The sequence below is a fragment of the Halobacillus sp. ABH2_015 genome (assembly GCF_056158945.1).
In genome coordinates this window covers 3,754,421-3,812,091 of sequence record NZ_JBSWUG010000002.1, presented here as the reverse complement: position 1 = coordinate 3,812,091, position 57,671 = coordinate 3,754,421, and the positions used below count along the sequence as shown (strand labels likewise).

Genomic DNA, 57,671 nt, shown 5'->3' with positions numbered 1-57,671 from the left:
CAGCACGCCATAGAACAGGATTTATTATCGGCCGACAGCCATACGAAAGCCTACTTTTCGATTACATCATCAGATTCAGGTGTTGAACACTTTTCCATCGACGAGTATATGGTTCTTGTAGAAAAAGGTTCCTGCTAACGAATAATCCTCCACCTCATAGGAAGAATAACCAAAGGATATTGAAACTTGTTGTGAGGTGGGAAATCAAATGGATATCGTCGTCATGGCCCGTGCCCTTTTCGGAACTTCCCTGGGCTTCCATATCATCTACGCCACTATCGGTGTAGGGCTTCCCGTGATGATCATTATTGCGGAAGTTATGTATTTCATTAAAAAAGACAGCGATTATGCCCTGCTGGCGCGAAGATGGACGAAGGCTTTCGCCATCCTGCTTGCTGTATCGATCGCATCCGGAACAATTGTCGGCGTAATGATTTCCCTGCTGTTTCCTGATTTCATGGAAATCGTCGGCCAAGTCATCGCCCTGCCGTTCCAGATGGAGATTTTCGCTTTCCTGATTGAAGCGGTTTTCATGTCGATTTATTTATATGCGGCGGACCGCCTGCCGCCGACGCTCCGTCTTGTGAGCATCATCTCTGTTGCTCTTGGAGCGACTGCGTCGGCCATACTGATTACGGATGTGCATGCCTGGATGAACACCCCGGCGGGATTCCGGATGCTGCCGGACGGGGAGATTACAGACATCGATACGTGGGCGGCCTTTTTCAACCCGAGCTTCGGCGTCACCGCCATTCACGTTACCCTTTCCGCCTACATGACGGTGGCTTTTCTTGTGGCTTCCGTAGCCGCCCTCCGCTTGATGAAATCAAAAATCACTGATCAGGAGCGGGCCTACCATAAAAAAGCGTTGATGATCGCCCTTTATTTCGGCGCGTTGATGTCTTTGGGAACAGCGATCAACGGCCACGAAACCGCTCAAATGCTGCATGAATACAACCCAAGAAAACTGGCAGCTGCCGAAGGGCTGTTCGAAACTCAGCGTTATGCCCCGCTTTCTGTCGGAGGCTACACATCCCTCGAGGACCAGCGGGTGAAGTACGCCATTGAAATTCCATACGGACTGAGCTTCCTTGCTGGTGACCGGTTTGATACCGAAGTGATCGGTCTGAATGAATACCCGCAGGAGCTGTGGCCGCCCTTGTATGTCCATATTCTGTTCAATGTCATGGTCGGCATCGGTACCGTCCTGATTGCCGTCGCTTTTGCCGCCTTGTTCTGGAAACTTGTTCTTAAAAAAGAGTTTCCCGGATGGATTCTCGCCATCCTTGTCGTCAGCGGCCCGCTGGCTCTGCTGGCGATTGAAGCCGGCTGGTGCTTCAGCTGTATCGGGCGTCAGCCGTGGACGATTACAGATGTCCTGAGAACAGGGGAAGCTGCAACAAAATCCAAAAGTGTCGGTTTTCTCTTTTACTTGTTCATGGGTTTGTACATCACTCTGTTGTTCGTCACAGGATTCGTCCTCCGGTTCTATTTCAAGAGAAACCCTGTCAGCCGGGACTTGAGCTCTCAATAAAGGCAGAGAAAGGAAGAACATTTCATGGAAGCTTCAACACTGGCCGTCACCATTTTGTGGAGCCTGCTGTTCATTTACGCAATGCTTGGCTCTCTTGATTTTGGAGCAGGGTTCTGGGGGATGATTTATGGAAAAAGTGAAGAGAAAAGCGCCTCCCAGATTGCGAACCGCTTTTTATCTCCGACGTGGGAGGTCACCAATGTATTCCTCGTCATCTTCGTCGTATCTGTGGTCACGTTTTTCCCTTATGCAACGACGCTTCTGAGCAGTGTCCTGCTTGTTCCTGTCGCGCTCGGACTGCTGCTCCTGACGATCCGCACCACCTTTATGGTGTTCCAGCACTATGCTGGGAAATTTGTCGGACTCCTTCGTGTCACCTCCGGGGTCACAGGGCTGATCATTCCTGCCCTGCTCGTTAGTATTCTCCCGATCACCCTCGGTGGGTTCATCAGTTTCGAAGATGATTATCCACGGTTGGAATACGGAGATCTTCTGACCCATCCGACGCTGTACATGCACGTATTGTTCGGCCTTTCGACAGAACTGTTCATTTCTTCCGTCTTCTTAATGGATTATGCCAAGGAAGCCGAAGATTGGGACGCGTATGATACCTTCCGGAAACATGCTCTTTGGCTCGGACCTGTCAGCATCGCCGTCGCTATGCTGACCATTGGAACGTTTCCTGAAGAAGCTGGTTGGATCGTTGATAATATTGAGCAGAACTGGCTCATCTTCGGTCTTTCCTTATTGTTTTTCCTGATCGGCTATGTTCTTTTGTTTTTGAAAAAACCGGACGGAAGAAAGGGACGGGCCCGACCTGCCGTCATCATGATCGTGCTGCAGTACGGATTCGCTATTTATGCCTACGGATCCGCCCACCTGCCGTACTTGATTTACCCGGATTTAACAGTCAGCGATGGGTTCACCAACGCGTCCACCTTCTATCCGATGCTGATCGTTTACGCCGTCGGGTTCGGAATTTTGATTCCAGCCTTCTATTTATTCTGGAGGTTGTTCCTGAAAGACCGGCGCTACTTAAAGCAGCAGTAAGCACATGCAGCCACTTCCCTGCGGGGATGGCTGCTCTTTTTTGTTTACCCACTTTCTGTAAAAGGGTACTGAACTACAAAAAAGGAGAAACGCTATGACAGAACTATCGAACTCCTATTTGGAAGAAGCCATTGAAGACAGCCGTCCCTATGCTTCTCAAGGAAAGGTGAATATGAACCTTCCTGATTACGGGGAGGCAAATAAAGACTACCTCGGCGTCAGCATCATCACGACAGACGGCTCGAGTTACAGCGCCGGGGATCATGATAAATACATTCCGATGCAGAGTACCTCAAAAGTCATCAGCTTGATGCTTGCTCTCCAGGACTTCGGAAAGGACCGTGTTTTTCAAACTGTAGGAATGGAGCCGATGGGAGATTTCTTCAATTCCATCAGCCAGCTGGAATCCTATGACACAAGCAAGCCTTTCAATCCGATGATTAACGCGGGCGCCATCGCTACAGCTTCCCTTATTAAAGGACAGAGCGTGGAAAACCGGTTCGACCGCTACATGAATTTCTTAAAGAAAATCACCAGCAACGATCATCTAGAAATGAGCGGTGAGATGTACGAAGCAGAAAAGGCGAACGGCTCGCGCAACCGTTCCCTCGCCTACTTTATGCACAGCACAGGAACCCTTGTGACCGATGTGGAAGAAGCGCTGGATTTATACTATCGTATGAATTCAGTCATGATGTGCTGTCATGACTTTGCCCGGGTCGGCTTGTTCCTTGCTAAAGGCGGTCTCGATCCAGATACGGAAGAAAGCTTGATTCCTGCCCACCACCTAAGAACCGTAAAAGCCATCATGATGACCTCCGGGATGTACAACTCCTCCGGTCACTACGCAGTCGAAGCTGGATTCCCGTGTAAAAGCGGAGTATCCGGGAGCATCATCGGTACGGTTCCTGGAAGAATGGGCATCGGTGTCGTCGGCCCTGCCATTGATGAAAAGGGAAACAGTACAGCCGGCGGCGCTTTGATCAAAAAAATGTCCAGGGACCTGAAATTAAATATGTTCGGCATAGAAAATACAGAAAGGACGAAGGACCATGCCTTTTGATTACGATCTGGATTTTGATTCCATTGATTTCAGAGAAGAACCCGGAAAATACCGCGTCGGGCGCGGAGAACAGGGGGTGCTTCTCGTCGAGCCCTACAAAAGTGAAATTCTGCAGCACTGGCGCTTCAAAACACCTGAGATCGCAAAAGAGTCGTCAGAAAAAATCTACGCCATGTTCGAAGAGTATAAGAAAAACGATGATTTTGTCGGCATGGATATGGCCCGTAAATTCCTCCAGATGGGGTATACACGCTCGCGACGGTACGCCAATTATAAAGGCGGAAAAAAATACGATGACGATGGAGATATCAATGACCGGGATATAGATGAGGAAAAAGCAGAATCAGCCCGGATTTTCGAAGAGAAATGGATCAAAGTCCGCGAAGATGAAGAATACCTTGAGAAAAAACGGGCCCACCAAAAGGAATACGGATAAAATCAGGACGTTCCGATTAAAAATTGGAAAATCTTCCGCATGCATATTGTCAAAACTTTCTGAGTAGTGTAGAGTAGTCATCAACATTTACATGAACTTACAATTATATTCTTATCAAGAGAGGCAGAGGGACTGGCCCTGTGAAGCCTCAGCAACCCCTGGTATCGACCAGAAGGGTGCTAACTCCAGCAAGTTGTTGATCAACTTGAAAGATAAGAAGAAGCCTTGGATATCCAGGACGCCTTCTTCTTAGAGAAGGCGTCCTTTTTGTTTTCACACTGCTTCCTCTCTTGATCGGTTCATAAACGAAAGGAGTATTTTTATGTGTCACACGGAAACAAAATTCGTCCAGACAGGAAACCAGCGGAACGAACCGTATGGAGCGATCAACCCACCGGTTTACTTTTCCACCCCTTACCGGCACCCAGGGCTCGGGGAATCTACAGGGTTTGATTATACGCGGACGGGCAACCCGACAAGAAAAATCCTGGAAGCCTCCATCGCCGATATCGAAGAAGGTGATGCAGGTTTTGCCTTCAGTTCCGGAATGTCCGCCATCCAGACCGTCCTCTCTCTTTTCCGCGAAGGAGATGAAATTCTCGTATCCGAAGATTTATATGGAGGGACCTACCGCTTATTTGAACATATGAAGGAGCGTTACCGTCTGCAGTTTACCTACCTGGAAAACGAAAAGCTGAATGACCTGCCTTCTTATGTGACCGAACGTACGAAAGCCGTTTACATTGAAACTCCGACAAATCCGCTCATGCACCAAACCGACATCAGGCAGATGGCCGGACTAGCAGAAAAACAAGACCTCCTGCTGATAGTCGACAACACCCTTTATACACCAGTTCTCCAGCAGCCGCTGAAGGAAGGAGCGGACGTCGTCATTCACAGCGCGACGAAATACCTGGCCGGACATAACGATGTTCTGGCCGGACTGCTTGTCAGTAAAGGCGCAGACATCAGCGAAAAGCTCGCTTTTCATCAAAATACATCCGGAGCTGTCCTGTCGCCGTTTGACTCCTGGCTCGTCATGCGCGGCATGAAAACCCTGCCTCTACGAATGAGGCAGCATGAAGGCAACGCGAAAGCCGTCGTTCAATTCTTGGAGGATCATCCATGTGTGAGTGATATTTTCTACCCAGGAAAAGGCGGCATGGTGTCCTTCCGACTAAAGGAAGAAGCCTGGATCGATCCTTTTCTAAGAGGATTGAATTTAATCAGTTTCGCGGAAAGTCTCGGAGGTGTGGAAAGCTTCATCACCTACCCCGCCACCCAGACCCACGCCGATATCCCTGAAGAAGAACGCGTCCGCTACGGCGTGTGCAATAAACTGCTCCGTTTTTCCGTAGGCGTGGAGCACATCGATGATCTTTTGAGAGATCTTCAATCTACTTTGAGTCAATTACCTAAGGAGGAATCCGTCCAATGAATACCCATTCCCTGCAGACCCGCCTGCTTCACAACGACCAGAAGTTCGATCCGCAGACCGGAGCGGTGAGTGTCCCGATCCAACAGGCCTCAACCTTTCACCAACAGGATTTTGACACACCGGGGGATTACGACTACAGCCGGTCGGGAAACCCGACAAGAACAGCGTTGGAAGAGACGATCGCCGGCCTTGAAAACGGCACGAAAGGCTTTGCTTTCGCCTCCGGAATGGCAGCGATTTCCACAGCGTTCATGCTTTTATCCAAAGGGGATCACATCGTTATAACCAAGGACGTATACGGGGGGACTTTCCGAATGATCCACGATGTTCTCCACCGCTTTGGAATCGATCACACCTTTGTTGACATGACCGATCTTCATGAAGTGGCTACAGCCATAAAGCCGAATACGAAGCTGTTATATATTGAAACTCCTTCCAATCCAACACTTGAAATCACTGATATAAGGGCAGTGGCAAAACTCGCCAAAGCGAACAACTGCCTCACCTTTGTCGATAACACCTTTATGACACCAGCCCTGCAGCGTCCGCTCGACCTTGGCGCCGATCTTGTCCTCCATAGTGCAACGAAGTTCATTGCCGGACACAGTGATGTCGTTGCCGGCTTAGCTGTGACCAACAGGGAAGATGTCGCAGAGGCTCTTTCTTTTCTACAGAATTCTTTCGGATCTATTCTGGGCGCACACGATTGCTGGCTCGTGCTCCGCGGCCTGAAGACACTCCACTGCCGAATCACCCAATCATCTCAATCAGCGGCAAAAGTCGCAGAAGCTTTATCCAGTCACCCTCTGGTCGAGCACGTGTACTACCCAGGCTTCCGCTGTCATCCGGGGAATTCCACCCACACGTATCAATCCGACGGGTATGGAGCCGTTCTATCGTTCCGCCTCCGTGACGAGGAGGCGGTCCGCCAATTCACAAAAGCGGTCGAAATTCCGGTGTATGCCGTAAGTCTTGGAGCTGTCGAGTCGATCTTATCGTACCCGGCGCGGATGTCCCATGCCTCCATGCCTAAGGAGGAACGGGCCAAACGCGGCATCACGGACGGACTGCTGCGTTTATCGGTCGGATTGGAAAAGCCGGAGGACCTGATCGCAGACTTTTCGCAGGCTTTGAACCAAATCGAACGGACTACTGAAGACAGGAGGGTGAGTATATGACATTACGTGAAGCCCTCCATAGACAAACACTGGTCGGAGACGGGGCGATGGGGACTCTTCTTTATTCCTACGGGGTCGACCAGTGTTTCGAGGAACTGAACCTTTCGCATCCAGAAGAAGTGAAAAGCGTTCATGACGCTTACGTCCAGGCAGGAGCCGATTTGATTCAAACCAATACGTACGGCGCCAATTACATCAAGCTTGGCCGTTACGGCCTCGAGGATCACGTGAAGGAGATCAATACAGCCGCTGTCCAGCTCGCAAGACATGCCGCCGGCGACAAGGCGTATGTACTCGGAACGGTCGGCGGCATCCGGGGGGTTCAGAAACAAGCTGTTTCTCTTGAGGAAATAAAACGAAGCTTCCGCGAACAACTCTACTGTCTTTTGTTTGAACAAGTGGACGGCCTTCTTTTTGAAACCTTCTATGATCTAGAGGAACTCTCCACCATTCTGTCGATCGCCCGGAAGGAAACAGACCTTCCTCTGATTGCCCAGGTATCGATGCATGAACCCGGGGTGCTGCAGGATGGTACACCACTCCCTGACGCGCTCACTCATCTGGAAAAAATCGGAGCGGACGTGACAGGCATCAACTGCCGTCTCGGCCCGTACCATATGATCCAGTCCTTAGAAGAAGTGCCCTTACCCGAAAAAGCTTTTCTATCGGTCTATCCGAATGCCAGTCTGCCGGCCTTTCAGGATGGCAGACTGGTTTATGCGACAGATCCCTCCTACTTTCAAAAAAGCGCCCGGGCGCTTTACGACCAAGGGGCGCGGATCATCGGCGGGTGCTGCGGCACAACACCGGAGCACATTGAAGCCATCGCATCCAAAGTAAAAGGAAAAGCACCGATCAAAGAAAAGATTGTAGTTGTCCGACAAAAGGCCGAAACAGCCGTCCAATCCACTAAAGATCAACGACCACACCTCCATGAAGCGGCGAAGAAAGGCCGGTCCATCATTGTCGAACTGGATCCCCCGAAAAAGTTGAACATCGATCGTTTTCTTAAAGGGTCCAAAGCGCTTCAGGAAGCTGGTGTTAACTCGATCACCCTTGCGGATAACTCCCTAGCCTCTCCACGAATCAGCAACTCTGTCATGGCTTCGATCATTAAAGAAAAATATGATGTCGATCCACTCGTCCATATCGCCTGCCGGGACCGCAATCTTCTCGGTCTGCAGTCCCACTTGATGGGTCTTCATACACAAGGCATCCGCCAAGTCCTGGCGGTCACCGGCGATCCCACGAAGATCGGGGATTTTCCTGGAGCGACGTCTGTCTATGATTTGTCATCTTTGGATCTCATTCACTATATTAAGCAGATGAACAGAGGCATTTCTTTTTCCGGAAATTCTCTCGGGAACCAAACATCATTCTCAGTCGCTGCAGCCTTTAATCCGAATGTAAGAAATTTGAACCGTGCCGTCGGAAGAATGAAGAAGAAAATTACCTCCGGCGCCGATTACTTTATCAGTCAGCCTGTGTTTAACGAAGAGCAGCTTCTCGAAGTCTATGAAGCGACAAAACAAGTGGAAGCCCCTCTTTACATCGGCATCATGCCGTTGACAAGCGCACGCAATGCTGAATTCCTTCACAATGAAGTGCCCGGCATCACCCTGTCTCCTTCCATACTGGAAAAAATGGAAAAAGCCGGACAGGACCGGAAACAAGCACAGGCCGAGGGCATCAGCATAGCAAAGTCCCTCATCGATACAGCGGTTGACCTGTTTAACGGCATTTACTTGATCACCCCGTTCCTCCGCTACGAGATGACGGTGGAACTAACGAAGTACATTAAACAGAAAACAAAGGAACAGGAAAGGAAGATGTCCGATGGCATCCACATGGTTTGACGAACAACTGAAAAAGAGGATTCTCATTTTGGACGGAGCCATGGGGACGATGCTTCAGGAAGTCGGCCTGAGCCCTGAGGATTTTGGCGGCGAGGACTACGACGGATGCAATGAATATTTGAACCTCACCTGCCCGGAGTTGATTGATACCATCCACACCCGGTATATGGAAGCGGGAGCGGACATTATCGAAACCAACACGTTTGGTGCGACGAGCCTTGTCCTCGATGAATACAATCTCGGTCACCTGGCTGAGGAAATCAATATCAAAGCAGCACAAATCGCTAAAACGGCTGCAGAACGAATGAGCACAGAACATCACCCCCGCTTTGTTGCAGGAGCGATGGGGCCGACGACGAAAACCTTATCCGTCACCGGTGGGACGACATTCGAGCAGCTGGCGGACACCTATGAGGAACAGGCACGCGGATTAATGAGGGGAAACGTCGACCTTCTGTTGTTAGAAACGTCCCAGGATATGCTGAATGTCAAAGCGGCCTATCTCGGGATTACACGAGCCGGTCATGCACTCGGAATCGAGCTGCCCCTTATGATTTCCGGTACGATTGAGCCGATGGGAACGACCCTTGCCGGACAAAGCATAGAAGCCTTTTATTTATCGCTGGAACATATGAATCCGGCTGTCGTCGGGTTGAACTGCGCCACAGGGCCGGAGTTTATGCGGGATCACCTGCGCTCTCTATCGGATCTTGCTGCCACCTCCGTCAGCTGCTACCCCAATGCAGGACTGCCCGATGAAGAAGGACATTATCATGAAACCCCGGCTTCTCTCGCATCTAAAGTGGCAGGTTTTGCTGAAAAAGGATGGTTGAATATTGTCGGCGGCTGCTGTGGCACGACGCCGGATCACATTCGTGCCATAGCGGAAGCCGTCAAAGAGTACACTCCAAGAACCGCCCCGGAAGACCATGCCCACGCACTAGCCGGAATCGAGCCGTTGATTTATGATGACCCCGCTGACCGCCCGATCCTTGTAGGGGAGCGGACGAACGTAATCGGGTCCAGAAAGTTCAAACGGTTGATTGCAGAAGAAAAATACGAGGAAGCGTCGGAAATTGCCCGCGCCCAAGTGAAAAAAGGAGCACAGGTCATCGATATCTGTCTCGCCGACCCGGACCGGGAGGAAATCAAGGATATGGAAGCCTTCATGAAGCAGGTCGTCAATAAGGTGAAGGTGCCTCTGGTAATCGACTCCACGGATTATCACGTCATCCGGAAAGCACTTACCTTTTCCCAGGGGAAAGTGATCATTAACTCCATCAACCTGGAGGATGGTGTAGAGCGCTTCAAAGAGGTGCTTCCCCTAGCTAAGCAGTTCGGAGCGGCACTTGTTGTCGGGACGATTGATGAAACGGGGATGGCCGTTACGGCGGAGCGGAAACTGGAAATCGCCGAACGTTCCTTTGATATTCTCGTAAACGAATACGAAATCAACCCACGTGATATTATTTTTGACCCCCTCGTCTTCCCCGTCGGTACCGGAGATGCGCAGTATATCGGGTCAGCAGAAGCGACAATTGAAGGCATCCGGTTGATGAAGCAGCACCTTCCTCTCTGCCAGACTGTCCTCGGGGTGAGTAATGTATCTTTCGGGCTTCCTCCAGTCGGCCGGGAAGTGCTGAACGCTGTCTATTTGTATCACTGTACAAAAGCGGGTCTCGATTACGCGATTGTGAATACGGAAAAGCTCGAGCGGTACGCCTCGATCGGCGGGGATGAAATCTCCCTCGCCGATGAACTGCTGTTTCATACCAATGACGCAACACTGGCAGATTTCACAGCTTTTTACCGCGGAAAGAAAAAGGAATCCAAAACGCCGACATCAACCATGACTCTTGAGGAGCGGCTCGCTCATTATGTCGTGGAAGGTACGAAGGAAGGGCTGATCCCTGATTTGAACCTCGCCCTCCAACAGTATGACACACCTCTTTCGATTATTAACGGTCCATTAATGACCGGCATGGCTGAAGTCGGCCGCTTGTTCAATGATAACCAGCTGATTGTCGCTGAGGTTCTGCAGAGTGCCGAAGTCATGAAGGCTTCCGTCGCCTACCTTGAGCCGCATATGGAAAAAGGGGATGCTTCCAATAAAAAAGGCAAGGTTCTGCTTGCGACAGTCAAAGGAGATGTTCATGACATCGGCAAAAACCTGGTCGAAATCATCTTAAGCAACAATGGTTTTGAAGTCGTCGACCTCGGAATCAAAGTGACACCCGCAGAGCTGATTCAGCAGATACAGCAAGAAAAACCGAGCATTGTCGGACTCTCCGGTCTTCTTGTGAAGTCTGCCCAGCAGATGGTATTAACCGCTCAGGACTTGAAACAGCAGAACATCCACCTGCCGATTCTTGTCGGCGGCGCTGCCCTGTCGCGGAAGTTCACCCATACAAAAATTTCACCGGAATATGGAGGGCCTGTCTTATATGCCAAGGATGCCATGGACGGGCTGGCTATATCCAATCAATTAAGCAGTGAAGACTCCAGGGAACAGTTTCTGAGTGAACAGGCTGAAAGACAGGCAGCTGCAGTCGAGCGATCGAACCGTCCAGCCCCGGAAAAAAACAGAGGCGGAGGCACAACCACGGCTGTCCGCCCAGTCTCAACGGTTGCTGCAAATGGACCCGTCTACCAGCCACATGACTTTCAGCGGCATTTGATTAGCCGACACCCAGTCGCACACGTTGAACCGTATATCAATAAGCAGATGTTGATTGGACACCACCTCGGATTAAAGGGTAGATTCGAGAAGCTGCTGGCAGAAGGAAATCAAAAAGCCGTCCATTTAAACGAAGTCGTCAATCAACTGCTGACGCAGGCCAAACAAAACAATTGGATCGAACCTTCTGCCTTATACCAGTTTTTCCCCGCGCAGTCCGACGGCGATGATGTCCTGATCTACGACCCCCGGGATCAAACCCGTCTCATGGAACGCTTTACGTTTCCAAGGCAGCAGAAAGAACCGTTCCTCTGCCTGGCAGACTATGTAAGATCCGTTTCAAGCGGAGAGATGGATTATGTCGGTTTTTTCTCAGTTACCGCAGGCAAAGGAATCAGACAGCGGTCCGTGGAACTGAAAAATAACGGCCGGTACCTGGAGAGCCATGCGCTGCAGGCACTGGCTCTGGAGACAGCCGAAGCGCTGGCTGAAAAGATTCACCAGGAAATGCGTGACCGCTGGGGATTCCCGGATGCGACAGACTTTACAATGCAGGAACGATTTTCAGCCAAATATCAGGGACAGCGGTATTCTTTCGGCTACCCGGCGTGTCCAGAGCTTGAAGATCAGAAGAAGCTGTTCCGACTTCTTCAACCAGAGGATATTGGTATTGATCTGACAGAGGAATGCATGATGGAACCGGAAGCTTCCGTAACAGCGATGGTCTTTGCCCATCCGGAAGCCCGTTACTTCAACGTTCATTAAAACGAAGCGGAAAAGCTCTATACCGATATAAAACCCGTACAGAGACCAAGATTTCTGAGTCACTGTACGGGTTTATCCTTTGATTGCCGCGCTCGTCCACGAATGGCCGTTTTTACAGAACAAAAGACCTGTGACGCGAATTATTTGTCATCGCGGTATTTATAAATGACGGTACTGTATACCTGCGTCTTCGCTTTAGGATCCAGGAAAATGGCAGCGCTGTTGATGGCAGCCATTGCTTCATTGAATCCGGAAGCAATCAGCATCGTTTTACTCGGATAGACCACCGCATCCCCTGCTGCGAATACTCCGGGAATATTGGTACACATGTCCGTTTCTACAGGAATCCGTCCTTTATCGGTATGGATTCCCCACTGATCATACACACTTTTCTCCATCTGCAGCCCTTCATAAACGAGAAGGTGATCAAGAGAAAGCTCTGTACCATCGCTCAGAATCACCCCTGTCATCTGTCCGTCTGCCTCTTTCAACTGCTGAACAGTCCGGCCGTACTGGACGTGGACAGAAGATGCCAGCAGTTTTTCCTCATCCTTTTCATAAACAGCTTTAAAGGCGCTGCCCCTATTGATCAGCGTCACTTCATCAGCGGATTCTTCCAGCGCAAGCGCCCAGTCGATTCCGACACGGTTTTCTGATACAACAGCGGTTTTCAGTCCTTTGTACTGTTCCTTATTTTTTATCGTGTAGTGGATCTGTGTGCCATCATAAGCAGCGGCGCCATTCACCTGGAGAGGCTGCATTTGGAAAGTCCCCAGTCCGGAAGCGATCAGGACGGTCCTTGTATAATGAGCGGACCCATCATGGGTCACGAGAAGAAACGTCCCATCTTCCTGTTTCTGAAGGTCTTTTACTTTCGTCCCTGTCACAAGAGCCGGTTGAATGCTCTGTGCCTGTTTTTCCACATTTGCCGCAAGTTCCTCCCCGGAAATCCCGGGAAAACCGCCGACATCATAAATTAGTTTCTCCGGATAAAAGAACGAAACCTTGCCACCTGTTTCCGGCTGGTCTTCCATCACCTTCGTCTTCAGCCCTCTCATCCCACTATAAAAAGCGGCGTACATCCCCGTCGTACCTCCGCCGATAATGGTTACATCATACATTTCCATCTCTGTCACCTTCTCCGCTTCATATATGTTCGTACACGTGTTTACCTCCCATTGTACGGAGGGCGGAAATAGAATGCAAAAGTAAATCTTTTGTAAAGGTTACAGGTATTCCATTGCTTTCTCCAGACCGTTATCGTATTATGATATCGGATTTTGATAATGGAGGTGATCGATGTGCTGAGAGATTTTTTTCTTGGTTCGATTAAGATCCATATCCTCTATCACGCCAGTATAGAACCGATATACGGCGCGTTTCTTATGGAGGAGCTTGCTTCCCACGGTTATGACATCAGCCCGGGGACCCTCTACCCTACGCTCAAGCAGCTGCACAAGGATGAGCTGCTGGAAAAATACGAGGAGAAGGTAGAAGGGAAAATCCGCAAATACTATGTCATTACAAGTAAGGGGCAGCAGATGCTGAAAGAAGGAAAACAGCAGGTCCAGGAACTTGCTGAAGAAATCTTAGGAAAAGATTGGAGGGAAATTTCAGATGAGTCCATCAAAGAAAAGTAACTGGCTGGAAATTCTGCGCACGTCGACAAAACTCGGCTTCACGTCCTTCGGCGGTCCTATCGCGCACCTTGCCTATTTTAAGGACGAATACATCGATCGTAAAAAGTGGCTCGATGATAAAACCTATGCTGATATCATTGCCCTCTGCCAATTTCTCCCCGGCCCGGCAAGCAGTCAGGTAGGGATTGCCATAGGTATGCTGCGCGGAGGGTTCATTGGAGGATTGATTTCCTGGTTCGGTTTTACGATGCCGTCCATTCTGGTTCTTATTCTATTCGCTATGCTTTATCAATCCTTTGACTTGGCAGATGCCGGTTTCATCCACAGCCTTAAAGTCGTTGCCGCAGCTGTCGTCCTGCATGCATTGATGGGCCTTGGTAAAAAGCTGACCCCGGACAAGCCGAGAATTGCGATGGCCCTGGCAGCCGCCTTGATTCTGCTGCTTTATCCATCCGCCTGGATGCAGCTGGTCATCATATTCGCTGCGGGCGTCTTCGGATGGAAGATGTTTTCCGGATTGAATCCATCTAAAATTCAGCCGTTTCCTGTCACCTTTTCTAAAAAAGCAGGAATCGCGTCCCTCAGCATTCTTGTCGGCCTGCTTATTTTCCTGCCTGTGCTGGCCAGGAATACAGACAATCTGTTCATCCAGCTGTTTGATACATTCTTCCGGGTCGGGTCTCTTGTTTTCGGGGGTGGTCATGTCGTCCTTCCGATGCTGGAACGGGAAGTTGTTCCGACCGGGCTTTTATCTGCCAGTGATTTTCTGGCCGGATATGGAATGGCCCAGGCTGTTCCCGGACCTTTGTTCACGTTTTCAAGCTATCTCGGTACGATGATTCAGGGAATACCTGGAGCTGTCGCCGCGACGGCAGGGATTTTCCTTCCGTCTTTCCTGTTTCTTGTAGCCGCGCTCCCGTTCTTGAACGAACTTAGAAAGCGGCCGGCTTTCCAAGGGGTTCTAACAGGCGTCAACGCCAGCGTCGTCGGCATCCTGCTGGCTGCCTTTTATGATCCGGTCCTTAAGAGCTCGATTTTAAGCGGAGAAGATTTCGCTCTCGCCGCCATCCTGTTCTCCCTGCTTCATTTCTTTAAAGTCCCGGCATGGGCCATCGTTATCATCGGGGTTGCTGCCGGAGCTGTGCTCAATATGTTATAGAAACCAGGCACAAAAGACTTTCTTTTGTGCCTTTTATTTTCGATCTTATTCAAAAAACTTTGGATCTTATGCAGGAAGTTCACTATAATAGTCGAACTTTATCAAAAGATGAAACTATGGAGGGAAACGCATGGCTGAAGAGCAAACCAGATATTCTCGACTAGCTCAAATTACCAAGCTGATCAACACCAAGCTGGATTTGCGCGAAGTATTAGAGCATGTAGTAACAGCCATATCAGAAGAAATCATGCGGTGCGATTCCGTGGGGATTTATCTGCCGCGGGAAGACGGCACGTACCAGGGGTATGTAGGAAAACCCAATACCATTAACGGCATGACATTGGATATGCACATTGTCGATCCGGAACAGGATCTGTTAGCCAAAGAAGTGATTGAAACACGGGAAGCAATTTATATTCCAGACACTTCCAAGGATGACCGCCCGGACCAGCGGGCGGTCCAGGCGTTTAAAATCAAATCGCTGCTTGTCGCTCCCATCTCCTATGAAGATGAATTGTATGGACTCGTCTTCTTGTTTGACTACGGGATCCCCATGGATTTGACGGACTCTGAGATTGAAAGTGTCAAAGCCTATATTCACATGGCCGCTGTAGCGCTGCGAAATGCCAACAACCTGACAAGAAAAGAAAAACTGATTTCAGAAAAGCAGCTTCTCCTTAACGTGACACGCGATTTATCTTTGTGCTCTTCGCTGCAGGAAGCTCTTGATAAATGTTTTTATTACCTTGGGGAAGTCCTTGGAAACCAGAACATCGGCGCCCATTTTATCGATCCTGTAGCAGAAGACCGCCTGAAGCCTGCGAGCCTGAACAAAAATAGTGATTGGACCGAGGAAGACTGGATCGCCACTCACCGAAAGACACGGTTCGATCATAAGGAAGACCTGATCTTTCAGGAAGTGATTGAAACGAAAAAGTCCGTGCTTGTCCCGGATGTGTATGAAGATGACCGCGTCAACAAGCACATTTGCAGGGAGTTTGGAATTAAAGGACTGTATATGATTCCTCTTGTATCACTTGGAGAAGTCCTTGGAGCCATCGCCATCGTCAATCTGACTGAAACGAACTTCCGTTTCACCCCCTCTGTCCGCCAGCTCGCTGAATCCATCGTGGATACCACAGCCCCCGTTTTATTCAATCTATTGTATATAGAAAAGCAGGAGGTTATCATCCAGGACCGCACCTCTGAATTAATAGAGAAAAACCGGGAACTGGAGGAAGCTTTCATAGAATTGAAGCAGATCAGCCGCGAAAAGGATTTGATCTTGAATTCAGCGGGCGAAGGGATTTTCGGCATCGATCTTGATGGAAATATCACCTTTGCGAACCCTTCTGCCACCAGTCTGCTCGGTTACGCCGATGAAACCGATGTAGTAGGCTTGTCCTACGCACGGATTTTCAAGTGGGAAGATCCGAGTGTGGACATCCACTCCTTCAAGGATCTCTATCTCTGGAAGGAAACTTACAGCGGGCAGGAGCACTTTTTCATAAAAAAAGACGGCGGATCGTTTCCTGTCGAATATGTCATTACACCTAAGCAGGAAAACGATGAGACCATCGGGTACGTAGTGACCTTCAAAGATGTGACATCACGCAAGCAGATGGAGGAAAAGATCAAGTACCATGCCTATTACGATGTCGTCACCAATATTCCGAACCGTGTCCTGTTCAGAGACAGGCTGAAGCAGGCGCTCAGCTATGCAGAATTAACAGGAAAATCGCTGGCCATTCTGTTTCTGGACCTCGACCGATTCAAGAAAATCAATGATACGTTCGGACACAGCTTCGGGGATATGGTGCTCCAGCAGGCCGCCCAGCGTCTGGAGCATGCCATTCCGAAGGAGGCGACGGTTTCCAGACAGGGAGGCGACGAATTCATCATCCTTCTTCCTAAAATCGACCGGACAGAAGATGCTGTCGCATGCGCAGAGCGGGTACTGGCTTCTTTCGATACGCCCTTTACGATTCAATCCCAGGAAGTAAGCATAAAAACCAGCATCGGTATCAGCTTATATCCGGAGAATGGGGACAATGTCGAATCGCTGATCAAACATGCCGATGTAGCGATGTATAAGGCGAAAGATTACGCAGGTAATCGGTATCAGCTTTTTTCCAATGATATCGAAGAACGTTCGGTTGAACAGATCAAGCTGGAGAATGACTTATTCAAAGCCCTCCAGCGCGGGGAAGAGTTTGAACTGTATTATCAGCCCAAATTCGACGTCCGCTCCGATGAATTGATCGGCACGGAAACACTGATCCGATGGAATCATCCGGAATTCGGTCTGCTTTCCCCCGGCCGGTTCATTCCGCTGGCGGAAGAAACCGGGTTGATTACTGCCCTTGGGGAATGGGTCATCAAAGAATCCTGCCGTCAGATGAAAAAATGGTACGACAAAGGGTGCACGCAGCTCGCCGTCTCCGCCAACCTGTCGCCGCAGCAGTTCCAGCAGACCGATCTTGCGTCCAAGGTAGCTGCTATTCTTAAAGAGACCGGTCTTCCACCACAGCTGCTGGAATTGGAGCTGACCGAAAATTTAATCGTCAACAATACCAATCAAACCCTTAAAACGATCCGGGAACTGAAGGACCTGGGTGTGCAGATATCTATTGATGATTTTGGCACGGGGTATTCCTCTCTCGGCTATTTGAAGGATTTCCCGGTGGATACACTTAAGATTGATAAATCCTTTATTGATCATATGACAACGAATGCGAACAATGCCGCCATCATCAAAACGATCATCACTCTGGCTGACAGTCTGAAACTGAACGTCATTGCAGAAGGGGTCGAGAGCAGAGATCAGGCTGATTTCCTTGCCCGGCACGGGTGCTACTGGATTCAAGGATATTTATACAGCCGCCCTCTTCCTGTATCTGAATTTGAGAAACGGTATGTCCCATCACAATCACAAAGGAGCTAACGAAATGAAATCTGTTCGAGCTGTACTGGATTATTTAGTTTCAGGAAATGTCTCTTATATTTTCGGAATTCCGGCTGGATCGGTGAATGCCTTTTTTGATGAGCTTTATGATACGCCTTCCATTACACCTGTAATTGCTAAGCATGAAGGAGCAGCCTCCTATATGGCCGCAGCCTATGCTAAGTATTCCGGTTCGCTGAGTGTGTGCATCGGAAGCAGTGGACCCGGAGGGACAAACCTGGTGACAGGAGCGGCGAATGCGATGCGGGAGCACCTACCTGTCCTGTTTCTCACCGGAGCTGTCCCTGTGGATACGGTCGGATTGAACGCGTCCCAGGAACTGCATGCGGACCCTCTGTATCAGTCGGTTACAAAATACAGCCAGCGTGTGGACCGGGCAGAGGACCTGCTTCCAGAAATTCATAAAGCGGTGGAAATTGCCCTGACCGGTGTTCCAGGCCCTGTGCATATCGCTATGCCGATCGACGTTCAGCTTTCATCCGTTATGCCCCCCGCTCTTCCGGCTTTTCCTGAACGCGTCCCCCTTCTTCCCGATGATGATAAAATCCAGGAAACGGCTGAAAAACTCGCCGGAACGAGTGGATTCATCTTCGCCGGCCAAGGGATCCGAGGGGCTGTCGAAGACGTACTGGAACTGGCTGAAACACTGGAATGGCCGATTATCACGACCCCTCAGGCGAAGGGATTCATCCCGGATGATCATCCGCTTCTGAAAGGGATATTCGGATTTGCCGGGCACGAAGAGGCTTCCGCATTCATTCATTCGAATGCAGCTGAAACCATCCTTGTGCTTGGGTCGAGCCTCGGAGAAACGGCTACGAACAACTGGAATCCCAATCTGGCCGCCAACCGTACGCTTATCCAGGTTGATTACGATGCTACGGTTTTCAACCGGAAGTATCCGGTAGACATGGCTGTACACGGGGATATCAATGTGACGGTATCTTCTTTGATTACAGCTTTGAACCAGCTTGGACACAGACAGAAACGAATGCCTGCCTTCCCACAGCGCTCACAGGAAATCACATCGGAGTATAACTCCCGGAACGTGCTGCTCTCCCTGCAGAAGCTCCTCCCTTTGAATACGCGCTATACAGTGGATATCGGAGAATTCATGGCTTATGTCGTTCACTATATGAACGTCCGTTCCACAGATTCTTTTGATATCAATGTCCATTTCGGAGCAATGGGAAGCGGCATCGGCAGTGCCATCGGTGCCAAGCTTGCAGAGCCGGAAAGACCTGTAGTAAGCCTTACCGGAGATGGCTGCTTCTTCATGCACGGGATGGAACTGCTGACAGCCAAAGAATACCACATCCCCGTATTGTTTATCGTGATGAATAATGCACGGCTCGGCATGGTCCATCACGGGCATACGCTGCAGTATAAGCGTGCGCATGAGCGGTTTGGTCAGGAAGCGGTCAATATTACGGCTATGGCCGCTTCTCTTGGTGTGCCGTCCGTTTCCGTCCATTCCATGGAAGATGTGAATGAAGAAACACTCGGAGAGGTTTTGAACAGCAGCGGACCAGCTGTTCTTGAGATTTCCCTTGTGGATGACAATGTCCCGCCTATGGGCGATAGAGTCAAATTCCTTTCTTCTTTCGGAAAATAAATCTATAAACGTCTGTCATTTTTTTGAAAACGATTGAATCTTTCCTGCGCCCTCTTTATGATAGAGATAATCTATATAAAGAGGGTGCTTTGTTTTGCTGAAAAATGTACTCATCGTGGGTATACTCGTATCCGGACTGTCCCTCACAGGATGTGGAGCATCGGAAAGTGAAGAGAGTCATGTTGAACATGCGAACGGAGATCTACGTGAAGAAACGGCTTCAGCGGATGTCCTCCCAGACTTCATGGACGGAAAACCTGAAAATGTCCAGAACATCTACCTGGCTGCTGCCCAGCACCGCGATCTGCTTGAAAACATCCCTTGTTACTGTGGCTGCGGAGAAAGCGCCGGCCATAAAGATAATTACGACTGCTTCGTTCATGAAAATCATGACGACGGCAAGATCATGTGGGATGACCACGGAACGAAATGCGGGGTCTGCCTTGAAATTGCTGCCTCTTCCATCAACGATTATCAGCAGGGGAAATCAATCAAGGACATCCGTGCAGATATTGATGAAGCATATGAAAACGGGTATGCAGAACCTACTCCAACCCCTGCTCTTTAATCAGATCGTTTTAAAATGAACGACAAAGGCCGCCCCGGAAACCGGGGCGGCCTTTGTTTATTCAGAAACAGCATATGGTACTCAGAGAGCGTCCGAGGTCACCCAATGATCCGGACTTATGGGGATAATAGAAAAGCACAGGTTCCTCTACAAGCTGAAGGGAGTCCATCTTCAGAACAAATCTTTCATGCCGTCTTTTCCACCGGCTTCTTCTGTTCGAATTTCTGTTTTAACTGTTTACGACCGCGGTGCAGTCTCGACTTCACCGCGCTCTGGGTTATGTTCAGAAGGTCCGCAATTTCCTTCTCCTTCATGCTGTACTGAAAGCTTAACTGAAGAACCTCCCTTATTTTAGGGGATAATAAGCCGATGGATGATAGGATCTCCTCCTCAAGCTGATGCCGTTCACACGTTGCTTCAACGAGAGAGCCCTGTTGACATAAAGAATCGGGCAGCGGGAAATGTTCAAGCGATACTACAACGGCACGCCGCTCTTTTCTCAGCAGATCGACCGCTTTTCTTGCGGCAATCGTCGACAACCAGGCCCCTGCTTTTTCCTCATCCGTCAGTTCATCCAGTTTGTGATAGGCTTTCAAGTACGTTTCCTGCACCACATCTTCAGCAAGGCTGTAGTTATTCACCACTTTATATGCAGAGAAAAAGACCCGCCGGTGATAACGCTCATAAAGTTCATAAATATCCATCCGGATCTCCCCCTTACTCAAAATGCTGACGAACGAAATCGGGAGCATTTTCTTTGGTGAACGTCACAATTTCATTATAGTCTTTGTTGGTATCATCATAGTAAAGGGCGACTATATAGGCGCCCTCATCCTGATTGTGTCCGCCTTGAAGCAGAGGCTCTATTTTCTCTTTCCCTTCCACGGCCAGTGGCTCCACGCCCTGTTCCAATAAACGATCAAAGATAAATCTCGGGTAATCCTCGGCGAACTGTTCCTCCGGCCATTCAAACACTTCCGCTTCGGCAATGTCCTCGGGTCCGACCATGAAGTCCTCATATAACCCTTCCTTTTTAAGCCAGGCCGTCGTTTGTTCATATCCTTCATATACGGTCGTTTGATAAGGATTGGTTATGATTTCATTGGATTCGTCCCTCACACGGAAGGAAATCCATGAATACATGCCGCTTGGATGGGCCATCTCTTCATAAGACTGGCTGCGCAGATCTTCTTTCAAAGCCTTCAACAAGCCGGTCACTTTCTCCTCATCCACGATTGTATGCGGACTTCCTTTCCCATTAGGATCAAGATGGATGCGGTCCACCTGTCCACTCTCCAGCGTTATAGCTGGATAACGGATGTTTCTACCTTCATCTGTTTCATAAACCGCCTGCCGGGCGGCTTCGATTCTTCGATCACCCGTCTGGTACTGCCGCTGGACCTTCCGACCGTTTTCCAGTTCATAGTTGATAAAGTAATAGTCTTCTCCCATCTCCATAGGTTCACTATATTCGACAAGGGCTTCATGTAAATTCAGCACCGACTCAATTCCTTCTCCGGAAGTGATAGAAGGGATCGGCGTTTCGGCGTTCTGGTACTGCTCGTATTCACCATACCCCTCACTGATATAAGCTTTCACAACCTTTTCCTGCTCCGGAATGTAAGCTTCGTAGCTCTGCCAGCCTAACGGAAGGAGAGCCAGGACAGCACCTGCGCTTCCTGTATAGATGAGCCAGTTTTTCATGAGACGGATATGGAAGACACGCCATGTCTTTTCCAACAGCATAGCTGCTGCCATATATCCGAAGGTTCCGCCCAATACCCAGCCAAACACCATCCAGCCGTACAAACTCAGGCTGAGACCGAAATACATCCCTCCAAGCAGCGCGGTGCAGAAGGTGACACCAAACTTGAAGACAGGGCGCAGCGCTGGTACAGTCACAGCTTTTGTGGCCGTTTCCAACGCACGCCTTTGGTAAATGACATAAGAAAGGCCATACATGACGACAGATGCCAAACCGTACGTCCATAAAGAAACTTGGGATAATGGAAGATTGGAGACTTCACCACCGGAAGAGGACGCCGTCAGCACATCTGTGATTGGTGATAAATGCTGGATCGTTTCTTCCTGAGCGATGACGCCTGAAAAACCATTGACTGTCATGTCCAGGTAATAGCTGATCAATAAGTACATCCCGGCAGGAAATAGCAGGAAAATATACGTAATTACTGCATGGACAGCGGATAAACCGGTCAGCGTCCCTACAAAGACACCGGTCATAAATAAAAGGATGGACATGACACAGAAAACAGCGAGCCAGTAGGCGGCATTTCCGATCGTGAAATAACCCGATACGTCCGCGACCCGTGAAGTTACAACTAGAATGATGAAATTCAAGAGAACCGGGACGAGCAGCAGAACAATCCCTGACACCAGATGATGGTTCAAGAGCCTGCCGCGGCTGATCGGTAAGCTATGAGCAAAGTCCGAGGCATCCTTCGTTTGGAGATACCGGAATAAAAAGACAGCCATCAAGACAGGCAGAATCAATAGAAAAACGGCTTGAAGTACAAAGGCGAACATCGAACCGAAGAGCCCTCCGTCATTATCCACCGGTGAAGCCATAGGAGCGGCTGTATTCAAATCCATAAACAACGGCAGCGGAACGAGAAAGAAAAGTCCAAGAAAATAGACGATGCTGATCCACCCTACAGCTCTGAAATCCTGCTTGAATATTTCCTTATTAAACAAGGATGTTTTCGAACGCATATCCGGCACCTCCCATTTCATAAATGAAAATTTCCTCAAGCGTTAACGGCAGGCGGTCATAAACCACAGGATGCCATGACTGAATTTCCTGTGCCACTTCCTTCTCTGTGCCGCGGACGATAAGAACATATACGCTTCCCCGTTTTTCTACATGAAGGACGTCAAGATCTGTTTCATCAGGATCGAACGCATCCTCCTTGAAGGCGGCCTGAATTTTATGCACGTCTTCCTTCAAGTCGTCCAAATCACGTTCCAGCAGGATCTCGCCCTTATGCAGGATGCCGACGTGGTCGCAGATATCCTCCACTTCCTTCAGGTTATGAGAAGAAATCAAAACCGTCATTTCACGTTCAGCCACATCCTGGATAATCAAGTTTCTGATTTTCTGTCTCATGACAGCATCCAGGCCGTCAAACGGCTCATCAAGAATCAATACATCCGGCACGGTGGACAATGCGAGCCAGAACGCTGCCTGTCTCTGCATCCCTTTTGAAAAACGGCTGAGCTTCTGCTTGTCGTCCAGCTTAAACAGCGTTCTCAGCTTTTCGTACCGCTCTTCATCCCAGCCGGGAAACAAGGATCGATAATAGTCCCCCATCTGCCGAATGGTATATTGAGGAAGGAAATACAGGTGGTCCGGCAGAAAAATGAGCCGCTGCTTTGTTTTCGTATTTTCATAAATTCCAGCATTGTCAATATGGACCTGACCGTCGTCCTGCCGCAGGATTCCTGCGAGCATCCGCATCATCGTCGTTTTACCGGCCCCGTTGGACCCAAGCAGCCCGTAGATCGATCCCTTGTTCACATGAAAGCTGACATTGGTTAAAATCTGTTGTTTATCGAACGATTTATCGACGTTTCTCACATCAATCATGACGTTCTCCCCCTTCCACATCCTTTAAAAGTTCAGCAATCTCTTCCCGGCTCATACCTAAATACATCGCTTCTGCAAATAATTTCTTCAACTCTTCCCTCACTTTTTCCAGCTCCTCTTTCCGTCCGTTTTTACTTGAAGGATGAACAAAGCTTCCTTTCCCTTTCAACGAGTAAATGTAGCCCTGGGACTCGAGCTCCCGGTATGCCTTTTGAATCGTATTCGGGTTGATCGTCAACTGCTGCGCCAGTTCCCTCACAGAAGGCAGCTTTTCATCCTCCTTAAGCACATCGTGAATAATCAGCTGCTTCAGTTTGTCGATCAGCTGCTCGTAAATCGGCTTACGGCTCCTGATATCCAGCTCAAACATAGATCCACCTCCGCCCCTTCTGTATTAACTGTATTATTACTACTAATACAGTAGTATACACGTCACTCCATATTTTGAGAAGTCCCGGTTTGAAAAAATAACAACTTCCCACTTTTAGCTGCCGGATCATAAAAAAAGACGGCCGGGTGAAATCCCGGCCGTCTCGATGTTTGTCCATTATTCTCCGTGGGTGGGCAGGGAATAAAACTCCCGGACGTATGTATAATCTCCTGCCATCCTTCCAACAGGTTTCAGTTTATGGGGATCGATCTTATCCACGTCCACATAGACATCGTCCTTCACATGATAACCAACAAGACGGCCGAGCACTAAATGACCGGACCCCACCTCTACAACCTGTGACAGCGCACACTCCATATGCACAGGAGATTCCTTCACTCTCGGAACATTTACAAAATCTCCGGGTTCCGACTCCACGCCGGCGGCATGGAACTCATCTACATCCGGGCTGTGATTTTTACTGCTCTCGTGCATTTGGTCAGCCAGTTGTTCTGTCACAAGATTAATAATGAAGGTTTCGGTTTCCCTTATGTTGACAAGAGTATCCTTCTCCCGTGCTCCATCACCAATGGAAAAACAAAGCGTGACCGGGTCCATGGAAGCCACTGTAAAAAAACTGAACGGAGCCAGATTGGCCACACCATCAGAGCTGAGAGAAGACACCCATGCGATGGGACGAGGGACGACGGCCCCTTTCACCAGCTTACTCATACGATGCTCATGAAACTGATTTTCTCCGATTTTCATCCTGCTTCTCCTCCTTTTCTTTTCATTGTACTAGAATCCATGTTCTTCCACATCATGTAGAGTAATTCACCGTTTAACAGTAAATGGTAAAGGGAATGTATGATTAACATTTAAAAATAGGAAGGAGTTTCTTTTATTGGGAGATTTATGGAGTGCCTTTAAAGATGCATTAGCCACTGTATCCAACTTTTTATGGACATACCCTCTTGCTATTATTTTAATTCTCGGCGGGATCTTCCTCACGTTCCGCATCAAGTTTTTTCAATTCCGCTTCTTCGGCCATGTTCTCCATCAAACCGTGGGCCAGATTTTCAAGAAAAACAAACAGAAAGGAAGCATCACTCCTTTCCAGGCGTTCACATCAGCCCTTGCCTCAACAGCGGGCGCCACAAATATCGTAGGGGTTCCGGTAGCCATATCGCTCGGTGGGCCGGGGGCACTTTTCTGGATGTGGGTGGTAGCGCTTATTGGAATGGCAACAAAATACAGCGAGATTCTTCTCGGGGTGAAATACAGGGAAAAGAATGAAAAGAACGTATGGGTCGGCGGCCCGCAGTATTACATAAAAAAAGCACTCGGCTGGAAATGGGTCTCCACCGCCTTTGCCTTTCTCCTTATGATTGAACTGATACCAAGTGTCATGGTCCAGTCCAATTCCATTGCCACCCAGACCGAAGGAGCCTTTGGGTGGCCGGTGGAAGTTACCGGCGCCATCATGTGCGTGGCTATTGCCCTCGTGGTATTTGGTGGCATTCAGCGCATCGCCAAAGTCACCGATAAAATGGTGCCGGGGATGGTGCTGATTTACCTTGCTGTCTGTTTTTACGTCATCTTTGCCAACATGGGTGAAATCCCTGCCGTCTTTGCTCTTATTTTCCAGCACGCCTTCACCCCTGTTTCCGCTACGGGCGGATTTGCCGGGGCCGCCGTAGCCCAGGCGCTCCGCTGGGGAATTGCGCGCGGTCTTTACTCCAACGAAGCAGGACTCGGGACAGCTTCGATCGCCCATTCTGCTGCTCAGACCGATCACCCTTCCCGCCAGGCGCTGTGGGGGATCTTCAGCGTTTTTGTAGATACGATTCTGATCTGTACCGTTTCCGGCCTTGTCGTGCTCGTTACAGGGGCCTGGACAGAAGTCGATGGCAGCGACGCCTCCAACATGATCAACGTCGCCATCGGCAGTGAGTTCGGCGACGCGTTCGGAGGAAGCTTCATCAGTGTCTTCCTGCTCTTTTTCGTCATTACAACGATTGGAATTCTTGTATTCTACGGAGAGAAGCAGGCGGAATACTTATATGGGCTGAAAGCGGCCAAAGGGATGAGAATCGTTTATATTCTAGCCGTCTTCGTCGGAGCTCTCGGAGGCCTTCAGTTTGTATGGCAGTTCCTTGATCTGCTTCTAGCCCTTGTCCTTCTTGCGAATATCATCCCGCTCCTGTTCCTGCACAAGGAAATCGCGGCACTGACCGATGACTACGTAAACCGGGTGTATAAAAAGAAAACCTCCAAACGGAACATCTCCTTGTTTGAGGAAGAGGAAGATGCCAGCTGAACCCTTCCTGTACGGAAGCCGGCTGACGGGGACTTTTCCCGTCAGCTTTTTTTATGGGCTGTCCTCCGATTGTAAGAAAGCTTACACATGGACCTTTTCAATTCTCTTCCCAGCCCTGATTATGCTATCGTCTAAGAGGATAGGATATTGGATAAACACGCAGGAAAACAACGAAAAGCAGGTGTTCACATGCTCGATACCCACGCCAGGAAATATGTACAGCCTTCCATTGATAAAACCGCCCACTATTTATTAAAACAGGGCCGTTCAGCCGATCAAATCACCATCACCGCTCTATTCATCGGTCTGGGCACCAGTATCCTTTACATGCTCGGCCATCCGGTGGCTGCTGTCGTCCTTTTATGGTTTTCCGGATTTCTCGATGCCGTAGATGGGACAATGGCCCGCCACACGAAAACATCCCCCTTCGGCACCGTGATGGATATTACGTTCGACCGGGTCGTCGAAGTCGGAATCATTCTTGCGATCGCCTACGTGCACCCGGACGTGCTGTGGCCGCTTCTTCTTCTTACCGCCTCCATCATCATTTCGATGACGATTTTCCTTGTCGTTGGAGCTGTGTCTGAAAAAGCAGGGGTGAAGTCCTTCTATTATCAGGCAGGGGCGGCCGAACGGACAGAAGGCTTCCTTTTATTCAGCATTATGATGTTGTTTCCGGATTATCTGCTCTGGTCAACGCTGTTGTTCTTTGCCGTAGAACTATTCACAGGCATCCAGCGTTTTGTGGAAGCAGCCAAAATTCTGAAGTAAGATCCCTCTCCAATACCCGGAGACTTTGACAGAGATAGACGAGAAAAAAGAGCTGCTCTTTTGCGAAGCAAAGAAGCAGCTCTTTTTTGATTGCAGAATAAATGCTCACAAACCTCTTGTCAGTGAATGCTCATCTTAAAAGCAATCCGGTATAAACGGATAGAAGCAGCATGCAAAGGACTGTTTTATAGATCGAGCACGGCCTCTTCTATCCTTTTCACACCTCTGACAGCAGCCATGTCCTCCACCAGCTTCATGAGAGCAAGATCTTTTCCTTTCGCTTCAATCATAAAATCGACCGGCTGGTTCATTGCTTTCAATTCCTTTAGAAGCGGCTGAATAAAATCAGCGTCCACATAATCCGAATGGCTACGGAAAGCATTCTCCGACTTCGGGGAGGAGATGTGGATTTTCGGAGGCACATGCATGCCTTCCCACGTCCGGAAAAAGCGGGGCAGGAGATCCTTCAGTGATTCTTCATCTGTATGATTGGCCCTATAGTGATGATAATCGAACATCATTGGAATGTTGTGTTTTTCGCACACGTCAAGTGTTTCCGATGTGGTGTAGGTTTTATCATCATTTTCAAGCGTCATCTGCTGTTTGACTGGATCCGGGAGCTGCTTGATATTCTCGTGAAAACGGCCGAGTGCTTTAGCTTTATTTCCGTAGGCACCGCCCACGTGAAGGTTGATATGGGCTTCCTCATGCAGGCCCATCGCTTCCAGCATCGCGTAATGATAGGTCATATCCTTGACGGCATTGATCGTGACTTCAGGCCTGTCACTGGTAAACAACGTAAATTGATTGGGGTGGAAACTCGTCCTCATCCGGTGCCTTCTGACAATATCCCCGATTTCCCTGAACAAATACTCAAAGGGTGTAATATAGTCCCACTCCACATCATCATGGGTGGCAAGCGGAATTAAGGAGGAAGACATCCGGTATAGGTGGATCTGCCGGGCCACATTATAGTGGAGAATCCGAATGGTACGGCGCAGATTCATTTCTGCAATCGTATGAAGCTGTTTCAACGCTTCTTCCCGCCCAAGTTTCTCGTAGCGGGCAAAAGTCATCGTTTTTGCAGGCGCGGCCTCCCACAGCGATAGAGCGTGGGATACATAGCCGAAGCGGATGATCATAAACATACTCCTTCTCACAAAATGGTATAGTTCTATCTTCCCCATAATGGAAAAGGTTAATAATGTAATCAACGATCCCTCTGTTTTTCCAATAAAAAAAGGACCGCCGGCGTCCGGCAGCCCTTTCCTCATGATTATCTTACATTCATTTCTGATGGCTTCGGACCTTTACGCTCTCCACGGTCCAATTTGTTGATGGCCGCCATATCGTCGGCCGTCAATTCAAAGTCAAACACATCAAAGTTCTCTTCGATGCGGGATGGTGTCACGGATTTCGGAATGACAACCGTATCGTTCTGCAGGTGCCAGCGGATGATCACCTGCGCTGGTGTTTTCCCATGCTTTTTGGCAATGGACTGAACATCTTCGTTTTTCAGAACTTCTCCCCCCTGCATGAGAGGGCTCCATGCTTCTACGAGGATACCATGATCACGGCAGAAATCCTTCAGCTCATTCTGTGCAAGATATGGATGGCATTCCACCTGGTTGACTGCAGGCTTCACATCGCATTCATCCAATAGACGCTGCAGATGATCGATGTCGAAGTTACAGACTCCGATAGCTTTTACCTTACCGTCTTTATACAGTTTCTCAAGTGCTTTATAGGTTTCAACGTACTCATCGAATTCCGGTGTCGGCCAGTGGATCAAATAAAGGTCCACATAGTCGAGGCCAAGCTTATCAAGAGAAGTTTCAAAAGCTTTCAATGTATTGTCGTACCCTTGGTCTGTATTCCATACCTTTGTCGTAATGAACAATTCATCGCGCGCAACGCCACTCTGGCGGATGGCTTCCCCGACCTGCTTTTCGTTGCCGTAAATGGCTGCTGTATCAATAGAACGATAACCTGTTTCGATGGCTTTTGTTACCGCAGGCACTGCTTCCTTTTCTTCTACCTGCCAAACACCGAAACCGAGCTGAGGCATTTCAATCTGCCTATGTAGCGTAACCGTCTTCATTGTCATTCTCCTTTTCTGCTTAGGGATTTCAAATTGTAGTGTATCATAACGCTTTCATGCGGGCTTCTAATCTGCTCACGGCTTTTTCAATTGTATTTCCCAATTCGATCCTGTCCGAATACCATACGCCTTGGAAAAGGAGCCTTGGTTAATGGCGACGGCCATATGATCGAGCGAATTCACATATAAGAGAGGCTCTCCGATGTGCGTAGCTGCAAAAGAACGGCCGAACGTCACCGTATTGTGATACACCTCCTGGCCATTGTGAGTGATCTGCACATCCAGTTGACTGCCGTAATCGACGCCTGTCTGAAGGAATAACCGACGGGGAATGTTGGTCCATACATTTCCAAACCGCACATCAAGGATATCCAGGATCCCCGATACAGACCCAGGCTGAAGCACGGGCTCTTTCACCGGGAGCTTCACAAGTTCCGCTGGATCAAGAGGAGGACCGATTTCCTCAAAAGAAATCACTCCGGAAGCCAATCTTGCTCCTGTATAGGCGTAAATGTCCCGGCCGTGGAACGTAAACGATTCACCGGAGCGCGGAAGACGGTTGACCCGCTCGTCAATCTCCCTGACCTCGACGATTCCTTCGGCCGCCATTATATGCGTCAACGTTCCGTTGTCCGGTGTAATGACATAATGGCCGGACCCGGTCCGGACCCCGATGCTTCTTCGGGCAGATCCGACGCCAGGATCCACGACAGACACAAAGACTGTTCCTGTTCTCCAATACCCCATCGTCTGCCACAGCCGGTATGAGCCGTCCCATATATGAAAAGGTGGAATGTCATGGGTCAAATCAAAGATGTTCAACGAGTCATCCACTCCATGCGCCACCCCGTGCATGGCACTCACTGCACCATCTCCGAGTCCGAAATCCGATTGAAATACGAGTGCTCCCATTCGCAGAACCTCCATCCTGTTAAATTAGGAACATTCTAAATAATTCATTTGAAAAAAGCAACATAAAAAAGCACCAGTCCTACGAACGGACAGGTGCTTTTGGATAGATGATGATCATCCGGTACATATAAAAGCTGAAAAGAATGAAAAAAATAAGAGCACTGATCACGTTCGGCACCGCTGCATATTTCAGCACGACGCTGAGAATCAACGGCAGTGTGGCAGCATAAGCGGTCAGCTTCCACAGCAGCTGATATCTCAATTTTCTCTCAAGGGCCTTACAAAGCAGGAGCGCACCTCCGGCCAATATGGAAACCCCGACAAGGATTAAAAAGACAATCAACAGCGGATAAAAGACGAGGAACTGCACGATGTACATTCCTCTGGATACTTCTGTAACGCTCGTCTCCAGATACATAATCGAAAAAACCATATCCGGCAGGAACAAAGCAAACAGAAGCACAAACAAATAACCGATCGTCTGTGTAATGCCTTTTCTATTCAAATGGAACATCGCCTCTTTTTTTGGAAGGCGCAGACTATTCTTCAACGAATCAAAAAACCCCATGAGTCTCTCCTGCCTTATTCAGCGTAAATGGCCAGTTCTTCTTCAATCTTCGTACGGATTTTCTCCAGGGCGTCTTCGGGTGTTTTTGCGAAAACGCGCTGATTATTGACAATGGCATACGGACGGACGGCACACATGCCGCAGAACGATAAACATTCGTTCATGAGTACAGCGACTTCTGGATATTCGGATTCAATGATGCTTTCGATGTCCAGTTCATTGATCAAGTTGCCGTCACATACTTCAACAACAACGATTCCCATCAGGTGTACTCCTTTCTAAGGTGTATTATTCGGGTAAGCCTAAAATTCGACGGGCCTTCTGCTCATCCTTCTGCATCTGCGTGACAAGGGCATCGACCCCGTCAAAATTCTCCTCGTCTCTCAAGTGCCGCAAAAACTGAACGGTCACTTTCCTGTCGTAGAGATCACCGGAAAAATCCAGAAGGTAAGCTTCGACTTTATAAGAATCACCGTTTACCGTCGGGCGGTAACCGGCACTGATTAATGTGTAATAATATTCAGGAGAATCCTGTACAAGCTTCACAAGACCGAGGTAGACGCCCGGCTTGGCTTTGATGTAGTCATCGATTCCTCCGACATTCAGGGTCGGATAACCAAGCGTGCGTCCAAGCTGCTCCCCTTTTTCAACGAAACCTGTAACTTCATAAGGGCGCCCGAGCATCGCCTGGGCCGCTTCCATCCTTCCGTTGGATACATGCGTGCGGATATCGGTACTGCTCACTTTAGAATCATGAAGCATCACACCGGGTACAATCGATACCCCGGCTCCGATTTCCCCGCACAGCTCTGCCAGTCCTTCCGCGTCAGAGCCACGGCCTTTTCCGAATCGGAAATCTTCTCCTACAATCACATGCTGGATATTCAAGCGGTTCAAATGCTCCAGTACAAATTCATCGGGAGATGTTTTTGCATATTCTTTTGTAAAATGGACGTGATAGTAACGATCTACCCCGAACCGTTCCAGACGGGCCAGTTTATCTTCAAGTGTAGACAACCCATACTTAAAGGATTCCTCGCCGCGCAGCACCCATTTGGGATGATCAGAAAAACCATAAACCGCAATCTTATCATCCGGACGGGCCAGCTTCTCTGCTTCCTGTAGAAGCGACTGATGCCCCAGGTGTACGCCGTCCATCTTCCCGATAATTAAAACAACGGGCTCTTGATTCTCAGGTGGTCGTCCTTGTACTTCAATCAGTTCCATTAACAAAGCATCCCCTTCAACCTGTTGATTAAACCTTCTAATTATATAATATCCATTCTTATTTAATCAACCTTGGACAGTTTTTGCAATGATTCTGCCCTTGTTCTTCTGTTATGATCAAAAGAAAAGGAGGAAAAGCATGATTGAGCAGGCGGAACGGCTGGCAGCCAGAGCCCACAGAGGGCAGAAACGGAAGAACTCAGCTGACCCTTACATTGTTCACCCGCAGAGAGTGAGTGAAATCCTCAGAGGATGCGGAGCTTCTGAAGCACTTATTTGTGCAGGGTGGCTCCATGATGTCGTAGAAGATACAGAGGTGACCATTGAGGATATTCAGAAGCAGTTTGGTAATCAGGTGACAGAGCTTGTGGCGGCGCATACGGAGGACAAACGGCTTCCCTGGCAGCAGCGCAAACAGCACACCATCAACGTGGTCCGGGACGGCCGTATGGAAATCAAGTCCCTGATTGCAGCAGATAAGCTTGATAACCTGCGCTCCATCCATACGGCCCAGCAGCGCCTCGGGGAAAAGGTGTGGGATAACTTCAACGCGGGATACTCCCAGCAGAAATGGTATTATCAATCGGTGGCTTCAGCTATGTACAATGGTCTCTCCAAACAGGACGCTCCTCCCTTTTTTCAAGAGTACGCAGAACTGGTTGAACAAACGTTTGATTAAAAAAACATCCAGTTCCCAAACAGGAACTGGATGTTTTTATTGAGCCACTCCGGCATAAAAGCTATCTATAATCGCCTCGTCTGAATGAGGGATTTCCTCTCCCTTCACCATCTGCGCATTATTGATGCACCCGCTGGTCAGAAGAATAATATCGCCTTCTCCCCCCAGCTCGAGGGAACGCAGAACGCCTTCCTCCCGCGTGCGGGTCTGATGGACATGCGGAGATTCCGGATGGGAAAATCCTGTGCAGACTTGATCAACGATAATCTGCGGATCGTGGTAGCCGGGATGGTCGACCGTTACGATGATTTCGTCGGCCCGGCCTTCAATCGCCGCTGCCATCTTCGGCATTTTATTGAAATCACGGATGCCGATCCCGGCAATCATGACAATTAAACGGCGGTGTCTCAGCTTTTTCACTTCTTCCAGGAGACGGTTTAAAGCTACAGGCGTATGGGCGTAATCAAGAATCACCTTCTGATTCATTGGAGTATCGATAACTTGGAAGCGTCCTTCCGGTCCCTGCATGGCCGGGAGGACGGAGAGGATGTGATCGATGGTGAATCCAAGGTGAAGAGCTGTGCCGATGGCAGACAGAACATTCGCGACGTTATAGGTGCCGTACACAGGTACCTGTACGTTTTCCGAACGTCCGTACACCTGTAGTGTGAAGGTGGAGCCCGCCTCTGTCACCTCAATGTCTTCCGCTCTGATATCAGCCTCTGGACGGCCTTCTATACTGTACGTCAGCAGCCCTTCCCTTCCCATTGCGAGAAGTTCAGCGGCCATGCCGTCGTCATCGATATTCACGACGCGGTGATCGGCCTGTTTGAAGAGACGCATTTTACACTCCCTGTAGTGGTCGATGGTATGGTGGTATTCCAAATGCTCCTCAGAAAAGTTGGTGTGGATCGCCACATCAAACTGAATGCCTTCCACACGGGATTGATCCAGGGCAATGGAGGATACTTCCATCACGGCTGCTTCATCTCCGTGGGTACGCAGGTCACGGAAAATGCGATGCAGATCCATTGATTCCGGTGTGGTCGGCGTACTTTTTTTATAGGAGAGCTTTCTGCTGGATGTCCAGATTCCTGTCGTTCCGATGGATCCTGCCGGAAGTTCAAGAAGCGTAAGCAGAGACCGCACGTAGGCGGCTACAGTCGTTTTACCGTTCGTACCAGTGACACCAATCGTCTTCAGCTCATCATCGGCTGCTCCATAAAAGTACTTGGAGAAACCAGCCATGGCCGATCGTACATGGGAAGTGACAATAAACGTTGTCCGCGTATAGACCTCACTCATACGCCGGAACAGCTCATCCTCATGCCCGATAATGACATTGGCCCCGCCGGCAATCGCCTCCTCAACATACTCATGGCCGTCGAAGGTTTCTCCTTTTAAACAGAAAAAAGCGGCATCCGGCTGTATACGTCCGGAATGAAAGGCGAGGGAGGAAACCGTTTGCTCAGTTGGGCCGTAAAGGGCCTCTATATTCAATTGGGGGATTTGATCAAATGAAAGATTCATGTTCATTTTCCTCACTCTTTATATAACTTTATCGTCGTCTTTTTGCAGGTGAACTATGTACGGTTCCTCCGTGGGATTAACGGAAGCTGACCCACTATTTACCGCTCATGGGGTACATACCTTACTACGTACTTTACCCGTTCTTCAAAGACATTGAAACCTTTCTGCTGTATGGCAGGGAAACTGAATCGTTTGAAGGAGAAACATTCCATTTTCATACAATTATCAATTATGCCTGGCATGGCTGATCGTCTGCTGCAGAAGGTCAATGACATGGTCATCATCGTTGGAATAATAAATCGTCGTGCCTGCTCTTCTGTATTTGACCAGCCTTAAATTTTTTAAAAAACGCAGCTGATGAGACACGGTGGACTGTCTTAGGTTCAAATGATCGGCAATTTGGTTGACAGACATCTCCTTCTCGCACAACAAATGCAGGATACGGATTCTCGTTGGATCGCCCAATGCCTTAAACGTCTGGGAAACGACGAATAACGTCTCCTCATCCAGGGGGCTCTGGTCCTCTTCTGTCATCGTTTGTTCCTTTTCGTCAGCCATCCTGCTGCCTCCTTTACCATAGTGAAGAGAAATGTAAATTCATCGTATGTCCCTCTCCTCCTTTTGTCAATGGAGGGAGACGTTTACTCTCCGCCCCTGCCGGGAATTTCTACTGTAGAACCGATAAAGGAGGAACAATCGTTTATGTCTAAAAACGTTCTAATGGTCGTCACGAACCACGACACGATTACGGAAGAACAGTCCACAGGTCTTTGGCTGTCTGAATTCGGAGAAGCCTATAATGAATTTAACAAGCATGGCTACAACATTACTGTCGCCAGTCCAAATGGCGGCGGAATTCCGATCGATCCGAACAGTGTCAGTGACGACGAACCACAGGAAATCCTGGATACCAAACCTCATTTAGAAAATACGACCCCGCTGATCGACGTGGAAGCGGACGATTACGATGCCATCTTCCTCCCAGGCGGACACGGGACGATGTTTGATTTTCCAGATAACGAAAAACTGCAGAAACTGCTTCGAGGATTTTATGAAGATGGAAAAGTCGTATCTGCTGTCTGCCACGGCCCCGCAGGTCTTGTCGGTGCCACATTATCCAACGGCGACCCTCTCGTAAAAGGGAAACGCGTCAGTGCTTTTACAGACGCGGAAGAAGCAGAAACAGGCCTTGATGAGCATATGCCTTTCCTATTGGAGAGCCGCCTGAGCGAACTTGGTGCACAAGTCCGAAATGGGGCCAACTGGGCAGAGCATGTAGAAGTAGACGGACGCTTGGTTACCGGGCAGAACCCTCAATCCACAGAAGCCGCAGCCAAAGAAGTCGTAAAACAGTTAAATCAGTAAGAAATAAGGGATCCTGATTCAGGGTCCCTTTCGGCTGTCCAAAAAGAAGGATGGAGACATGGAAAAAGCTTGTAGAAAAACATGGTGTTTTTCTACAAGCTTTTTTCTTATTGGTCCTCCCCTGGTGGGTGAAACAAATAGTGGTACAGCCGGCGGGAGAGAACCCCGAAAGTGATCAGCCAGAAAACGAGGAGCACTGCCGCCCCCGCCCCCTTCAGGAATGTCCATCCTGTAAGAAAGGCGAAAAGGAGTCCTGCTGTCAGCACCGCTGTAGAAAAGATAAACAGCAGGATGGAAAGCAGAACTTTCATACTGTGACTAATCCAGGCAGGCATGAACTTTCACCTCCTGCTCTACAGTATGTATTTTTTCCAAATCAGCTTGTACGTTTTAGTGGACAACGGATAAAAAGGGCAGATGCCTGCCGCACATCCGCAGCTGTGCTACAATAAACGCACGCAGATTGTAAAGGAGAATCCATGTTGGAAAAAAGACTCGACCATATCGGCGTTGCCGTACGCCTTATTGAAGAAAGCATTACATTCTACACAGAGGTTTTAGGCGGAACCCTGATTGACCGCTATCGAAATGAAGCCGAAGGCGTGGAAAGTGAAATTGCTGTGATGGATGTGCACGGCAGCCGCACAGAACTGCTGATGCCGACGAATAACACCACCTCGCCGATCGCCCGCTTCATTAAGCAGAAAGGCAAAGGCGTCCACCACGTCGCCTACGAAGTGGAGAACCTGGATGAAGCCATAGAAGAGGTTCATGCTCAAGGGATACGCACCCTGGAATGGTCCCGGAGAACAAACAAGCACGGAAGACGGCTCATTTATCTGAATCCCGCCGACACCGAGGGCACCATCATTGAATACTGCGACTATCCGAACAAGCAGGAATGATAAAAAAGACAGGGAACCTCTTGGTCCCCTGTCTTTTCAACTTGTAAAGAAACCACGTTCTTGTCCAGTGCCTCTAAAAGCCTCAGCAGCGCTTGTTCACAAACATGACCTGTCTCACACAAACGACAGGTTCCATTGAGTCTGCGAAGCTGTGCTCAATGTTCTCCCGCTGAACATGTCTCTCCACACGATATACGGACAACTTTGACTGAATACACGGTCTTTTACGCTTCTTCCAGTGCTTCTGCCACGCTGTAGTCTTCTGCATCCAATTCTGTATCACGTCCGAGGGCCATCCTGGCAAGCTCTGCGCCAAGATAGGGGCCGGAGGTAAGACCGGAAGCCCCGAGACCATTGGCCGTCAGCACGCCTTTCCATCCAGGAATCCGGCCAAACACCGGCAGAGAACCCGGCGTAAACGGCCGGAACCCGACACGGCTTTCCACAAAAGTACTGTCTTGAAGACCAGGAGCCACCTCCAGAGCCTTATCTAAAATATAATGAAGGCCTCCGGCTGTCTGACGCTGATCGAATCCGGCATCTGTCTCGTGCGTGGCTCCAACAATCATACGTCCCCCACCAAAAGACAACATATATTGGTTGTTCGGCGGCATAACCACCGGCCAGTCTGCGGTTTCCGTACCTTCTACATCCAAATGGACAATCTGTGCCTTCTGGGGACGGGAAAGGAACTGGATCCCGAGCGGCTGGAACAACGGCTTCGCCCAGGCGCCTGCGGTGACGATCACTTCATCCGCTTCCAGCTTCCGTCCGTCCACTTCCACGCCTGTCACGGTATCCCCTTCAAAAGTGAGGGAGGCATCGCCATGCATCATGACGGCTCCACGCTTTTTTGAAGCTCGGATTAATGCGTCACGGAGCGCGCGGCCGTTGACACGGGCCGCGCCACTGACATGAACCGCTTCATAGCTTTCCTCTGATAACAGAGGGAAATAGGTGCGTGTTTCTTCCGGCGAAAGTCGTGTGATTTCACCGATTTCCGGTGCATCCTCCCTCCGTTTTTCCGCCCGTTCAATGGTCTTCTCCAGTTTTTCCGGGTTGGTGTGCAGGCTGATTGCTCCCACTTTTTTATAACCGGTCTCGTGCTCGCCATCCGCTTCCAACTGCTGGATCAACTCAGGATAATACCTTGCGCCGCCTTTGACGAGACGGTACCACCGTTGATTCCGGCGCTGTGCGAGCCACGGACAGACAATGCCTGCAGCGGCTTCTGTGGCCTGGCCCTCATCCTTCCGGTCCACAATAGTGACGTCCGCCCCTTCTTTGATCAGATGGTAAGCGGTCGAGGCTCCTAAAATACCTGCTCCTACGATGATATATCTCTTCATAACGAACTCCTTTTCACGCTCATTGTCTGCATCTATTGTATAGGACAATGCGCCGGGACTCAAATCTCTCCATAGAAAAAGGCGTCTCCTTGTGAGACGCCTTTTTCTGTGGAGAAACCTTTTTTCCAGTGCCTCCAAAGGAGTGGTCATGGATAGAATCTTCCCACGCAGGCGGCCGTAACGCAGCCTGTCCTTTTGAAACGGCGAAGCAGCTATGCTCAACGTTCTCTTTTATCATAGGATAAAGCTGTCTTCCCACAGGCATCAGCACGTGGAGCGTTCAGTGGTGACGTCTGCGGGAACAGCGCGAGAGATGATCCACTTGGTCCAATGGTTTTCTTGACCAAGTCAGCTGAGGCCGTGCCCGCGGCAGGCATCCACCGATAAGCGGAACGTGCCCTCTCAACATGACATACGGACAACTCTAACTGGATAACACGGACTTTTCTACAGCCTGAGACGCCTTTTCCCAGTCATTCCGCTGTGTGTGTACATAAGTAGCGATAGCATTGCTCCAAGGTACTTACACAGTCATGGATGCCGACGCTTTCAATCTCAAAGAGTGAAAAAGCATTCAGCGTGACGGTGTAGGAAGCGATGGTGACGGTTGGACAACCCTCTGTCAATTTCCTTAATTCCAAAAAAATCGGATCGTGCGCGCTGCCAACGAAGTCAAATCCATTCACCTGCTCCATTTCCCCACTCCTTACCGTATCAAATGTATAACCGCGGGCCGATCCCCCGTTGTACGGTATACATTCGATGCGGGGAAGGAAAATCCTCTATCCTACAACGACTTCCACTTCCCATTGATCATTCACATACAGACCGATGACTTCTACACCGAAGCCCCAGGACTTCACAAGGTCGACAGACTGTTTGATCTGCCCTTCCTTCACTTCACGATCGACTGGGTTTCCGGCACAATTATGGTGGCCGACAACAGCGACAACATTGGATCCATGATTATCGGTGGAGATGTTGATTTTTGTTTTCACAGCAGCCAGCTGCTCTTCTGATCCTTCCAAAAGGAACTTCGTCGGGCCGGCTTCTGTAATCATATCGATGTAGGCTGTATCGTATTTTTTCTGCATCCAGTAAATAACCGGCAGCTGTACTCTTCCATCCATACAGTTGATAGCGGTGGCAAACGTTTTTTCAGACATAAAAATTCCTCCTCATTTTTTCTATGTTTTCTATCTTATCATAAAGAAAAAACAGCAGGAGGCCAAACCCCTGCTGCCTTCTTAATTGCTGATGCCTTCGATCTGCATCGTTTCCACCGTACCGGTTCCATTTTCCCGGATACGCGCTTCAAGATTCACCTGATCTCCTTCTTTCAGGAAGATCGATAACGGAGCCTTGCTGGTCGTAACGGTATATATGGTCGTTTCTCCTTCAAGGAGGAACTGCACCGACTGTCTGGATTCAGTGGAGGTTACGAGTACACGTTTGATGACGCCGCTCTTCTCCGTGAGGTCCACTTCCTGACTACCTTCCACATTGCTTGGGTCCTGGGCAATCTGGAGACGGTAGGCGTTCAGCGTCTGTTTGGCCGTATCCCCGAAGACAGCAAAATCAGAATCGGCGGCCTTAATGTAGGCGTACTGCTTAAAGAGGCCGTTCGGATCCAGAACGTTGACAATCCACGTCGGGTGTCCGTCCACGTTGTAAAGCACCGGCATCGTTCCGGTCCAGTTTTTCTCTGGATACTGCTTGTTCACGATCTGCACTGCCCCTTTACTGTCCATGATCCCCTGGTTCTGCTGACCGTTGTAATACGTCAGTTCACCAGTACGGGCATCAATCAATGTATAACCAAGGGCTGAATCGATGTTTTCTTTAGGTGAAGCCATATCCGTAAAGTAGTACATGGCCCCGTTCTCATCGAATATCGGGGTCACACTGCTCTCTGTTCCGGATTCGTTCGGGATTTTCACATCTTTTTTACCAAAAATGGAGTTCAACCATCCGTTGATGTACTTCCCGAAGTATTCATTCTCCGTGGCAGCCAGTTCGGAACTGACCGATCCTTCAACAAATTCCGGCGCTTCTGAAGCCGGATAGGTTTCCACATCGCCGGTCACCGGGTCTACAACGGCGACTTTGATTTCCTGCATATCCGGCCGGTTGGAAAAGAACAGCGGTTTGTAGATTGTCTGTACGTACCATGGCTTCCCTTCATCATCCACTTCAATCTGGGCTTCCCCGCTTTGAATATGGTCCGGGTGGGCACTGTAAACGACGCGCTGGACGTTATGGTTGAAATAACTCGAGTTGGTATACTTCATTTTGCTTTGGACGAACTCAGGCTGGGCATTAATGTTCGTCGCTGCGATCGTGAAGTATCCTTCCGTCTCATTTCCCCTTACATAGCGCCAAAAGCTTGAGAATTCCACTGGAGCGACGTAGACGATATCCCCGTCCACCTGCTGCGCCTGAAGCTTTCCAAGATCATAAAACTGGGTGTTCGGGACGACACTCATCGCTTTCTGCACTTTGTTACGGGCCGATTCAGGCGCGACAGAAATCGGTGTATTTTCCTCATTCAATGGGCGGGCCTCCGCCTCCTCCGATTTGGCGATCGAATCATGGCTGTCCTGCAGGGCAAAAATGCTGTAGACGAATACGCCTACGATTAAAACAGCGGTCACAAGAACAATGACGCCCGATAACGAGCGGTGCATCGTCTGATACTGCACAGGCACCTTGGCTCCGCCATAAACAAGCGGCACGAACAGGATGGCGGTAATACTGTTCAAGATCAGCATATTCGGAATCGTAATGGTCGGCATGAACGCATAGGCAATCGCGAACATGAGGATAAAGCCGAAAATAAATACGCCGGCGGCTGTCCTCATAATCTTCTTTCTTCTCATACGGTTTTTCCAATAGACGATGAACGTCAGGATGAAAAATAAAATAAAAGATAATAGAGCTGTAATCAGCATTCCTATCATAAAAGTCAGAACTCCTTTCTATGTCTACAGCTTATTTACGTATCCGCCCTTCTTTGGTTTCAAAAAGTTTTCCGAAGGACGGATAGAGGAAGCGCCCTTGATCTATCAAACGAAGATCAAGAGGTCAGACATTTTGTTTTTGGAGATAATCCGCAAGACCCATGGCACACACTTCAAAATCGAGCTGAAGCAGTTGGTATACCGGGTGATCATCGGGAACGCCATTTCGGTTGAGGTAGGCGGACACACGCAGATGAAGCCGCTTCTGTATTCCTTCTATACCTTCTCCTTGTTCCAGAGCGTCCTTCGCTTCACTTACGAAAACAGGAATCCATTTCTTCACTTGATCAAACGCTCGTTCAGGATCCTCCGACGCCCCGTAATGACCGAAATACAAGCGTTCGGGTTGAAGGCTCTCCATCTTTTCGATCGAGGAAATCATCACGTCCGGATCAAATTGATTGGGAGAGGTTGTAGGAAGGAAGAACGGTTCCATCCGGTCCTCCACGTGGTGATAACGTATCCCTGCGGTATCACCGGTGAAAAGCCCTCTGCTTCGTGAATCGTAGACGGCGAGATGGTGGCCGGCATGACCAGGGCTGTCATAGAACGTCAATGTCCGGTGATCTGACAGCTTCAAAGTCTCCCCCTCTTCCTTTACAACCAGCCTTTCGTCCGGAACAGGAAGGACAGGGTCGAACAGCTGATCAAAAACATCCCCGTACACCATACGGGCTCCCCTCACCAGTCTGGACGGATCGGCCAGGTGGCGTTTCCCCTTCTTATGGACAATCACCTCAGCGTTGGGACATTCCTTCAAAAGCAGCCCCACCCCGCCGGCATGGTCCAGATGAATATGAGTCAAAATGATCGACGTCACATCCTCCGGGCGGATCCCCAGATCTGATAGTCCAGCCAGCACATATGGAATGGATGGGCTCGGTCCGGTTTCAATCAACACCGGAGACTCCTCTTTGAACACATATGTACCTGTACGTCCCTCAAAGCCTAAATCATAACCGTCAATCAGATACAGATCCTCGCCTAATGCTGTGGGTGCTTTCTTTTCCAATCGGCTCACCTCTCCCTTAGATTTATCTTCAGTTTACTAGAAGTTTTCATAAAATGATAACGTTTTCTTGTTTAGAGAAAGAGTCACAAAAATGGGCTGGGTGAATATCATGGGTGGTGAGGAGTTGGTTTCAATGACTGAAGAACGTCATCCACAAACCCCTTCCAAACCGGGGTACAGCGATTGTAAAAAGATGAAGCACTTTCACGTGATGGTCGAGATGGAGGATGGACGGTCCTTTGATGGGATCCTCACAGACGTTTCCGGAGACAGCTTCACCATCCTGATCAGCGAAGACGTCGTCGTCGATGAGCAAGGACAGGTGATGGATGAGCGCCAATATGGATATAGACGCAGAAGGGCCCGCCGGTTCCGAAGAGGCATTTATCCGATTGCCGGTCTCGCCACCTTAGCTCTGTTCCCTTACGCCTTCCGTCCGTATCCCTATTACTACCCTTATCCATATCCATACTATTACTAAGGGAATCACGCTTATGTCTTATCTCAAACGAACTTAAAACAGCCGCCACAATCGTGTGGCGGCCTTTTTTCATTCACGCAAGAATCGTCTGCTCAATCTGTTTCATTTCATAAAATAGACCACGGCGGCTCATCAAGTCCTCATAGGATCCGGATTCCTGAATTTTCCCATCTTCCATAACGATGATCTGGTCCATCCTTTCCAATCCGTTCAGCCGGTGGCTTATCAGAATGACGGTATCATCTGAAGCCTGGTGGAATAAGCGGTCGTAAATGCCTCTCTCCGTCAACGTGTCCACCGAAGAGGTCGGTTCATCAAGCAGCCACAGCCGCTTCCCTTTCAAGAAGGCACGAGCAGCCGCCAGACGCTGTTTTTCCCCTCCTGATAAATTCTCTCCTTTTTCAAGGACTTGTTTATCGAGGGAAAAGGACAACCCTGTAGAAGCAAGAGCCGCTTGCTGCTGCTCTTCTGTCGCACCCTCATTTGCCATACTTAAATTGTCACCGATGGTACCGAAGAAAAAGTGGTTCTCCTGCAGCATCACATTGGTGTGGGCCCAGAGACTCTCTTCGTCAAGGGTCCGGATATCCTCTCCACCGACTTTCACGACGCCCGCATCTGCCGTATGGAACTTCAACAGCAGCTGGAAGATCGTCGACTTCCCTGAGCCGCTTGCTCCTACGATGGCTGTTTTACTGCCGGAAGGAATGGAAAAGGAAACATCCGTCAACGCCTGGCGCGGTTCTTCAGGAAACCGCCAGCTGACGTTCTCCATCCGGATAGAGGGGGCATCGGAATCATCCATTTCCTTTGTCCCGTTCTCTGTTTTTTCTTCATCCACCAGGGAAAATAACCGGGCAGATGCTCTCCGGCTGTCCTCCAAATGCGCAGGCAGAACAGCCATAGGTGCCGCATTTTCAAAAACAGTCAGGGAAATCATCACAAGCATCGCAAGGAACAACCCGTTCAAGTCCCCGGAAGAGACGAGAAACGCTCCGAGGCCCAGGACGACCCATGAAACGATCAGCGTCACGAACGTGTTCCAGGAATGGCTGGCAAGCATCTCACGGCTGTCCTTCTCCTGCTGTTGGAGGTAAACGTGTGAAGCCTGCTGCAGCATCTCCTGTTTTTCAGAAAGCTGTTGATGAATTTTCAAGTCTCTGAATCCATAGATGAATTCAGTGGCCTCTGTAGAAAGTTGTCCTCTGGACTCGCGGACAAACCGGCTCGATTTCCTCTGCTTCACACTGTACCAGGCCGGGATCACCAGTCCCGTTACAACGAGTCCGAGCAGCAGAACCACGGCCACCGAAAGCGAAAAGATGGACGTGAACACCATTGTCCCTAAGAAAATGATGACGAGCACGACGGGTGGATAATACACTCGTAAAAAGAAGTTCTGCAGACTTTCCACGTCTCCGACAATCCGTGCAAGCAGGTCTCCGCTCCGATACTTTTGAAACAGCCTCGGGGCGATCGGTTCCAGCCGCTTATAAAACGTAACCCGCAGATGGCTCAGAATCGAAAAGGTCGCTCTGTGGGAAAAGTACCGCTCGGCGTACCGGCCAAGCGCCCTGGCAAACCCAAACAGCTTTAAAAAAGCAATCAGGACAGTCAGCGCATATAAAGGAGGTAGCAGTGCCGCTTTGGATATCAAGTACCCGCTGGAAGCAAACAAGCCTACAGCAGAGAGACCAGCGAGAAAACCAAAGAGAATCGAAAGGAGAATATCTTTTTTCTCAAGCGTAACGAGACGAATGACTTCTTTGAGATCTTTCATGCCCCCTCTCCTCCTTTCTGCATTGTGACCATCTGCCGATATAGAGGCAGCTCAGCTTTTAATTGTTCATGGGTGCCTGTACCCACAGCACGTCCCTCATCGAGTACAAGAATCTGGTCGGCCGCCTGAATCGTATGGAGGCGGTGGGCGACCGTAATCATAGTCGCCGTCTCCGACAGCTCTTGAATGGAGCGCTGAAGGACAGTCTCTGTTTTCACATCCAGCCCTGTTGTCGGCTCATCAAACAGAATGACGGAAGGCTTTTTCAAAAAGGCACGGGCCAGTGCAATGCGCTGCTTCTCCCCGCCGGATAAACCTCTTCCGCCCTCACCGATTGATGTATCCAATCCATCCTCCAACGTCTCAAGCAGCTGGGAAAGGCCGGCCTTCTCCGCTGCACGGGCCGTTTCTTCCCTGGAGGCGCCGGGAACTCCAATCGCCATATTCTCTGCAATCGTACCCGAAAAAAGATACGGGTGCTGGGAGATGTAGCTGACACCGTTGAACCAGTCCGCTTCCTTGTACGAATAAAGCGGACGTCCGTTCACGTCTACATCACCAGATGAAGGAGCAAGCAGTCCCGAAAAAATATTGAGCAGGGTTGTCTTGCCTGATCCACTCTTTCCGACCACCGCCAGTTGACTCCCTGCTGGAATGTCCACCGATACCGGATCAAGAGCGAATCCTTCCTCATACTGAAACTGAACAGCGCGGAGAGACAAGGCCGGAGGCTGTTCATACGTGAGCCCCTGATCTCCCCATACCAACGAATGGTCCTCTTCGTTCAACGTCTCCTCCAGCTGCTTGGAGGCCCCGGAAGCTCCACGTCCCGTATGGAACGCACTGCCGAACTCCTTCAGTGTCAAGTAAAACTCCGGTGCAAGAATCAAAATGAAAAAAGCGGTGAAAAAAGAGACACTTTCATACACAACAAGGCGGATGGCAATCTCAAGAGCAATCAGGCCAATACTGAGCATGGAGATGAACTCAAGCATGAGGGAGGACACAAAGGCCACCTTCAGCACTTCCATCGTAGCCGTTTTAAATCCGAGACTGCTCGATTCTATTTCCTCCTGCTGGCGATGACTGCGGTTGAAAAGCTTCAACGTAACAAGTCCTTGAAGGGTATCCAGAAACTGTCCGGAAAAAGCCGAAAGCTTCTCCATCTGGTCTTCCGATTTCTTCTTCGTCATCACACCGATGATCGCCATGAACATCGGAATGAAAGGAGCTGTGATTACCATGATCAGCCCGGAATAAAGATGGGCGGAAAACACAACGGCCAAAATCATCACAGGGATAATGAGGGTCTGTATCATTTGTGGAATATAGCGGCTGAAATAGCCGTCCAGTTCATCCACGGAATCCATGAGTACACTCACCTTTTGTCCGGACCGCCCGGTCACCGATGTGGAGATCGACTGCCTGGACATTTTTTCAATCAAACGATGCCGGTAATGCTCTTTAGCTCTCGAAGCAAGACGGATGCCCGTTTTTCCATTGAGCCATGTGAAGAGAGTACGTCCAGCCAACACGAGAAACAGCCCGGCAAACAAAGGCAGAACATCCTGGAGGCTTTGCTGACCAAGAAAAATCCGATCCACAATCGCAACGAAATAATAGGATTGACCGATGACACTGGCTCCGATGAGAAGAGACGTGAGGATTAACAGCGTCATCCCTTTTCGATCAGCAAAAGCAAAGCGGCTGAGATGCTTCATAATCTATAGAAAACTCCTTACACGTATTTTTTGTGAAGTTTTTCACATTACTTTTATTATAAAGGAAAGACACCCTTTTTTCTAAAGAGAAGCCTGAGGATTCTATGACAATTCTTTAACATCGTCCCCTTTTCTGCCGCCAGTCATACAATCTCAACGGATAACTTACCCCGGTCGCTTATCGTCGCAAACACCTTATCAAACCTGTGATGAGGATTAGTATGCCGAAAACCTTTCAGGAGGTTAATGGAAATAACCTTTACTTTTTATTTTATAAATAATATGATAGTAAAAAATTTATAAAAGGAGGAAAAATCAGTTGGATAACTTTGATTACAAAATATTGAAAGCATTAATTGATAATGGAAGGGTTACTTGGGCTGAATTAGCTTCCCAAACTGGATTATCTGCTCCATCTATTGCAGACCGTGTTAATCGTTTGTTAAACAATGAAGTAATAAAAGAACTTGGCGCAATGGTAAATGGGGAAAGTGTAGGAACAGAATGTACAGCATTTGTGGCAGTTTCATTAGAAAAACCAACATTCAGGAAAGATTTTTTAAGGCTTGTCAAGGATTTGGAAGAAGTGCAGGAATGTCATCATATTGCCGGGGAAGATGATTATTTATTGAAAATTCGTTGCCAAAATACAAAGGATTTGGACCGAGTAATAAGTTATGAAATTAAAAACCTTGCAGGTGTACGGAGGACAAAAACAACAATTGTGATGGATACAACAAAAGAAACTTTGCGGGTCCCCTTACAAAAAGCAAAATTTAATAAATCAGGTGAACAGTAATGTTCGGGGAACTATTACTAAAAGGACTGTTCATTGGAATTAGTATTGCTGCTCCAGTTGGACCAATTGGGGTGTTATGTATCCGCAGAACTCTTGAACATGGTAAGTTAACTGGATTTGTATCTGGATTAGGGGCTGCAACAGCAGATGGAATATATGGAATAATCGCTGGTCTCGGTTTAACATTTATAACAAACTTTTTAATTGGTCAACAATTGTGGCTTCATCTTATTGGCGGTATATTCTTATGTTATTTAGGAGTGAAAATAGTTATTTCAAAACCTTCAAATAGATCAGCTGAAGCCAAAGGTAACAAACCGTTTTCAGCTTTCATATCTACTTTCTTTTTAACTATTACTAATCCAGTTACAATTTTATCATTTATCGCCATTATCTCAGGCCTAGGAATTACAACTAACAATGCAACGGCACCCGGCTTAATTTTAGTCGCAGGGATTTTTATAGGTTCATCATTATGGTGGTTATTATTAAGTAGCCTTGCAGGAACATTAGGCAATCGACTAGAGAATGATTATTTGAGCCTGATTAATCGCATTTCTGGAATTATATTATCGTCGTTTGGAGTATATAGTTTAGTTACTGGACTTGGTGGTTAGAGATTGATCTCATAATATTATTGGGGTGTTGTCCATATATTTAATGTTTCACTGGTTCATTGATCTTCTTATGGATCAAGAAAAGATATGAGGGGTGCTTACATGGTCTATATACCTTCAATTTGTTCTTTGTAGTTATTCCAAGCTTCATCATATACTAATGTAGGCGTGAAAATATCTATGAATCCTTGCTTAACTCTAAAGTCAAAAGACTATAGTTTTCTTAAAAAAATGGATCAATAAATGATGTTTGAATCTAAATAAACGTTCAAAGCTTTTCACCCTTTATGATTCTTGCTTGTTATTCCACCAATATTTCAGACGATTTTTCCATTATCTACCTTACAATCAACGGGGATGTGGGCCTATGTATAAAACCCTATGGAACAACACAGATATTCGTTTATATATGAGAGCAGGAGCGGTTTGAATAAAGAATGGGTCCACCTCAGCAAGAAATTTCTCCTGAAAGGCATGAGGCTGTTTATGTGGTGCAGTTGGATTCAGAAGAAATGCTCCTTCTATGAACATGTCTCAGAACTTCGTCTGATACTCCCCTTTAGCTAATTTCAAAATATTCAAATGTATGCATCTGGAAATAAAAAGAGACCGCCCCTTCCAGGGCAGCCTTTTACTAAGAAAGGTTCTGGCTCCAATCGACAGCCGCTTCCCCTTCCAGGAAGCGTTCAGAATCCATTGCAGCCATACATCCTGTGCCGGCTGCCGTAATGGCTTGACGGTACTTTTGATCCTGGACGTCCCCGCAGGCGAAGACGCCGGGGATATTCGTATTGGTCGTTCCTGGTTCCACAAGAAGATAACCCTTCTCATCCATATCCAGCTTTCCTTTCAGAAAATCTGTGTTTGGATTGTGACCAATGGCAACGAAAATCCCATCTGTATCGATAACTTCCTCTTCACCAGTTTCATTATCCTTCACTTTGATGCCCGAAATTTTCATCCCGTCTGAGACCATCTCCACCGGCGTTTTATTTAGAGCCCACGTCACCTTATCATTTTCCTGTGCCCGCGACTGCATGATTTTAGAAGCACGCAGTTCATTTCTTCGATGGATCACCTGCACCTCACTCGCAAACTTGGTCAGGAAGGTCGCTTCTTCCATCGCCGAATCGCCGCCGCCGATGATCACAACTTTTTTCCCGCGGAAAAAGAACCCATCACAGGTTGCACAGGTGCTCACTCCTTTTCCGATATTCTCTTTCTCGCCGGGAATACCGAGCAGTTTGGCGGAAGCCCCTGTGGAGATAATCAGGCTGTTCGTCTGTATTTCGCCGATGCCATCCACCTGAAGGGTAAATGGCCGCTGATTCACCTGGACATCTGTTACCCAGCCCCGTTTAAAAACAGCGCCGAACCGCTCGGCCTGCTTTTTCATATTATCCATAAGTTCAGGCCCCATGATGCCATCCGGGAAACCGGGGAAGTTCTCCACCTCCGTGGTCAGGGTCAACTGACCTCCAGGTTCAGGTCCCTCGATCACCAGGGGTTCTATGTCTGCGCGTGCAAGATAGACGGCGGCTGTCAAACCAGCCGGTCCTGTTCCTAAGATGACAGATTTGTAGGTCATAGAAGTGCCTCCTTTAAAATGACTCGTATTAGTGTTATATCCCTTTTTGCTTAAAGTCATGCCTCTCCCTTAGGAACTGATGAAAGATGGGGGCAGGGAAGCCCCCTCTCATCAGACGTTCCCGCTTTCCATAAACAAGGGAGGTTTCCTCTTCCACTTTTAAAACGGACCCGTAGCTGCCTTCTACTTTTTTAAACAGGGATAAACAAGTGACCACCCCAAATCGGCGCTTTGAGCATACACTATCATCAGATCATGGATATGGAGGTGATTCTATGCCTGGACGAAGAAGACCTGCACGCCGCCCTGGATTTTGTGTGTTTCCCGGTTACAAATACTGCGGTCCTGGATGCAGCGGCCCGGGAGAGCCGGTCAATGCCGTCGATGCTGCCTGTAAAGCACATGATGAGTGCTACCGCTATACAAAGAATTACTGTTATTGTGATGATGCTTTCATTCGTCGTTTAGGACAGCTCCAGAACCCACGGACCCGTGAGGGACGTCACGCCCGTGCGATGTATAACTATATGAAATTCCAACGCCTGTTCACCTGTTCGTTTTAAAAAAGACAAAGGAAGCTGTCTTTCTTTTTTTTATGGTTTGATCCTAAGGAAATTATTATGAAATATAGGCCGCCGTCACTTTTCAAAACCCAATTCTGTGCTTATAATAGTCAACAGCACGCTTATTCTGCATGCGTCGCCAACACGAGAGGATGTAGGACTAATCATGAAATTCGAAGAAAGGTTTGACTGGCAGCTGTTCTTTATTATCTGCTGTTTTATTGCGATCAGCTCCGTCGCCTTGTTCAGCGCTCAGCAAAGTACGCAGTACAATGAGAATTTCGTACTCAAACAGCTGGTCTGGTACGGGGTCGGCGGAGTCGTTATTGGGTTTATGATGATCGTGGATCCCGAAGATTTTAAAAAGATCAGCTGGTACTTATATGGTTTCGGTCTTGTTTTACTTATTGCCTTGATCCTGGCACCATCATCCATCGCTCCTGTCATTAAAGGACAGAAAAGCTGGTTCACCCTGCCAGGTTTGTCTCTGCAGCCTGCAGAGCTTGTTAAAATTTTTACGATACTCGTTCTCGGAAGAATTGCCGTTAATCATAACAGCAAAAGCGTCTCGACGCTGAAGTCGGACTTTCTGCTCCTTCTTAAGCTGGGAGCCGCTGCAGGCGTCCCATTCCTTTTAGTCATGCAGCAGCCTGACTTAGGGACAGGCCTTGTCTTTCTAGCCATACTTGCAGGTTTTGTCCTGGTTTCCGGAATCCAATGGAAAATTATCCTGCCGATATTCGCTGTCATTTCAGCACTGGGGACAAGCCTGATCTGGCTGGCGATCCAAGCTCCACAAATTCTGGATAAATACCTCGGGGTAAAGGAATACCAGCTGGGACGGATCTATTCCTGGTTCCAGCCGACCAAATATGAAGATTCCTCAGGCTATCAGCTCGTCAAAGCCATGCGGGCGATAGGATCGGGGCAGCTGTATGGTAAAGGCTTCGGGGAAAGGGAAGTGTATCTGCCTGAAGCTCAAACGGACTTTATTTTCAGTATCATTGCGGAGGAATATGGATTTCTCGGCTCGTGTGTCGTCATTATCCTGTTTTTCTTCCTGATCTACCGCTTCACGACAATCGCTTTTAAAGCGAACAGTCATTACAGCTCCTATGTCATGGTAGGGATTATCAGTATGATCGCCTTCCACGTCTTCCAAAACATCGGCATGTCTGTGCAGCTCCTTCCTATTACAGGGATTCCGCTGCCATTCATCAGTTATGGGGGGAGTGCCCTCTTAGGAAACCTGATGGCCCTCGGCATCGCTTTCTCGATATCGTACCATCATAAAACCTATATGTTCGGAGAATAAAAAAAGCTTCAGAGGACCGATTCCTCTGAAGCTTTTTTGGTCTTATTCGACGGTTACACTTTTCGCAAGGTTCCGTGGTTTGTCTACGTCACAGTCACGGTGCAGTGCTGCGTAATAGGAAATCAACTGAAGCGGTACAACAGATACAAGCGGTGTCAGGATCTCATGAACGTGAGGAATGACAAAGGCATCGCCTTCCTTATCCAGACCTTTCATACTGATGATCATGCTGTTAGCTCCACGTGCTTCCACTTCCTGTACGTTTCCGCGGATGGAGTAGTTGACGTTTTCCTGTGTCGCAAGCGCTACAACCGGCGTGCCTTCTTCAATCAGAGCGATGGTTCCGTGCTTAAGCTCTCCACCAGCGAATCCTTCCGCCTGGATATAGGAGATCTCCTTCAGCTTCAATGAACCTTCAAGACCGACATAAAAGTCGATTCCACGACCGATGAAGAAGCAGTTCCGTGTCACCGGCAGGTATTCACGGGCCAGCTCTTCCAGCTCTTCTTTTTGATCCGTCAAGGCTTCCATAGCATTCGCTACAATTCCAAGCTCCTGCATCGGATCAAAATCAAGCTCGATTCCTTTAGCGCGGGCTGTATCCACAGCCAGAATCGCAAGGACAGCCATCTGGGCTGTATAAGCTTTTGTGGACGCTACCGCAATTTCAGGACCCGCATGCAGATGCAGTGTATAATCCGCCTCACGGGAGAGGGTGGATCCTGGAACATTGGTAATCGTCAGGGCCGGGTGGCCAAGTTCTTTCGTCTGAACAAGAACGGAACGGCTGTCTGCCGTTTCCCCACTTTGGGAGATGTATACAAACAACGGCTTCTCGGACAAGAGCGGCATGTTATAGGAAAATTCACTTGCCACGTGGACTTCAACTGGAATATTCGCCAGTTTTTCGATGAACTGTTTGCCGAGAAGACCGGCATGATAGCTTGTTCCCGCAGCAATGATGTAAATACGGTCGCATTCCTTCATCGCATTGCGGATGTCAGCATCCAATTTAATGTCGTCGTTTTCATCCTGGTACTCCTGGATGATTTTACGGATAACGAAAGGCTGCTCATCAATCTCCTTCAGCATGAAGTGAGGGTAGGTGCCTTTTTCGATATCTGTCGCGTCGATTTCAGCTGTGAACGGCTCACGAGTGACCACGTCACCTTCAGGAGAAAGGATTTCAACACCGTCACGGCGGACGATCACTGTTTCTTTATCCATCAGCTCAAGGAACTGATCCGTTACGTGAAGCGCCGCCATAGAGTCACTCGCTACAACGTTGAAATCATCACCAAGACCTACAAGAAGCGGGCTCTTGTTTTTTGCTACATAAATCGTGTCTTTGTTCTCACGATCGATGAGAGCAATCGCATAGGAACCTGTCAGAAGCTTCACAGCTTTATGGAAGGCAGCCGCTACATCGTTCATTTCATTGTGCAGGACTTCGATCAGCTGGACGATGATCTCTGTATCTGTTTCACTCTTCAGTTCAACGCCTGCCAGGTATTCATCACGCACATCTACATAGTTCTCGATAACGCCGTTATGAACGAGTGTAAAACGGCCGGAAGTACTCTGATGCGGGTGGGCGTTCTCTTCACTTGGAGCTCCGTGAGTGGCCCAGCGTGTATGGCCGATGCCGTGAGTGGATGCTACGTTTTCATCGACTGCACTGCGCAGCGCTGCAATACGGCCTTTGACTTTCGTTACTTCAACGCCGTTATCATTCAAGGTAGCAATTCCGGCAGAGTCATATCCGCGGTATTCAAGCTTTTCCAGTCCGTTTAACAAAATTTCCTTTGTATCCTGTTGTCCAATATATCCTACAATTCCACACATAATTGTTGTCCTCCTTAATTTACGAGAAGGGCAACGAATGTCAGCACGGGGCTATTCGCTGCCCCTCTCCCTCAACGATCTATATCTTGTGCACTTTATCCAGCCGTATTGTTCGAAAAGTCGCCTTTCCGTTTTACAGCTGAACCAACGGCTGAAGTGTCACAGCCGGGAGGCATCCGCCGAATGCTCGATGAACCTCCACCTCGTCAACTGCGCATAGAAACGTTCCATCTGCACAGTCCTGGCGCTTTTAATGATTGATGACCTCTATCCTCCCTATCTGTTTCAAAATAAAGCCTCTCTCATCTGTTACCCTTAGCTTTTCCCTATTAAAAGGATTTCGACAGATTTTTCAAGTACAAGTCATATTTTACCTGAGCCTTGTGAAAAAGGTCAATAAAAATTAGAGGCGATCATGAATTGTAAGGACCTTGTAATAGAATATGCGCAGCTCTCCTATCCTGTGAAGAGCTGCGCGTCCATGCTTTATTCCATACCTAATTCTTCTTCAACGACTGCAACGACTTTGTTACAGTAAGTTTCACATTGCTCTTCTGTCGGAGCTTCCACCATGATCCGCACAAGTGGTTCTGTTCCGGAAGGGCGGACAAGGACACGGCCGCTGTCTCCCATTTCCTCTTCCACTGCCTGGATGGCTTCCTGAATGCGCGGGTGAGTCTGTACACGGTTTTTATCAATGACTTTTACATTTATCAAAACCTGTGGGAACTTCTCCATCTCCGCAGCAAGCTCTGAGAGAGGCTTTCCTGTCTCTTTAACGACGTTTACAAGCTGCAGAGCGGAAAGCATCCCGTCCCCTGTCGTGTTATGTTCAAGGAAGATGATGTGTCCGGATTGCTCTCCACCGAGGTTGTAGCCGCCACGGCGCATTTCTTCCATCACATAGCGGTCGCCGACAGCTGTTTTATCACTCTTAATGCCGTTGGCTTCCACAGCTTTATAAAATCCAAGGTTACTCATGACAGTGGATACGACTGTAGAATGGTTAAGGAGACCTTTCTCATTCATATATTTGGCACAGATGAACATGATACGGTCGCCGTCTACAATATTTCCTTTCTCATCGACAGCAATCAAACGATCCCCATCGCCGTCAAAAGCAAGTCCGATATCCGCTTTTTTCTCTTTAACAAGGGCCTGAAGAGCTTCCGGGTGCGTCGACCCGAACCCAGCATTAATATTCAGGCCGTCCGGAGACGAACCGATGGAGGAAATATCCGCTTCCAGATCGGCAAACAGATGAGAAGCGAGTGAAGACGTCGCCCCGTGTGCACAATCAAGCGCAATATGAAGGCCGTCAAAATCATAATCCACGGTCTGCTTCAAGTGCTGCAGGTATTTCTGGCAGCCTTCAAAATAGTCATTGATTTGACCAAGATCCGCACCGGATGGGCGTGGAAGATCGTCTTGTTCTGCATCAATCAGTGCTTCGATTTCCGCTTCCTGGTCATCCGTCAGCTTAAAGCCGTCCGGACCGAAGAATTTGATGCCGTTGTCTTCCACTGGATTGTGGGAAGCAGAAATCATAATTCCAGCCTCTGCCTGAAGCGCTTTGGTCAAAAAGGCCACCCCTGGTGTGGAGATGACGCCGAGACGCATCACTTCCGCTCCAATAGAGAGAAGACCAGCAGCAAGTGCCCCTTCCAGCATTTCGCCGGAAATACGAGTATCACGGCCGATTAAAACTTTCGGACGTTCCACCCCTTTGGTTACAACATAACCGCCGTAACGTCCTAGTTTAAAAGCCAGTTCTGGTGTTAATTCTTTGTTGGCGATCCCACGAACGCCGTCTGTTCCGAAATATTTACCCATTTTCAACGAACCTCTCTTTCTGTCCTATGCATATCAATTAAGTATAATTATTCTGGTTTACTCTCCCTGCTGATCATCAAGGACGTCAATGGTGACTTCAATCGTTTCCGGTGATACGGCTGTCGTGCCGTCCGGCAGGGGTACATCAACGTCAACCACCTGATCTTCGGTCACTTCTGTAACATCCACTGGAATTTCAACAGGTTCTTCAATACCGGCCAGGACCTCTTCAGGGCCCTGGTACGTTACATTTTCGACTTCCGTTGTTACTTCTTCAATCAGAACCCCTTCCTGAGTACCGCCGCTTGCTTCCGGCGTCACAGGGACCTCTTTCGTTCGTTTGGATACAGGGACGCTTACATCAACAGCCGCAGGCTCTACAAGAACGTTCAGTTCATTGCCCTGATTGTCGTAAACCTTTACAGGGGCTTCTCCCTGCTCAACGGTATCTTCAGCTGCGCCCACATCAACGATGGCTCTTACAGAAGCTACCCGTTCAACGACCGATGCTGCGCCTGTAATCTCCACCTGAGCCGGAGAGACTTCCGGTGTTCCAAGCTCCAGGCTGGTGTCCAGATTGTTCTCATTTGCATAATCGATGCTTACATCATAATTTTCGGTCGTTTTTTCTTCAATTTCCACTTCAATAATTTTCGGTTCAAGGGAAACAGCCAGCTGGCTGCTGATTCCTGAATGCTGGAGGGATACCTCATGGGTTCCAGGTCCAAGGTCATTCAAGTCGACAAATACGTTGAAGTTCTTCTGACGTGAAACAGGGGCTACAGCTCCCGCTGGACCCTCGACCGTCACGGTCACATCCTGAGGGATCCCGCTGACCACATATTCTTCACTGTCAAAGCGGATTTCAAGTGGAATGTTTTCCATCGTTTCAGATTCCGACGATGTCTCATTAAAAAACAGCGAGTCAGAATCCATGTTGTTATCGACATTGACCGTCACCCAGAGCAGACCGGCTAAAAGAAGGGAGATAATCCGGATAAACCATACACTTTTAAACCAATTATCCATTCTTTTTCCCCCTCCAGTTCCAGCTTTTAACGGCAGGAGCAGAGTAATCAAGCTCTGTACGCAGCATTTCCTCGAGCTTCACCTGATCGAGCTCGCGGTGCAGCTCACCATTTTTCGTACAGGAAATCGCCCCGGTCTCCTCAGATACAACAATTGTCAGCGCATCTGTCACTTCACTGATTCCCATCGCCGCCCGGTGCCGTGTTCCAAGTTCCTTCGAGATAAAAGGACTCTCCGACAACGGAAGATAACAGGCAGCAGCTACGATTTCATCATTTTTAAGTATGACGGCTCCATCATGAAGCGGTGTATTCGGTATGAATATGTTGGTGAGCAGCTCACTGGATAAATGTCCATTAACCCGGATCCCTGTCTCCACATAGTCTCCCATGCCCGTATCGCGCTCGATCGTAATCAAGGCTCCGATTCTGCGCTTGGCCATATAGTTGCAGGATTTAATGATTGCCTGCAGTGTTTTTTCCGTATCTTCTTCCTCTGACGAATTCCTGCTGAAAAAGCTTCCCCGCCCGAGCTGTTCCAGAGCCCTTCTCAGCTCCGGCTGGAATAGGATGATAATAGCAAGGAAACCCCAGGTGATGGCCTGTGACATGAGCCATCGCAGTGTGGTTAGTCCAAATAAATTACTCAGCAGCCATATCCCCAGGATAATGAAGATTCCTTTTAGAAGCTGGACCGCCTTCGTCCCTTGGATCAGCATGATTAATTTATATACAACAAACCAGACAAGGGCGATATCCACAGTTATCAGCAGGTAATCTAAAACATCCAGTCCCCCATCAAGCATGCCTACACTTCCTTTTAAATAAAATAAATCTGAAAAATTCACATTTACCATTATATCACATAAGTTTTTTTGAATATATCAGAACCTGTCCTGATCTTATCATACCCAAAAAAAAGACAGAATGACCTATGTCATCCTGCCTTTAGTCTTCTTGTTCGGACCCGAAGGAGAAAATATCTGACACGGTTTGTTTCGTATGATACCAAACCCATTCATAAATCTGGTTCACTTCGGTCAATTCCCCTGAGTAGGCTCTGAGATCAGAACGGTTCAGTTCCCCTGATCCCTGGTCCCCGGATGTTCCTTCCAGGATGTCTCCGTTAATGATGGTCACATTTCCATCGACAGCCCCGTCAATCCGCAGGTCTCCGTTTCGAACGACAAGGTCCCCCTTAACCGTGACACCATCCGGTACAATCACCGTGTGCTCTCTGATTTCAAGGTTTTCCTGTTTGGATACCGTTACCTGCTGATCCTGATTCCATGCTGTGAAAATGCCACTGAACATGAGAATAAAGAATACAGCAGCGGCGGTCAGAATCGGATGCTGCTGCAGCCGGCGTATATAATTTCTCCGTTTTTTCTGCTTTGGAAGACTGTTCATCACATTTGCCGTGAACCGAGGCGGTGCAGAAACTGGAGATGTATTGGTAATCAGCGTAGTCGTCCGCTTCAATTCATGAAAATGGCTCTGGCAGGACGGACAGCTCTGCAGGTGATCTCTCAGTCGTCGTTCTTCCTCTGTGTTTAATTCGCCGTCTAAATACTTATGCATGAGTGTAATGGCTTCTTTACTGCAATTCATTCCCTCTCAACTCCTTCATACATGGCGAAGCCGTTTTCTTAGTGCTTCCCTTCCTCTGTGCACCCTTGTCTTCACCGTCCCTACGGGAATATCAAGAACTTCGGCGATTTCCTGGAGAGCTAACTCATCCAAATACCGCAGAACAATCACGCTCCGATATTTCGGAGGCAGAGCAAGGATTTCCTTATGGATGTACGTCTGCAGCTCAAGGCTTTCGACCTCTTCCTCAGGCAGTGCCTGGTCTGCAGCCAGCTGAGAGTACATATCCAGTCCATCCGTGCCCTTCACTTCAGCATCGAGGTGATAGTCCGGCTTCTTCTTCCGAATGCGGTCGATCGATAAGTTGGTGGCTATTCTATAGAGCCATGTTGAGAATTTGCGCCGCTCATCAAACGTGTGGAGGTTTGTATAGGCCCGGATAAATGCTTCCTGTGCAAGATCTTCAGCTTCGTATGAGTTCCCGATCATCCGCAGACATATATGATAGACCTTGTTCTGATAAAAAGAAACAATGTCTTCAAATGCTGCCTGATCTCCCTTTTTCACTTGTTTTATTTTCTGTTTTATCATGGTTTCCATTTGTTATACCTCCGCTATATGTGCGGTCGATATCCTTTACGGATGACCTCGCCTCAAAGTTTCAAAAAAACATATAAAAAAATATATATCTTTTTCCTAAATATAAGTTTAACTTTTTTTAGTATCGGATATAAAGCTGTAAATGTAAAAAATTTCTTAGGAGGACTACAAAACATGACGCGAGTGACTTCGTTGACGGAAGAAATCGAAGCTTGTCGTTTGGAAATGAGCCGT

The 57,671-nt window shown here is 48.6% G+C and carries 55 protein-coding genes and 1 riboswitch (2 of these 56 running past the window's edge); of the genes, 26 read left to right on the top strand and 29 right to left on the bottom strand.

What is annotated here, in order from left to right:
- The 9 genes from ACXAD6_RS19745 to metH form a co-directional block, all read left to right on the top strand.
- Positions 1-138: the 3' portion of a class I SAM-dependent methyltransferase gene (locus ACXAD6_RS19745; protein ID WP_474970472.1), read on the top strand. 639 nt of this gene lie to the left of the window's left edge; 138 of the gene's 777 nt are visible here — the last part of the coding sequence; its start codon lies off the left edge, out of view; the stop codon is at positions 136-138.
- Positions 139-208: 70 nt separating this feature from the next.
- Complete coding sequence (locus ACXAD6_RS19740) at positions 209-1,534, top strand: cytochrome ubiquinol oxidase subunit I (RefSeq protein ID WP_474970306.1); 1,326 nt, start codon at positions 209-211, stop codon at positions 1,532-1,534.
- 24 nt (positions 1,535-1,558) lie between these two features.
- Positions 1,559-2,584 (top strand): cytochrome d ubiquinol oxidase subunit II, encoded by a 1,026-nt coding sequence (locus ACXAD6_RS19735; protein ID WP_474970305.1) that lies wholly within the window; start codon positions 1,559-1,561, stop codon positions 2,582-2,584.
- 94 nt (positions 2,585-2,678) lie between these two features.
- The gene (gene glsA / locus ACXAD6_RS19730) at positions 2,679-3,647 is read left to right on the top strand and encodes a glutaminase A (RefSeq protein WP_474970304.1); all 969 of its coding nucleotides are present in this window, start codon (positions 2,679-2,681) and stop codon (positions 3,645-3,647) included.
- Positions 3,637-4,083, top strand: a complete 447-nt coding sequence (locus ACXAD6_RS19725) for a DUF4385 domain-containing protein (RefSeq protein ID WP_474970303.1) — start codon at positions 3,637-3,639, stop codon at positions 4,081-4,083. The genes glsA and ACXAD6_RS19725 overlap by 11 nt, the downstream gene beginning before the upstream one ends.
- A 108-nt stretch (positions 4,084-4,191) precedes the next feature.
- A riboswitch (SAM riboswitch) is annotated at positions 4,192-4,302 on the top strand.
- Between the two features lie 103 nt (positions 4,303-4,405).
- Entirely contained in the window at positions 4,406-5,521 is a 1,116-nt protein-coding gene (locus ACXAD6_RS19720) for a methionine biosynthesis PLP-dependent protein (protein WP_474970302.1), read from the top strand.
- Positions 5,518-6,699: a cystathionine beta-lyase gene (gene metC / locus ACXAD6_RS19715; protein ID WP_474970301.1), complete on the top strand. Its 1,182-nt coding sequence runs from the start codon at positions 5,518-5,520 to the stop codon at positions 6,697-6,699. The genes ACXAD6_RS19720 and metC overlap by 4 nt, the downstream gene beginning before the upstream one ends.
- Positions 6,696-8,555, top strand: a complete 1,860-nt coding sequence (locus ACXAD6_RS19710; protein WP_474970300.1) for a bifunctional homocysteine S-methyltransferase/methylenetetrahydrofolate reductase — start codon at positions 6,696-6,698, stop codon at positions 8,553-8,555. The genes metC and ACXAD6_RS19710 overlap by 4 nt, the downstream gene beginning before the upstream one ends.
- Complete coding sequence (gene metH, locus ACXAD6_RS19705; RefSeq protein ID WP_474970299.1) at positions 8,536-11,997, top strand: methionine synthase; 3,462 nt, start codon at positions 8,536-8,538, stop codon at positions 11,995-11,997. Before ACXAD6_RS19710 ends, metH begins: the two co-directional genes overlap by 20 nt.
- Before the next feature lie 140 nt (positions 11,998-12,137).
- Here metH and ACXAD6_RS19700 read toward each other — a convergent pair whose 3' ends face one another.
- Positions 12,138-13,124, bottom strand: coding sequence for an NAD(P)/FAD-dependent oxidoreductase (locus tag ACXAD6_RS19700; RefSeq protein WP_474970298.1), 987 nt, complete (start codon positions 13,122-13,124; stop codon positions 12,138-12,140).
- A gap of 174 nt (positions 13,125-13,298) precedes the next feature.
- Here ACXAD6_RS19700 and ACXAD6_RS19695 point away from each other — a divergent pair, with 174 nt between their 5' ends.
- From ACXAD6_RS19695 to ACXAD6_RS19675, 5 genes are all read left to right on the top strand, one after another.
- The gene (locus ACXAD6_RS19695; protein ID WP_474970297.1) at positions 13,299-13,637 is read left to right on the top strand and encodes a PadR family transcriptional regulator; all 339 of its coding nucleotides are present in this window, start codon (positions 13,299-13,301) and stop codon (positions 13,635-13,637) included.
- Positions 13,615-14,796 carry a chromate efflux transporter gene (gene chrA, locus ACXAD6_RS19690; protein WP_474970296.1) on the top strand — a complete coding sequence of 394 codons (1,182 nt, stop codon included), beginning with the start codon at positions 13,615-13,617 and terminating at the stop codon, positions 14,794-14,796. Before ACXAD6_RS19695 ends, chrA begins: the two co-directional genes overlap by 23 nt.
- Before the next feature lie 130 nt (positions 14,797-14,926).
- Positions 14,927-17,740, top strand: coding sequence for a sensor domain-containing phosphodiesterase (locus ACXAD6_RS19685; protein WP_474970295.1), 2,814 nt, complete (start codon positions 14,927-14,929; stop codon positions 17,738-17,740).
- A gap of 4 nt (positions 17,741-17,744) precedes the next feature.
- Positions 17,745-19,376 (top strand): thiamine pyrophosphate-binding protein, encoded by a 1,632-nt coding sequence (locus ACXAD6_RS19680; RefSeq protein WP_474970294.1) that lies wholly within the window; start codon positions 17,745-17,747, stop codon positions 19,374-19,376.
- Between the two features lie 94 nt (positions 19,377-19,470).
- Positions 19,471-19,944, top strand: a complete 474-nt coding sequence (locus tag ACXAD6_RS19675; RefSeq protein WP_474970293.1) for a PCYCGC motif-containing (lipo)protein — start codon at positions 19,471-19,473, stop codon at positions 19,942-19,944.
- Positions 19,945-20,129: 185 nt separating this feature from the next.
- Here ACXAD6_RS19675 and ACXAD6_RS19670 read toward each other — a convergent pair whose 3' ends face one another.
- The 5 genes from ACXAD6_RS19670 to ACXAD6_RS19650 form a co-directional block, all read right to left on the bottom strand.
- Positions 20,130-20,648, bottom strand: a complete 519-nt coding sequence (locus ACXAD6_RS19670) for an RNA polymerase sigma factor (protein WP_474970292.1) — start codon at positions 20,646-20,648, stop codon at positions 20,130-20,132.
- Positions 20,649-20,661: 13 nt separating this feature from the next.
- Complete coding sequence (locus tag ACXAD6_RS19665) at positions 20,662-22,674, bottom strand: DUF6449 domain-containing protein (RefSeq protein WP_474970291.1); 2,013 nt, start codon at positions 22,672-22,674, stop codon at positions 20,662-20,664.
- Positions 22,649-23,548 carry an ABC transporter ATP-binding protein gene (locus ACXAD6_RS19660; RefSeq protein WP_474970290.1) on the bottom strand — a complete coding sequence of 300 codons (900 nt, stop codon included), beginning with the start codon at positions 23,546-23,548 and terminating at the stop codon, positions 22,649-22,651. The genes ACXAD6_RS19665 and ACXAD6_RS19660 overlap by 26 nt, the downstream gene beginning before the upstream one ends.
- Positions 23,541-23,918, bottom strand: coding sequence for a GntR family transcriptional regulator (locus tag ACXAD6_RS19655; RefSeq protein ID WP_474970289.1), 378 nt, complete (start codon positions 23,916-23,918; stop codon positions 23,541-23,543). The genes ACXAD6_RS19660 and ACXAD6_RS19655 overlap by 8 nt, the downstream gene beginning before the upstream one ends.
- A 177-nt stretch (positions 23,919-24,095) precedes the next feature.
- The gene (locus tag ACXAD6_RS19650; RefSeq protein ID WP_474970288.1) at positions 24,096-24,686 is read right to left on the bottom strand and encodes a flavin reductase family protein; all 591 of its coding nucleotides are present in this window, start codon (positions 24,684-24,686) and stop codon (positions 24,096-24,098) included.
- 136 nt (positions 24,687-24,822) lie between these two features.
- Here ACXAD6_RS19650 and ACXAD6_RS19645 point away from each other — a divergent pair, with 136 nt between their 5' ends.
- Complete coding sequence (locus tag ACXAD6_RS19645) at positions 24,823-26,238, top strand: alanine/glycine:cation symporter family protein (protein WP_474970287.1); 1,416 nt, start codon at positions 24,823-24,825, stop codon at positions 26,236-26,238.
- 189 nt (positions 26,239-26,427) lie between these two features.
- Complete coding sequence (locus ACXAD6_RS19640; RefSeq protein ID WP_474970471.1) at positions 26,428-27,009, top strand: CDP-alcohol phosphatidyltransferase family protein; 582 nt, start codon at positions 26,428-26,430, stop codon at positions 27,007-27,009.
- Positions 27,010-27,194: 185 nt separating this feature from the next.
- Here ACXAD6_RS19640 and uvsE read toward each other — a convergent pair whose 3' ends face one another.
- The 6 genes from uvsE to ACXAD6_RS19610 form a co-directional block, all read right to left on the bottom strand.
- The gene (uvsE, locus tag ACXAD6_RS19635) at positions 27,195-28,151 is read right to left on the bottom strand and encodes a UV DNA damage repair endonuclease UvsE (protein ID WP_474970470.1); all 957 of its coding nucleotides are present in this window, start codon (positions 28,149-28,151) and stop codon (positions 27,195-27,197) included.
- Between the two features lie 134 nt (positions 28,152-28,285).
- Positions 28,286-29,110, bottom strand: coding sequence for an aldo/keto reductase (locus tag ACXAD6_RS19630; RefSeq protein WP_474970286.1), 825 nt, complete (start codon positions 29,108-29,110; stop codon positions 28,286-28,288).
- 75 nt (positions 29,111-29,185) lie between these two features.
- Positions 29,186-30,022: an SAM hydrolase/SAM-dependent halogenase family protein gene (locus ACXAD6_RS19625; protein WP_474970285.1), complete on the bottom strand. Its 837-nt coding sequence runs from the start codon at positions 30,020-30,022 to the stop codon at positions 29,186-29,188.
- A 79-nt stretch (positions 30,023-30,101) separates the two neighbouring features.
- Entirely contained in the window at positions 30,102-30,590 is a 489-nt protein-coding gene (locus ACXAD6_RS19620; protein WP_474970284.1) for a DUF1189 family protein, read from the bottom strand.
- 14 nt (positions 30,591-30,604) lie between these two features.
- Positions 30,605-30,853 (bottom strand): YuzB family protein, encoded by a 249-nt coding sequence (locus ACXAD6_RS19615; protein ID WP_027953290.1) that lies wholly within the window; start codon positions 30,851-30,853, stop codon positions 30,605-30,607.
- Positions 30,854-30,878: 25 nt separating this feature from the next.
- A complete protein-coding gene (locus tag ACXAD6_RS19610) occupies positions 30,879-31,817 on the bottom strand; it encodes a bifunctional riboflavin kinase/FAD synthetase (protein ID WP_474970283.1) in 939 nt (312 codons plus the stop codon).
- Between the two features lie 139 nt (positions 31,818-31,956).
- Between ACXAD6_RS19610 and ACXAD6_RS19605 the strand changes: the two genes are divergently transcribed.
- A complete protein-coding gene (locus ACXAD6_RS19605; RefSeq protein WP_474970282.1) occupies positions 31,957-32,496 on the top strand; it encodes an HD domain-containing protein in 540 nt (179 codons plus the stop codon).
- A gap of 36 nt (positions 32,497-32,532) precedes the next feature.
- On the opposite strand, the gene ACXAD6_RS19600 is transcribed toward ACXAD6_RS19605, so the two are convergent.
- Positions 32,533-34,026, bottom strand: coding sequence for a UDP-N-acetylmuramoyl-L-alanyl-D-glutamate--2,6-diaminopimelate ligase (locus ACXAD6_RS19600; protein ID WP_474970281.1), 1,494 nt, complete (start codon positions 34,024-34,026; stop codon positions 32,533-32,535).
- 225 nt (positions 34,027-34,251) lie between these two features.
- Positions 34,252-34,584 carry an ArsR/SmtB family transcription factor gene (locus ACXAD6_RS19595; RefSeq protein ID WP_474970280.1) on the bottom strand — a complete coding sequence of 111 codons (333 nt, stop codon included), beginning with the start codon at positions 34,582-34,584 and terminating at the stop codon, positions 34,252-34,254.
- Between the two features lie 144 nt (positions 34,585-34,728).
- On the opposite strand from ACXAD6_RS19595, the gene ACXAD6_RS19590 reads away from it, so the two are divergent.
- Positions 34,729-35,391 carry a type 1 glutamine amidotransferase domain-containing protein gene (locus ACXAD6_RS19590; RefSeq protein WP_474970279.1) on the top strand — a complete coding sequence of 221 codons (663 nt, stop codon included), beginning with the start codon at positions 34,729-34,731 and terminating at the stop codon, positions 35,389-35,391.
- A 107-nt stretch (positions 35,392-35,498) separates the two neighbouring features.
- Here ACXAD6_RS19590 and ACXAD6_RS19585 read toward each other — a convergent pair whose 3' ends face one another.
- Positions 35,499-35,726 (bottom strand): hypothetical protein, encoded by a 228-nt coding sequence (locus ACXAD6_RS19585; RefSeq protein WP_474970278.1) that lies wholly within the window; start codon positions 35,724-35,726, stop codon positions 35,499-35,501.
- Between the two features lie 147 nt (positions 35,727-35,873).
- Here ACXAD6_RS19585 and ACXAD6_RS19580 point away from each other — a divergent pair, with 147 nt between their 5' ends.
- Positions 35,874-36,296, top strand: a complete 423-nt coding sequence (locus tag ACXAD6_RS19580; protein ID WP_474970469.1) for a VOC family protein — start codon at positions 35,874-35,876, stop codon at positions 36,294-36,296.
- A 224-nt stretch (positions 36,297-36,520) separates the two neighbouring features.
- Here the strand turns inward: ACXAD6_RS19580 and ACXAD6_RS19575 are convergent, their stop codons facing one another.
- The 5 genes from ACXAD6_RS19575 to ACXAD6_RS19555 form a co-directional block, all read right to left on the bottom strand.
- Positions 36,521-37,645 (bottom strand): NAD(P)/FAD-dependent oxidoreductase, encoded by a 1,125-nt coding sequence (locus tag ACXAD6_RS19575; RefSeq protein WP_474970277.1) that lies wholly within the window; start codon positions 37,643-37,645, stop codon positions 36,521-36,523.
- A gap of 473 nt (positions 37,646-38,118) precedes the next feature.
- The gene (locus tag ACXAD6_RS19570; RefSeq protein WP_474970276.1) at positions 38,119-38,340 is read right to left on the bottom strand and encodes a hypothetical protein; all 222 of its coding nucleotides are present in this window, start codon (positions 38,338-38,340) and stop codon (positions 38,119-38,121) included.
- An 87-nt stretch (positions 38,341-38,427) separates the two neighbouring features.
- On the bottom strand, positions 38,428-38,811 hold the full coding sequence (locus ACXAD6_RS19565; RefSeq protein ID WP_474970275.1) for a carbonic anhydrase: 384 nt from the start codon (positions 38,809-38,811) through the stop codon (positions 38,428-38,430).
- 81 nt (positions 38,812-38,892) lie between these two features.
- On the bottom strand, positions 38,893-40,596 hold the full coding sequence (locus ACXAD6_RS19560) for a DNA-binding protein (protein ID WP_474970274.1): 1,704 nt from the start codon (positions 40,594-40,596) through the stop codon (positions 38,893-38,895).
- 133 nt (positions 40,597-40,729) lie between these two features.
- Positions 40,730-41,677, bottom strand: coding sequence for an MBL fold metallo-hydrolase (locus ACXAD6_RS19555; RefSeq protein WP_474970273.1), 948 nt, complete (start codon positions 41,675-41,677; stop codon positions 40,730-40,732).
- A gap of 133 nt (positions 41,678-41,810) precedes the next feature.
- On the opposite strand from ACXAD6_RS19555, the gene ACXAD6_RS19550 reads away from it, so the two are divergent.
- Positions 41,811-42,158 (top strand): hypothetical protein, encoded by a 348-nt coding sequence (locus tag ACXAD6_RS19550; RefSeq protein WP_474970272.1) that lies wholly within the window; start codon positions 41,811-41,813, stop codon positions 42,156-42,158.
- A gap of 73 nt (positions 42,159-42,231) precedes the next feature.
- Here the strand turns inward: ACXAD6_RS19550 and cydC are convergent, their stop codons facing one another.
- Positions 42,232-43,938 carry a thiol reductant ABC exporter subunit CydC gene (gene cydC, locus ACXAD6_RS19545; protein ID WP_474970271.1) on the bottom strand — a complete coding sequence of 569 codons (1,707 nt, stop codon included), beginning with the start codon at positions 43,936-43,938 and terminating at the stop codon, positions 42,232-42,234.
- Positions 43,935-45,659, bottom strand: a complete 1,725-nt coding sequence (cydD, locus tag ACXAD6_RS19540) for a thiol reductant ABC exporter subunit CydD (RefSeq protein ID WP_474970270.1) — start codon at positions 45,657-45,659, stop codon at positions 43,935-43,937. Before cydD ends, cydC begins: the two co-directional genes overlap by 4 nt.
- A gap of 319 nt (positions 45,660-45,978) precedes the next feature.
- On the opposite strand from cydD, the gene ACXAD6_RS19535 reads away from it, so the two are divergent.
- Together ACXAD6_RS19535 and ACXAD6_RS19530 are read left to right on the top strand one after the other, a co-directional pair.
- On the top strand, positions 45,979-46,458 hold the full coding sequence (locus ACXAD6_RS19535) for an Lrp/AsnC family transcriptional regulator (RefSeq protein ID WP_474970269.1): 480 nt from the start codon (positions 45,979-45,981) through the stop codon (positions 46,456-46,458).
- Positions 46,458-47,075, top strand: coding sequence for a LysE family translocator (locus ACXAD6_RS19530; protein WP_474970268.1), 618 nt, complete (start codon positions 46,458-46,460; stop codon positions 47,073-47,075). The genes ACXAD6_RS19535 and ACXAD6_RS19530 overlap by 1 nt, the downstream gene beginning before the upstream one ends.
- 634 nt (positions 47,076-47,709) lie before the next feature.
- Here ACXAD6_RS19530 and trxB read toward each other — a convergent pair.
- On the bottom strand, positions 47,710-48,663 hold the full coding sequence (gene trxB / locus ACXAD6_RS19525) for a thioredoxin-disulfide reductase (protein ID WP_474970267.1): 954 nt from the start codon (positions 48,661-48,663) through the stop codon (positions 47,710-47,712).
- Positions 48,664-48,938: 275 nt separating this feature from the next.
- Between trxB and ACXAD6_RS19520 the strand changes: the two genes are divergently transcribed.
- Entirely contained in the window at positions 48,939-49,226 is a 288-nt protein-coding gene (locus tag ACXAD6_RS19520; protein WP_474970266.1) for a phospholipase, read from the top strand.
- Between the two features lie 166 nt (positions 49,227-49,392).
- Positions 49,393-50,541 carry an FtsW/RodA/SpoVE family cell cycle protein gene (locus ACXAD6_RS19515; RefSeq protein ID WP_474970265.1) on the top strand — a complete coding sequence of 383 codons (1,149 nt, stop codon included), beginning with the start codon at positions 49,393-49,395 and terminating at the stop codon, positions 50,539-50,541.
- 42 nt (positions 50,542-50,583) lie between these two features.
- Here the strand turns inward: ACXAD6_RS19515 and glmS are convergent, their stop codons facing one another.
- On the bottom strand, positions 50,584-52,386 hold the full coding sequence (glmS, locus tag ACXAD6_RS19510) for a glutamine--fructose-6-phosphate transaminase (isomerizing) (protein ID WP_474970264.1): 1,803 nt from the start codon (positions 52,384-52,386) through the stop codon (positions 50,584-50,586).
- A 108-nt stretch (positions 52,387-52,494) separates the two neighbouring features.
- Between glmS and ACXAD6_RS19505 the strand changes: the two genes are divergently transcribed.
- Entirely contained in the window at positions 52,495-52,647 is a 153-nt protein-coding gene (locus ACXAD6_RS19505; protein WP_474970263.1) for a hypothetical protein, read from the top strand.
- Between the two features lie 225 nt (positions 52,648-52,872).
- Here the strand turns inward: ACXAD6_RS19505 and glmM are convergent, their stop codons facing one another.
- The 5 genes from glmM to sigW form a co-directional block, all read right to left on the bottom strand.
- Entirely contained in the window at positions 52,873-54,219 is a 1,347-nt protein-coding gene (gene glmM / locus ACXAD6_RS19500) for a phosphoglucosamine mutase (protein ID WP_474970468.1), read from the bottom strand.
- Between the two features lie 57 nt (positions 54,220-54,276).
- Positions 54,277-55,248 (bottom strand): CdaR family protein, encoded by a 972-nt coding sequence (locus ACXAD6_RS19495; RefSeq protein WP_474970262.1) that lies wholly within the window; start codon positions 55,246-55,248, stop codon positions 54,277-54,279.
- Positions 55,241-56,053 (bottom strand): diadenylate cyclase CdaA, encoded by an 813-nt coding sequence (cdaA, locus tag ACXAD6_RS19490; protein WP_027953316.1) that lies wholly within the window; start codon positions 56,051-56,053, stop codon positions 55,241-55,243. Before cdaA ends, ACXAD6_RS19495 begins: the two co-directional genes overlap by 8 nt.
- A gap of 142 nt (positions 56,054-56,195) precedes the next feature.
- On the bottom strand, positions 56,196-56,858 hold the full coding sequence (locus ACXAD6_RS19485) for a zf-HC2 domain-containing protein (protein WP_474970261.1): 663 nt from the start codon (positions 56,856-56,858) through the stop codon (positions 56,196-56,198).
- Positions 56,859-56,873: 15 nt separating this feature from the next.
- Positions 56,874-57,437 (bottom strand): RNA polymerase sigma factor SigW, encoded by a 564-nt coding sequence (sigW, locus tag ACXAD6_RS19480; protein ID WP_027953318.1) that lies wholly within the window; start codon positions 57,435-57,437, stop codon positions 56,874-56,876.
- Between the two features lie 174 nt (positions 57,438-57,611).
- On the opposite strand from sigW, the gene ACXAD6_RS19475 reads away from it, so the two are divergent.
- Positions 57,612-57,671, top strand: the 5' end (the start) of a protein-coding gene (locus ACXAD6_RS19475) for a Spo0E family sporulation regulatory protein-aspartic acid phosphatase (protein WP_474970260.1). It continues 135 nt past the right edge of the window; the window shows 60 of its 195 coding nt (coding positions 1-60); it begins with the start codon at positions 57,612-57,614; its stop codon lies beyond the right edge, outside the window.

Excerpts from the sequence above, each read along its gene's own strand:
- ACXAD6_RS19495 (WP_474970262.1), bottom strand. The coding sequence starts at position 55,248 with ATGGATAATTGGTTTAAAAGTGTATGGTTTATCCGGATTATCTCCCTT.
- glmM (WP_474970468.1), bottom strand. The coding sequence starts at position 54,219 with ATGGGTAAATATTTCGGAACAGACGGCGTTCGTGGGATCGCCAACAAA.
- ACXAD6_RS19660 (WP_474970290.1), bottom strand. The coding sequence starts at position 23,548 with ATGATTGATGTGAGAAACGTCGATAAATCGTTCGATAAACAACAGATT.
- ACXAD6_RS19485 (WP_474970261.1), bottom strand. The coding sequence starts at position 56,858 with ATGAATTGCAGTAAAGAAGCCATTACACTCATGCATAAGTATTTAGAC.
- ACXAD6_RS19670 (WP_474970292.1), bottom strand. The coding sequence starts at position 20,648 with ATGGATATTTATGAACTTTATGAGCGTTATCACCGGCGGGTCTTTTTC.
- ACXAD6_RS19680 (WP_474970294.1), top strand. The coding sequence starts at position 17,745 with ATGAAATCTGTTCGAGCTGTACTGGATTATTTAGTTTCAGGAAATGTC.
- ACXAD6_RS19735 (WP_474970305.1), top strand. The coding sequence starts at position 1,559 with ATGGAAGCTTCAACACTGGCCGTCACCATTTTGTGGAGCCTGCTGTTC.
- sigW (WP_027953318.1), bottom strand. The coding sequence starts at position 57,437 with ATGGAAACCATGATAAAACAGAAAATAAAACAAGTGAAAAAGGGAGAT.
- ACXAD6_RS19620 (WP_474970284.1), bottom strand. The coding sequence starts at position 30,590 with ATGGGGTTTTTTGATTCGTTGAAGAATAGTCTGCGCCTTCCAAAAAAA.
- metC (WP_474970301.1), top strand. The coding sequence starts at position 5,518 with ATGAATACCCATTCCCTGCAGACCCGCCTGCTTCACAACGACCAGAAG.
- ACXAD6_RS19595 (WP_474970280.1), bottom strand. The coding sequence starts at position 34,584 with ATGGCTGACGAAAAGGAACAAACGATGACAGAAGAGGACCAGAGCCCC.
- cydD (WP_474970270.1), bottom strand. The coding sequence starts at position 45,659 with ATGAAGCATCTCAGCCGCTTTGCTTTTGCTGATCGAAAAGGGATGACG.
- glsA (WP_474970304.1), top strand. The coding sequence starts at position 2,679 with ATGACAGAACTATCGAACTCCTATTTGGAAGAAGCCATTGAAGACAGC.
- uvsE (WP_474970470.1), bottom strand. The coding sequence starts at position 28,151 with ATGATCATCCGCTTCGGCTATGTATCCCACGCTCTATCGCTGTGGGAG.
- metH (WP_474970299.1), top strand. The coding sequence starts at position 8,536 with ATGGCATCCACATGGTTTGACGAACAACTGAAAAAGAGGATTCTCATT.
- ACXAD6_RS19570 (WP_474970276.1), bottom strand. The coding sequence starts at position 38,340 with ATGGAGCAGGTGAATGGATTTGACTTCGTTGGCAGCGCGCACGATCCG.
- ACXAD6_RS19720 (WP_474970302.1), top strand. The coding sequence starts at position 4,406 with ATGTGTCACACGGAAACAAAATTCGTCCAGACAGGAAACCAGCGGAAC.
- ACXAD6_RS19575 (WP_474970277.1), bottom strand. The coding sequence starts at position 37,645 with ATGAAGAGATATATCATCGTAGGAGCAGGTATTTTAGGAGCCTCGACC.
- ACXAD6_RS19605 (WP_474970282.1), top strand. The coding sequence starts at position 31,957 with ATGATTGAGCAGGCGGAACGGCTGGCAGCCAGAGCCCACAGAGGGCAG.
- cydC (WP_474970271.1), bottom strand. The coding sequence starts at position 43,938 with ATGAAAGATCTCAAAGAAGTCATTCGTCTCGTTACGCTTGAGAAAAAA.
- ACXAD6_RS19560 (WP_474970274.1), bottom strand. The coding sequence starts at position 40,596 with ATGCTGATTACAGCTCTATTATCTTTTATTTTATTTTTCATCCTGACG.
- ACXAD6_RS19650 (WP_474970288.1), bottom strand. The coding sequence starts at position 24,686 with ATGAAAATCGGAGAAAATCAGTTTCATGAGCATCGTATGAGTAAGCTG.
- ACXAD6_RS19565 (WP_474970275.1), bottom strand. The coding sequence starts at position 38,811 with ATGTCTGAAAAAACGTTTGCCACCGCTATCAACTGTATGGATGGAAGA.
- ACXAD6_RS19530 (WP_474970268.1), top strand. The coding sequence starts at position 46,458 with ATGTTCGGGGAACTATTACTAAAAGGACTGTTCATTGGAATTAGTATT.
- glmS (WP_474970264.1), bottom strand. The coding sequence starts at position 52,386 with ATGTGTGGAATTGTAGGATATATTGGACAACAGGATACAAAGGAAATT.
- chrA (WP_474970296.1), top strand. The coding sequence starts at position 13,615 with ATGAGTCCATCAAAGAAAAGTAACTGGCTGGAAATTCTGCGCACGTCG.
- ACXAD6_RS19740 (WP_474970306.1), top strand. The coding sequence starts at position 209 with ATGGATATCGTCGTCATGGCCCGTGCCCTTTTCGGAACTTCCCTGGGC.
- ACXAD6_RS19520 (WP_474970266.1), top strand. The coding sequence starts at position 48,939 with ATGCCTGGACGAAGAAGACCTGCACGCCGCCCTGGATTTTGTGTGTTT.
- ACXAD6_RS19710 (WP_474970300.1), top strand. The coding sequence starts at position 6,696 with ATGACATTACGTGAAGCCCTCCATAGACAAACACTGGTCGGAGACGGG.
- ACXAD6_RS19625 (WP_474970285.1), bottom strand. The coding sequence starts at position 30,022 with ATGGGAGCACTCGTATTTCAATCGGATTTCGGACTCGGAGATGGTGCA.
- ACXAD6_RS19655 (WP_474970289.1), bottom strand. The coding sequence starts at position 23,918 with ATGTTTGAGCTGGATATCAGGAGCCGTAAGCCGATTTACGAGCAGCTG.
- ACXAD6_RS19700 (WP_474970298.1), bottom strand. The coding sequence starts at position 13,124 with ATGGAAATGTATGATGTAACCATTATCGGCGGAGGTACGACGGGGATG.
- ACXAD6_RS19630 (WP_474970286.1), bottom strand. The coding sequence starts at position 29,110 with ATGAAGACGGTTACGCTACATAGGCAGATTGAAATGCCTCAGCTCGGT.
- ACXAD6_RS19600 (WP_474970281.1), bottom strand. The coding sequence starts at position 34,026 with ATGAATCTTTCATTTGATCAAATCCCCCAATTGAATATAGAGGCCCTT.
- ACXAD6_RS19585 (WP_474970278.1), bottom strand. The coding sequence starts at position 35,726 with ATGCCTGCCTGGATTAGTCACAGTATGAAAGTTCTGCTTTCCATCCTG.
- trxB (WP_474970267.1), bottom strand. The coding sequence starts at position 48,663 with ATGACCTACAAATCTGTCATCTTAGGAACAGGACCGGCTGGTTTGACA.
- ACXAD6_RS19665 (WP_474970291.1), bottom strand. The coding sequence starts at position 22,674 with ATGCGTTCGAAAACATCCTTGTTTAATAAGGAAATATTCAAGCAGGAT.
- ACXAD6_RS19685 (WP_474970295.1), top strand. The coding sequence starts at position 14,927 with ATGGCTGAAGAGCAAACCAGATATTCTCGACTAGCTCAAATTACCAAG.
- ACXAD6_RS19615 (WP_027953290.1), bottom strand. The coding sequence starts at position 30,853 with ATGGGAATCGTTGTTGTTGAAGTATGTGACGGCAACTTGATCAATGAA.
- ACXAD6_RS19610 (WP_474970283.1), bottom strand. The coding sequence starts at position 31,817 with ATGGAACTGATTGAAGTACAAGGACGACCACCTGAGAATCAAGAGCCC.
- ACXAD6_RS19725 (WP_474970303.1), top strand. The coding sequence starts at position 3,637 with ATGCCTTTTGATTACGATCTGGATTTTGATTCCATTGATTTCAGAGAA.
- ACXAD6_RS19515 (WP_474970265.1), top strand. The coding sequence starts at position 49,393 with ATGAAATTCGAAGAAAGGTTTGACTGGCAGCTGTTCTTTATTATCTGC.
- cdaA (WP_027953316.1), bottom strand. The coding sequence starts at position 56,053 with ATGCTTGATGGGGGACTGGATGTTTTAGATTACCTGCTGATAACTGTG.
- ACXAD6_RS19590 (WP_474970279.1), top strand. The coding sequence starts at position 34,729 with ATGTCTAAAAACGTTCTAATGGTCGTCACGAACCACGACACGATTACG.
- ACXAD6_RS19640 (WP_474970471.1), top strand. The coding sequence starts at position 26,428 with ATGCTCGATACCCACGCCAGGAAATATGTACAGCCTTCCATTGATAAA.
- ACXAD6_RS19550 (WP_474970272.1), top strand. The coding sequence starts at position 41,811 with ATGACTGAAGAACGTCATCCACAAACCCCTTCCAAACCGGGGTACAGC.